This is a genomic window from Streptomyces sp. NPDC021749, from assembly GCF_040640655.1.
Taxonomy (GTDB): domain Bacteria; phylum Actinomycetota; class Actinomycetes; order Streptomycetales; family Streptomycetaceae; genus Streptomyces.
Genome location: NZ_JBFACE010000002.1, coordinates 229,246 through 285,720, shown reverse-complemented (window position 1 = coordinate 285,720; position 56,475 = coordinate 229,246). Strand labels below are relative to the sequence as shown.

The 56,475-nt window shown below is 72.1% G+C and carries 47 protein-coding genes and 1 pseudogene (2 of these 48 cut by a window edge); 23 read left to right on the top strand and 25 right to left on the bottom strand.

Annotated features, from left to right (window positions below; genetic code table 11):
• Nucleotides 1–671: the 5' portion of a helix-turn-helix transcriptional regulator gene (locus tag AB0G35_RS03110; RefSeq protein ID WP_360942755.1), read on the bottom strand. The gene continues 151 nt to the left of window position 1, outside the view; 671 of the gene's 822 nt are visible here — the first part of the coding sequence; the start codon lies at nt 669–671; its stop codon lies beyond the left edge, outside the window.
• A 138-nt stretch (nt 672–809) separates the two neighbouring features.
• On the opposite strand from AB0G35_RS03110, the gene AB0G35_RS03105 reads away from it, so the two are divergent.
• A complete protein-coding gene (locus AB0G35_RS03105; RefSeq protein ID WP_360942752.1) occupies nt 810–1,031 on the top strand; it encodes a hypothetical protein in 222 nt (73 codons plus the stop codon).
• Nucleotides 1,032–1,169: 138 nt separating this feature from the next.
• Here AB0G35_RS03105 and AB0G35_RS03100 read toward each other — a convergent pair whose 3' ends face one another.
• A complete protein-coding gene (locus tag AB0G35_RS03100) occupies nt 1,170–1,949 on the bottom strand; it encodes a cobalt-precorrin-6A reductase (RefSeq protein ID WP_360942749.1) in 780 nt (259 codons plus the stop codon).
• A 269-nt stretch (nt 1,950–2,218) separates the two neighbouring features.
• Here AB0G35_RS03100 and AB0G35_RS03095 point away from each other — a divergent pair, with 269 nt between their 5' ends.
• Entirely contained in the window at nt 2,219–3,343 is a 1,125-nt protein-coding gene (locus AB0G35_RS03095; protein WP_360942746.1) for a cobalt-precorrin-5B (C(1))-methyltransferase, read from the top strand.
• Nucleotides 3,344–3,379: 36 nt separating this feature from the next.
• On the opposite strand, the gene AB0G35_RS03090 is transcribed toward AB0G35_RS03095, so the two are convergent.
• The 3 genes from AB0G35_RS03090 to cbiE all read right to left on the bottom strand — a co-directional run bounded on the left by AB0G35_RS03090 (nt 3,380) and on the right by cbiE (nt 6,022).
• Complete coding sequence (locus AB0G35_RS03090) at nt 3,380–3,769, bottom strand: hypothetical protein (RefSeq protein ID WP_360942743.1); 390 nt, start codon at nt 3,767–3,769, stop codon at nt 3,380–3,382.
• A 115-nt stretch (nt 3,770–3,884) separates the two neighbouring features.
• Nucleotides 3,885–4,685, bottom strand: coding sequence for a precorrin-4 C(11)-methyltransferase (gene cobM, locus AB0G35_RS03085; protein WP_360942740.1), 801 nt, complete (start codon nt 4,683–4,685; stop codon nt 3,885–3,887).
• A 53-nt stretch (nt 4,686–4,738) separates the two neighbouring features.
• Complete coding sequence (cbiE, locus tag AB0G35_RS03080) at nt 4,739–6,022, bottom strand: precorrin-6y C5,15-methyltransferase (decarboxylating) subunit CbiE (protein WP_360942737.1); 1,284 nt, start codon at nt 6,020–6,022, stop codon at nt 4,739–4,741.
• Between the two features lie 319 nt (nt 6,023–6,341).
• Here cbiE and AB0G35_RS03075 point away from each other — a divergent pair, with 319 nt between their 5' ends.
• The 3 genes from AB0G35_RS03075 (at nt 6,342) to AB0G35_RS03065 (ending at nt 9,249) form a co-directional block, all read left to right on the top strand.
• Nucleotides 6,342–7,379, top strand: coding sequence for a cation diffusion facilitator family transporter (locus AB0G35_RS03075; RefSeq protein WP_360942734.1), 1,038 nt, complete (start codon nt 6,342–6,344; stop codon nt 7,377–7,379).
• A 97-nt stretch (nt 7,380–7,476) separates the two neighbouring features.
• Nucleotides 7,477–8,118 carry a hypothetical protein gene (locus AB0G35_RS03070; protein WP_360942731.1) on the top strand — a complete coding sequence of 214 codons (642 nt, stop codon included), beginning with the start codon at nt 7,477–7,479 and terminating at the stop codon, nt 8,116–8,118.
• 138 nt (nt 8,119–8,256) lie between these two features.
• Nucleotides 8,257–9,249, top strand: a complete 993-nt coding sequence (locus tag AB0G35_RS03065; protein WP_360942728.1) for a hypothetical protein — start codon at nt 8,257–8,259, stop codon at nt 9,247–9,249.
• A 61-nt stretch (nt 9,250–9,310) separates the two neighbouring features.
• Here AB0G35_RS03065 and AB0G35_RS03060 read toward each other — a convergent pair whose 3' ends face one another.
• The gene (locus AB0G35_RS03060; protein WP_360942725.1) at nt 9,311–10,252 is read right to left on the bottom strand and encodes an NADP-dependent oxidoreductase; all 942 of its coding nucleotides are present in this window, start codon (nt 10,250–10,252) and stop codon (nt 9,311–9,313) included.
• A gap of 303 nt (nt 10,253–10,555) precedes the next feature.
• Here AB0G35_RS03060 and AB0G35_RS03055 point away from each other — a divergent pair, with 303 nt between their 5' ends.
• Nucleotides 10,556–11,251 carry a response regulator transcription factor gene (locus AB0G35_RS03055; RefSeq protein ID WP_360942722.1) on the top strand — a complete coding sequence of 232 codons (696 nt, stop codon included), beginning with the start codon at nt 10,556–10,558 and terminating at the stop codon, nt 11,249–11,251.
• A gap of 134 nt (nt 11,252–11,385) precedes the next feature.
• Nucleotides 11,386–12,543, top strand: coding sequence for a betaine/proline/choline family ABC transporter ATP-binding protein (locus AB0G35_RS03050; protein WP_360942719.1), 1,158 nt, complete (start codon nt 11,386–11,388; stop codon nt 12,541–12,543).
• A 135-nt stretch (nt 12,544–12,678) separates the two neighbouring features.
• Here AB0G35_RS03050 and AB0G35_RS03045 read toward each other — a convergent pair whose 3' ends face one another.
• From AB0G35_RS03045 to AB0G35_RS03035, 3 genes are read right to left on the bottom strand one after another with little or no spacing between them, the layout of a single operon-like run.
• Nucleotides 12,679–13,614 carry an ABC transporter substrate-binding protein gene (locus AB0G35_RS03045; protein ID WP_360943085.1) on the bottom strand — a complete coding sequence of 312 codons (936 nt, stop codon included), beginning with the start codon at nt 13,612–13,614 and terminating at the stop codon, nt 12,679–12,681.
• 23 nt (nt 13,615–13,637) lie between these two features.
• Entirely contained in the window at nt 13,638–14,315 is a 678-nt protein-coding gene (locus AB0G35_RS03040; RefSeq protein ID WP_360942716.1) for an ABC transporter permease subunit, read from the bottom strand.
• Nucleotides 14,312–15,079 (bottom strand): ABC transporter permease, encoded by a 768-nt coding sequence (locus AB0G35_RS03035; RefSeq protein WP_360942713.1) that lies wholly within the window; start codon nt 15,077–15,079, stop codon nt 14,312–14,314. The genes AB0G35_RS03040 and AB0G35_RS03035 overlap by 4 nt, the downstream gene beginning before the upstream one ends.
• Nucleotides 15,080–15,317: 238 nt before the next feature.
• Between AB0G35_RS03035 and AB0G35_RS03030 the strand changes: the two are divergent.
• Nucleotides 15,318–16,103, top strand: a pseudogene (locus tag AB0G35_RS03030) (polysaccharide deacetylase family protein); the annotation flags it as partial.
• Between the two features lie 130 nt (nt 16,104–16,233).
• On the opposite strand, the gene AB0G35_RS03025 reads toward AB0G35_RS03030, so the two are convergent.
• Nucleotides 16,234–17,547, bottom strand: coding sequence for an alpha/beta hydrolase-fold protein (locus tag AB0G35_RS03025; RefSeq protein ID WP_360942710.1), 1,314 nt, complete (start codon nt 17,545–17,547; stop codon nt 16,234–16,236).
• A gap of 646 nt (nt 17,548–18,193) precedes the next feature.
• Here AB0G35_RS03025 and AB0G35_RS03020 point away from each other — a divergent pair.
• Both AB0G35_RS03020 and metG read left to right on the top strand, forming a co-directional pair.
• Nucleotides 18,194–19,894, top strand: coding sequence for a VWA domain-containing protein (locus tag AB0G35_RS03020; RefSeq protein ID WP_360942707.1), 1,701 nt, complete (start codon nt 18,194–18,196; stop codon nt 19,892–19,894).
• A 233-nt stretch (nt 19,895–20,127) separates the two neighbouring features.
• On the top strand, nt 20,128–21,843 hold the full coding sequence (gene metG / locus AB0G35_RS03015) for a methionine--tRNA ligase (protein WP_360942704.1): 1,716 nt from the start codon (nt 20,128–20,130) through the stop codon (nt 21,841–21,843).
• A 162-nt stretch (nt 21,844–22,005) separates the two neighbouring features.
• On the opposite strand, the gene AB0G35_RS03010 is transcribed toward metG, so the two are convergent.
• Both AB0G35_RS03010 and aspS read right to left on the bottom strand, forming a co-directional pair.
• The gene (locus AB0G35_RS03010; RefSeq protein WP_360942701.1) at nt 22,006–23,754 is read right to left on the bottom strand and encodes a hypothetical protein; all 1,749 of its coding nucleotides are present in this window, start codon (nt 23,752–23,754) and stop codon (nt 22,006–22,008) included.
• Nucleotides 23,755–23,962: 208 nt separating this feature from the next.
• Complete coding sequence (aspS, locus tag AB0G35_RS03005; protein WP_360942698.1) at nt 23,963–25,726, bottom strand: aspartate--tRNA ligase; 1,764 nt, start codon at nt 25,724–25,726, stop codon at nt 23,963–23,965.
• 310 nt (nt 25,727–26,036) lie between these two features.
• On the opposite strand from aspS, the gene AB0G35_RS03000 reads away from it, so the two are divergent.
• Complete coding sequence (locus tag AB0G35_RS03000; RefSeq protein WP_360942695.1) at nt 26,037–28,220, top strand: SpoIIE family protein phosphatase; 2,184 nt, start codon at nt 26,037–26,039, stop codon at nt 28,218–28,220.
• On the opposite strand, the gene AB0G35_RS02995 is transcribed toward AB0G35_RS03000, so the two are convergent.
• The 3 genes from AB0G35_RS02995 to AB0G35_RS02985 form a co-directional block, all read right to left on the bottom strand.
• Nucleotides 28,130–29,296, bottom strand: a complete 1,167-nt coding sequence (locus AB0G35_RS02995; protein ID WP_360942692.1) for an AI-2E family transporter — start codon at nt 29,294–29,296, stop codon at nt 28,130–28,132. The genes AB0G35_RS03000 and AB0G35_RS02995 overlap by 91 nt on opposite strands.
• Nucleotides 29,297–29,420: 124 nt before the next feature.
• Nucleotides 29,421–30,374, bottom strand: a complete 954-nt coding sequence (locus AB0G35_RS02990; RefSeq protein WP_360942689.1) for a pirin family protein — start codon at nt 30,372–30,374, stop codon at nt 29,421–29,423.
• Nucleotides 30,375–30,548: 174 nt separating this feature from the next.
• Complete coding sequence (locus tag AB0G35_RS02985; protein WP_261956775.1) at nt 30,549–31,022, bottom strand: SseB family protein; 474 nt, start codon at nt 31,020–31,022, stop codon at nt 30,549–30,551.
• A gap of 168 nt (nt 31,023–31,190) precedes the next feature.
• On the opposite strand from AB0G35_RS02985, the gene AB0G35_RS02980 reads away from it, so the two are divergent.
• From AB0G35_RS02980 to AB0G35_RS02950, 7 genes are all read left to right on the top strand, one after another.
• Nucleotides 31,191–33,017, top strand: a complete 1,827-nt coding sequence (locus tag AB0G35_RS02980; protein WP_360942685.1) for an acyl-CoA dehydrogenase — start codon at nt 31,191–31,193, stop codon at nt 33,015–33,017.
• A 314-nt stretch (nt 33,018–33,331) separates the two neighbouring features.
• A complete protein-coding gene (locus AB0G35_RS02975) occupies nt 33,332–34,627 on the top strand; it encodes a M18 family aminopeptidase (protein WP_360942682.1) in 1,296 nt (431 codons plus the stop codon).
• 1 nt (nt 34,628) lies between these two features.
• Nucleotides 34,629–36,611, top strand: a complete 1,983-nt coding sequence (locus AB0G35_RS02970; RefSeq protein ID WP_360942679.1) for a BTAD domain-containing putative transcriptional regulator — start codon at nt 34,629–34,631, stop codon at nt 36,609–36,611.
• A 74-nt stretch (nt 36,612–36,685) separates the two neighbouring features.
• A complete protein-coding gene (locus AB0G35_RS02965) occupies nt 36,686–37,501 on the top strand; it encodes a DUF4232 domain-containing protein (RefSeq protein WP_360942676.1) in 816 nt (271 codons plus the stop codon).
• 202 nt (nt 37,502–37,703) lie between these two features.
• The gene (locus AB0G35_RS02960) at nt 37,704–38,714 is read left to right on the top strand and encodes a hypothetical protein (protein WP_360942673.1); all 1,011 of its coding nucleotides are present in this window, start codon (nt 37,704–37,706) and stop codon (nt 38,712–38,714) included.
• A 209-nt stretch (nt 38,715–38,923) separates the two neighbouring features.
• Nucleotides 38,924–39,823, top strand: coding sequence for a helix-turn-helix transcriptional regulator (locus AB0G35_RS02955; RefSeq protein WP_360942670.1), 900 nt, complete (start codon nt 38,924–38,926; stop codon nt 39,821–39,823).
• Nucleotides 39,824–39,993: 170 nt separating this feature from the next.
• Nucleotides 39,994–40,647 (top strand): DUF4232 domain-containing protein, encoded by a 654-nt coding sequence (locus tag AB0G35_RS02950; RefSeq protein WP_360942667.1) that lies wholly within the window; start codon nt 39,994–39,996, stop codon nt 40,645–40,647.
• Between the two features lie 70 nt (nt 40,648–40,717).
• Here AB0G35_RS02950 and AB0G35_RS02945 read toward each other — a convergent pair whose 3' ends face one another.
• Entirely contained in the window at nt 40,718–42,526 is a 1,809-nt protein-coding gene (locus tag AB0G35_RS02945) for an NHL domain-containing thioredoxin family protein (protein WP_360942664.1), read from the bottom strand.
• 64 nt (nt 42,527–42,590) lie between these two features.
• Between AB0G35_RS02945 and AB0G35_RS02940 the strand changes: the two genes are divergently transcribed.
• Together AB0G35_RS02940 and AB0G35_RS02935 are read left to right on the top strand one after the other, a co-directional pair.
• On the top strand, nt 42,591–43,121 hold the full coding sequence (locus AB0G35_RS02940; RefSeq protein ID WP_360942661.1) for an LURP-one-related family protein: 531 nt from the start codon (nt 42,591–42,593) through the stop codon (nt 43,119–43,121).
• A gap of 153 nt (nt 43,122–43,274) precedes the next feature.
• Nucleotides 43,275–44,099, top strand: a complete 825-nt coding sequence (locus tag AB0G35_RS02935; protein ID WP_360942658.1) for a maleylpyruvate isomerase family mycothiol-dependent enzyme — start codon at nt 43,275–43,277, stop codon at nt 44,097–44,099.
• A gap of 110 nt (nt 44,100–44,209) precedes the next feature.
• Here AB0G35_RS02935 and AB0G35_RS02930 read toward each other — a convergent pair whose 3' ends face one another.
• From AB0G35_RS02930 to AB0G35_RS02920, 3 genes are all read right to left on the bottom strand, one after another.
• A complete protein-coding gene (locus AB0G35_RS02930) occupies nt 44,210–45,463 on the bottom strand; it encodes an MFS transporter (protein WP_360943082.1) in 1,254 nt (417 codons plus the stop codon).
• Nucleotides 45,464–45,597: 134 nt separating this feature from the next.
• Nucleotides 45,598–46,281: a GntR family transcriptional regulator gene (locus AB0G35_RS02925; protein ID WP_360942655.1), complete on the bottom strand. Its 684-nt coding sequence runs from the start codon at nt 46,279–46,281 to the stop codon at nt 45,598–45,600.
• A gap of 102 nt (nt 46,282–46,383) precedes the next feature.
• On the bottom strand, nt 46,384–47,082 hold the full coding sequence (locus tag AB0G35_RS02920) for a GNAT family N-acetyltransferase (RefSeq protein WP_360942652.1): 699 nt from the start codon (nt 47,080–47,082) through the stop codon (nt 46,384–46,386).
• 338 nt (nt 47,083–47,420) lie between these two features.
• On the opposite strand from AB0G35_RS02920, the gene AB0G35_RS02915 reads away from it, so the two are divergent.
• Nucleotides 47,421–47,597, top strand: a complete 177-nt coding sequence (locus AB0G35_RS02915; RefSeq protein ID WP_360942649.1) for a hypothetical protein — start codon at nt 47,421–47,423, stop codon at nt 47,595–47,597.
• A 6-nt stretch (nt 47,598–47,603) separates the two neighbouring features.
• On the opposite strand, the gene AB0G35_RS02910 is transcribed toward AB0G35_RS02915, so the two are convergent.
• The 5 genes from AB0G35_RS02910 to pdhA form a co-directional block, all read right to left on the bottom strand.
• Entirely contained in the window at nt 47,604–48,059 is a 456-nt protein-coding gene (locus AB0G35_RS02910) for a VOC family protein (RefSeq protein WP_360942646.1), read from the bottom strand.
• A 47-nt stretch (nt 48,060–48,106) separates the two neighbouring features.
• Nucleotides 48,107–48,991 (bottom strand): helix-turn-helix transcriptional regulator, encoded by an 885-nt coding sequence (locus AB0G35_RS02905; protein WP_360942643.1) that lies wholly within the window; start codon nt 48,989–48,991, stop codon nt 48,107–48,109.
• 129 nt (nt 48,992–49,120) lie between these two features.
• Nucleotides 49,121–50,599, bottom strand: a complete 1,479-nt coding sequence (locus AB0G35_RS02900; protein ID WP_360943079.1) for a dihydrolipoamide acetyltransferase family protein — start codon at nt 50,597–50,599, stop codon at nt 49,121–49,123.
• Nucleotides 50,600–50,622: 23 nt separating this feature from the next.
• Nucleotides 50,623–51,606 carry an alpha-ketoacid dehydrogenase subunit beta gene (locus AB0G35_RS02895; RefSeq protein WP_360942640.1) on the bottom strand — a complete coding sequence of 328 codons (984 nt, stop codon included), beginning with the start codon at nt 51,604–51,606 and terminating at the stop codon, nt 50,623–50,625.
• 2 nt (nt 51,607–51,608) lie between these two features.
• The gene (gene pdhA / locus AB0G35_RS02890; protein ID WP_360942637.1) at nt 51,609–52,826 is read right to left on the bottom strand and encodes a pyruvate dehydrogenase (acetyl-transferring) E1 component subunit alpha; all 1,218 of its coding nucleotides are present in this window, start codon (nt 52,824–52,826) and stop codon (nt 51,609–51,611) included.
• A 327-nt stretch (nt 52,827–53,153) separates the two neighbouring features.
• On the opposite strand from pdhA, the gene AB0G35_RS02885 reads away from it, so the two are divergent.
• Both AB0G35_RS02885 and AB0G35_RS02880 read left to right on the top strand, forming a co-directional pair.
• Nucleotides 53,154–53,813, top strand: coding sequence for a response regulator transcription factor (locus tag AB0G35_RS02885; protein ID WP_360942634.1), 660 nt, complete (start codon nt 53,154–53,156; stop codon nt 53,811–53,813).
• Between the two features lie 232 nt (nt 53,814–54,045).
• On the top strand, nt 54,046–55,089 hold the full coding sequence (locus tag AB0G35_RS02880) for a phosphotransferase (RefSeq protein WP_360942631.1): 1,044 nt from the start codon (nt 54,046–54,048) through the stop codon (nt 55,087–55,089).
• 20 nt (nt 55,090–55,109) lie between these two features.
• Here the strand turns inward: AB0G35_RS02880 and AB0G35_RS02875 are convergent, their stop codons facing one another.
• Nucleotides 55,110–56,475, bottom strand: partial view of a protein kinase gene (locus AB0G35_RS02875; RefSeq protein ID WP_360942628.1) — the 3' portion only. Its footprint extends 248 nt past the window's final position; 1,366 of the gene's 1,614 nt are visible here — the last part of the coding sequence; its start codon lies off the right edge, out of view; it ends in the stop codon at nt 55,110–55,112.

Genomic DNA, 56,475 nt, shown 5'->3' with positions numbered 1-56,475 from the left:
TAGGCAACAGCACTGTCGTCCGCCATCCACAGAAGCGCGAGCGGGGCACCCGCCAAGCGTTGTACCCCGGCAGAGAACGGAAGCACCTGAATCGTGATGTTCAGCTCTTCGGCGGCCTCCGCGATTCTGGCCAACTGGCCATGCCACACTGCAAGATCAAGCACGGGACGCCGAAGGACCGACTCGTCGAGAATGAACCGCACGCTGGGCGCCGGGTTGCGGCGCAAGAGCTCCTGCCTGCCCATGCGGGCCGCAACGCTCTCCTCCAGCTCGTCACCGCTTATAGGCGTCGGCCCCATCGACAACGCGAGCCGCGCGAAGTCCTCGGTCTGCAGCAAGCCAGGGACGATCAACGAGTACTTGTGAATGATCGTGGCCTTCGCCTCGTACCGCATGAACTCGCGGTACCGGTCCTTGAACGCCTCCAGCCGCGCCAGCCTCCACAACCGGACGAGCAGTTCTCCCGTCCCGTGGACCCGGTCGAGCGCCTCCATGACCGGCAGCTTCGAGAGGCGTTCGCCGGTTTCCAGGCGGTGCAGGTACGTGCGGTCGTAGTTGGTTTCCTCGGCCAGCTGGGCCAGGGATTTCCCGGCGACCTCGCGTAACCGGCGGAGTTCGCAGGCGAGGACCCAGCGGGCGGAATCCTCGTTCTCGGAATTCTTTTCGACCATCCCCACTCTCCCTTTGTTGCCCTTTCCCACGGCAACGCCCACCTGCTTTCGCAAGCGGTACCGCATCCACAACTCTAGGGACTGGCAAGGGCGTTGGCATCACCCGCCAGGATTCGAACCAAGTGGGAGGAGAAAGAGATGGTGGAAGGCAGTCGGGCGGCGAGGACGATCAAGGATGCGGAGGAGGCGCGGGATGAGTTGCGGGCGGCGTTGAAGCGTGCCGGGGTGACTCTGCCCTCGTTGGCGTTGGACGGGGTGTCGGTGGCGGGGGATTTTCCGCGGCCGCTCCTCGACCTGGGGCGTTGTACGCCGCAGACCGCGCGTCGGCTGGCCGAGGCGTTGCGAGGGGAGGCTCGGTGAACGAAGAGAAAGAGCCCGAGCCGACGCGCGAGCCGATGCGCGAGCCGATGCGCGAGCCGGAGCGCGGGGCGCGGAATGCGGAGGCCATGCGGCGGCGGATAGTGCAATTGGTGGAACGAGTGCGGGAAGCGAATCGATTCAGCGTTCGTTGGCCTCGGTGAAGAGGCGCCGGAGCCATGCCACTGCCTCGGCCGGAGTTTCCGCTTCCGGAATTCCGGACGGGGCCGGGGGGCGGCGGACTACGACGACCGGAATGCCGGCCTCGCGGGCTGCGGTCAATTTGGGGGCCGTTGCGGTCGCGCCGCTGTCCTTGGTGACGAGGACGTCGATGCGGTGGGTGCGGAGCAGCTCGCGCTCGCCCTCCAGCGTGAAGGGGCCGCGGTCCAGGACGGTCGTCATCCGGGGCGGGTGCGGCGCGTCCGGGGCGTCCACGGAGCGGACGAGGAACCAGAGGTCGGTGAGGTGGGAGAAGTGGGCGAGGCCCATGCGGCCTGTGGTGAGGAAGATGCGCGACCCGAGGGCAGGGAGCGCCCCCGCGGCCTCCTCCAGGGAGGTGACCTGGTGCCAGGTGTCGTCGGGGCCCGGTACCCAGCCGGGACGGCGGAGCGCCAGCAGGGGAACATGGGCGGTGGCGGCCGCTTCGGCCGCACTGAAACTGATCGTGCCGGCGAAAGGATGGGTGGCGTCGATGAGCGCGTCCACCGCGTGCTCCCGCAGCCAGCGGGCGAGGCCCTCCGGGCCGCCGAAACCGCCGATGCGCACCTCCCCCTCGGGCAGGCGCGGCGCGGCCACCCGCCCGGCCAGCGAGGTCGTCACGCGCAGGGACGGCTCGGGGGCCAGCGCGGCGGCCAGGCGGCGGGCCTCCGTCGTGCCGCCGAGGACGAGTACGTGGCGTGGCGGGCGGGCTGCGTCGAGCATGGGATGTGGGTTCCTCCGTGGGTGAAGCGCAACGGCAGGGTACGGGGCGGCCGGACGACGGGGCACCCGCGGGAGACCCGGCACCGGCGGGAGAGCAAGCACCCGCGGGAGACCCGGCACCCGCGGGAGAGCAAGCACCCGCGGGAGACCCGGCAACGCCAGCGGCAGGCCCGGCGGCAGCGGGAGACCGGGCGCCAGCCGGAGGCCGATCCGCCGCACGCGAGCAGGCCGCCGCCGGAGGGCGGAGTGCGCAGCTTGCGCACACGGGGTTGCGGCACGGGTGGACGACCGGGGCCTGTGCGACGGCGGCCAGCGCGGCCGCGTACACCGCGCTGCTGACCGGCGAGTTCCCCGACCCGGTGACGATCACCCTGCCGAAGGGGCAGACGCCGTCGTTCGCGTTGGCGGTGGAGGAGCTCGACGCCTCCACGGGCAGCGCCATGGCCGGGGTGGTCAAGGACGCGGGGGACGATCCGGACGTGACGCACGGGGCGTTGATCCGGGCGCGGGTGCGGAGCCTGCCGCCCGGTTCCGGGGTGGTGTTCCGGGCCGGGGCCGGCGTGGGGACGGTGACCCGCCCCGGGCTGCCGCTGGACGTCGGCGAGCCGGCGATCAACCCCGTGCCGCGGCAGATGATGCGGGAGCATCTGGGGGAGGTCGCGCGGCGGTACCGGACGGGGCCGGCCCCCGAAGAAGGCCGCGAACCCGACGTCGAGGTGGAGATTTCGGTCGATCACGGGGAGGAACTCGCCCGTAGTACGTGGAATCCGCGGCTGGGCATCCTGGGCGGGCTGTCGATCCTGGGAACCACGGGGATCGTGGTCCCGTATTCCTGCTCGGCGTGGATCGACTCCATCCGGCGTGGGGTGGACGTGGCGCGCGCGGCGGGGCGTACGCATGTGGCCGGCTGTACGGGATCGACGTCGGAGAAGGTCGCGGTCGCCCTGCACCACCTGCCCGAGGACGCCCTGCTGGACATGGGGGACTTCGCGGGGGCGGTGCTCAAGTACGTGCGGCGGCACCCCGTGGACCGGCTCACGATCTGCGGCGGGTTCGCCAAGCTGTCCAAACTGGCGGCCGGGCATCTGGATCTGCACTCGGCGCGGTCCCAGGTGGACAAGGGGTTCCTCGCGGAGCTGGCCCGGGAGGGCGGCGCGGACCAGGCACTGGCGGAGGCGGTGGCCGGGGCCAACACGGGCCTCGGCGCACTGCAGTTGTGCGCGGCGGCCGGGGTGCCGCTGGGCGACTTGGTGGCGGCGCGGGCGCGGGACGAGTCGCTGGCCGTGCTCCGCGGGGCGCCGGTGGCCGTCGACGTGATCTGCATCGACCGGGCGGGGATGGTGGTGGGCCGGGCGGAGCCGCGGGGGCCCGGGGCCGGCGGCGGGCGCCGCTGACGGCGGACGGGCCCCCGCGGCACACGCCCGTGGTCTTCAGTGCCTGGCGCGGAGGACGTCCTTGCGTCCCGCCTGGGCGGCGTCGCGGAAGCGGTAACCCATGCGATCCGCCACGCAGTCGGGGCCGTTGGTCAGGCTGCCCAGGGCCGTGCCGAGGGCGCAGGTGGCGAGCCGTAGGGGGCTCTCGCGCATCCAGTCCGTGCGGTACCGGCGCTCGCTGGTCCGGCCGTAGTCGCGCAGGCCCGTGCTGGGGTGCGTCCGGGCCGCCGTGTCGGTGGTGCCGCCCGCCGGTGCGGGGTCGGTCTTCGGCCGGGCGCTTGCCTGGTGCGCCGGGGCGTCGGCGGCGGCGGTGCCGCCGGCGAGGGTGAGCAGGGCTGCGGCGGCGACGGATCCGGCGGCCAGTCTCGTGCGGGTGCGGGTGCGCATCGTGGGTGCTCCTTTGCTCGGGTGCCGCGGGCTTCCCTTGGTCCGCGCGTGTCCACGTTCCTTACCGGTCCCCGACGGGCCGGTAACGGACATTCACCCCGATGCGGTCATATGATCAGTCGGACGCCCCAGGCCCGTCGGAGAGGGGCCGCGGCGTGCCGTCGCACGGTCCGTGCGGGCGTTCGCGGTCCGCGGAGTACAGATGGCTGTCGCGGAACTGCTCGGCGCCCAGCGTGCGGCCGACCATGATGACCGCGGTACGGACCACGCCCGCGGCCTTCACCTGGTCCGCGATGTCGGCGAGGGTGCCGCGCAGAACGAGCTCGTCGGGGCGGGAGGCCATGGCGACGACGGCGGCCGGGCAGTCCGCGCCGTAGTGCGGCAGGAGTTCGGCGACGACCCGGTCGACGTACATCGCCGCGAGGTGGAGGACCAGCAGTGCACCGCTGCGTCCGAGGGTGGCGAGGTCCTCGCCCTCGGGCATCGGGGTGGCGCGCTGGGCGACGCGGGTGAGGATGACGGTCTGGCCGACGGTGGGCACGGTCAGTTCGCGCTTGAGCGCGGCGGCCGCGGCGGCGAACGCCGGGACGCCCGGGACCACCTCGTACGGCACGCCGGCCGCGTCCAGGCGGCGCATCTGCTCGGCGACGGCGCTGAAGACGGACGGGTCACCGGAGTGCAGCCGGGCGACGTCGTGGCCCTCCTCATGGGCGCGGACCATCTCGGCGGTGATGGTGTCGAGGTCCAGTTGCGCGGTGTCGATGAGCCGGGCGCCGGGCGGGCACTCGGCGAGCAGTTCGCGCGGCACCAGGCTGCCGGCGTAGAGGCAGACCCCGCAGGAGGCGAGCGTGCGGGCGCCGCGGACGGTGATCAGGTCGGCGGCACCGGGGCCGGCACCGATGAAGTGGACGGTCATGGCGGTTCGGTCTCCTCAAGGAGGCGGGCGGTACGGGGGTGGGGGCCGCGGAGTTACGGCCGGTCTGCGGGCGGTCTGACCGCCGCCCACTGGGTCACCGGCATCGCCTGCCGCCAGCCCGTGAAGCCGCCGACCGGGGCCGCATGGGCGACCGCCAGCCGGACCAGTTCGCCGCCGTGCCGTCGGTAGCGGTCGGCGAGCAGCGCCTCGGACTCCAGCGTCACCGTGTTCGCGACGATCCGGCCGCCCGGGGGCAGCGCCTCCCAGCAGGCGTCCAACAGGCCGGGGGCGGTCAGCCCGCCGCCGATGAACACCGCGTCCGGCGTGGGAAGTCCGGCCAGCGCGGCGGGCGCGGGGCCGTGGACGACGCGCAGCGCCGGGACGCCGAGGGTGCGCGCGTTGCGGCCGATCCGCTCGGCCCGCACGGGGTCGCGTTCGACGCTGACCGCGCGGCAACTACGGTGCGCGCGCAGCCACTCGATGGCGATGGAGCCGGAACCGCCGCCGATGTCCCAGAGGAGTTCGCCGGGGGCGGGGGCCAGCGCGGCGAGGGTGGCGGCGCGGATGTGCCGCTTGGTGAGCTGGCCGTCGTGCTCGTAGGCGGTGTCGGGCAGGCCGGGGACGGTGGAGAGCGGCGCGGTGCCGGGCTCCCGGACGCAGTCCAGCGCGATGACGTTGAGCGGGTCGGCCGGGGCGTCCCACTCGGCGGCCACGCCCTGCGTCAACCGCTCGCGTTCGCCGCCGAGTTGCTCCAGTACGCGCATCCGGGTCGGCCCGAAACCGTGCGCGCGCAGGAGGGCCGCGACCTCGGCGGGGGTGCCGGCGCCGGCGGACAGGACGAGCAGCCGGTGGCCGTCGTAGAGCGCACGGGCGAGGTTCTCGACGGGCCGTCCGACGAGCGTGACGACCTCGGTGTCCTCGACCGGCCAGCCGAGGCGGGCGCACGCGTAGGAGACGGAGGAGGGGTGCGGCAGCACCCGGAGCCGGTGCCCGGCGCCGCGCTCGGCCAGCGCCTCGGTCAGCGTCCGCCCGATCCCGTAGAACATCGGGTCGCCGCTGGCCAGGACACACACCCGGCGCCCGGCGTGCGCGGCGAGCAGCCCGGGGACCGCGGGACGCAGCGGCGACGGCCAGGGGACGCGCTCACCGGGGCACTCCCCGGCCGGCAGCAGCGCGAGCTGACGCGCACCGCCGATGACCACCTCGGCCGCCCGCAGCGCCTGCTGCGCGGCCCCGGTAAGACCGTCCCAGCCGTCGGCGCCGATCCCGACGACGGTGAGTGCCGCCGTTCCCGAGGAGGGTGCGGAAGCGGCCGATGCGGACGGTGCGGGGCTCACTGCCGATTACCTCTTGCCTCTCGCCTCGGGACCTGGGGGCGTGTCGTACGGGAGCGGAAACTCTACTGACCAGGGTGGGCGGGGCGGGCGTGGGGGCGGGCCGGGCGGCCCCGCCGGCCGGGCGGACGCGCCGACCGCGCGGGCAGGCGGACCGGACGGTCGGGGTCCGTTCGGTGCTTCTGCACGTTCGCGCTCACACCGCTCTGACCTGGGACGATACGCCGTTCGACGGTAATGACAACGGTCACCGGTGCAGCCTTTGGATCTTTTGTCGAAGTGCTGTTTGCTTCGCAACGAGGGGACCGGAGGAAGGAGCGCCATGACCGAGCACGCGCACCGTCATGCGCACGGCCACGGGCACAGTCACAGCCATGCGCACGGGGTGGCGGCGGACGCGGACCGGCGGTGGCTGCGGGCCGCGCTCGGTCTGCTCACCGCGTACATGGCGGTCGAGGTCGCCATCGGCGTGCTGGCCGGGTCGCTGGCGCTGATCTCGGACGCCGCCCACATGCTCACCGACGCGGTCTCGATCCTGCTGGCCCTGATCGCGATGCGGCTGGCGGCGCGGCCGGCGCGCGGCGGCTACACCTACGGGCTCAAGCGCGCCGAGATCCTGTCCGCGCAGGCCAACGGCATCACCCTGCTGCTGCTGTCGGTCTGGCTGGCGTACGAGGCGGTGCAGCGGCTGATCTCCCCGCCCGCGGTGGGCGGGGCGATGGTCCTGTGGACGGCGCTGTCCGGGATCGTGGTCAATCTGATCTGCACCTGGCTGCTGTCCAAGGCCAACCGCTCCAGCCTGAACGTCGAGGGCGCCTACCAGCACATCCTCACCGACCTGTTCGGCTTCGTGGCCACCGCGCTCTCCGGTCTCGTCGTGCTGACCACGGGCTGGGAGCGGGCCGATGCGATCGCCACGCTCGTCGTCGTCGCGCTGATGCTGCGGGCCGGTACGGGGCTGGTGCGGGAGTCCGGGCGGATCTTCATGGAGGCCGCGCCGGCCGGGCTGGACCCGGACGCACTGGGCGATCGGCTGGTCTCCCAGGACGAGGTCGTCGAGGTGCACGACCTGCACATCTGGCAGATCACCTCCGGGCAGCCGGCGCTCTCCGCGCACATCCTGGTGGCCCCCGGCGGTGACTGCCACAAGGTGCGCCGCGGTCTGCAGCGGCTGCTGAGCGGTGAGTACGGCATCACGCACGCCACGCTCCAGGTCGACCACGTCGGCGAGCAGACCGAGGCGGGCGAGGTGCTGACGCTCGGTCCGCGGCCCGGGGCGGGGGCGGAGCCGCCCGCCGCCCCCGACCACTGCGAGGACGCCCACGGGCCGGTCCACCGGCCGTGGCCGCACCGGCACTAGGCGCAGGGCCGGTGGGCACGCCCTCACTCGGGTGAACCCGTGGCGGTGGCGGGCCGCATGACGACGGTCGGGGGCGGCGCGGTGCTCCGATGGCGGCATGAGAACACCCGTTGTCTGCGCGCTGCTGTGCGCCGCCACGTTCCCCGGCCCGTCCGCCGCCGCGCAGGACGTCCGCGCGCACGCCCCGCAGACCGCGCAGGCGCCGCCCGCCGTCTCGGTCACCGTCGCGGTGACCGACGGGACCGACGACGCCGAGGCGGGGCGGCGGCTCGACTACCGCGTGACCGTGCACAACCTGGGCGCCGATGACGTCCACGGGGTCCGGGTCGAGCAGCGGATGCCCGCCACCACGACCTCCGTGACCGCGCCCGACGGCGTCGTCGAGGGGCGCGGGACGGGGGAGCACAAGGTCACCTGGCACGCCGACCTGCCGGCCCACGACATCCAGGTGTTCACCGCCGAGGCCATGCTCGGCGACCGTCCCGGCGGTGCCGCCACCGCCGCGCCCGGCACCCTGCGGGCGGCCGCCACCGCCTGTGTGTACCTGGGCGGTTCCTACGCCCCGGTGGCGTGCTCGGGCGATGTGGACGACCTGCCGGAGTCCCGGGCCGAGGACGCGGCCGGCGGCGGTGGCTGGGCGTGGTGGGCGATGGCCGCCGCGGCCGCGGCGCTGCTCGGTCCGGGTGCGGTGCGGGCGGTGCGCCGCCGTCGGACGGCCGGCCCGGGCGCCACCGGCTGAGCCCGCCGCCGTCGGCCCGAGCACACCATGAAGAGCTGAGCTCACCCATTGGCACCGGTCCCGGTCGCGGGCGCCGGGCGTTCGCACTTGCCTGGAAGGTGGTCGCCGTGATCGCCGTGCAGGAAAGGACAGGACGCAATGCCAGCGAGCGCACCCGTACGCCTGGGCGGGCGGGTGACGGAGGGGGACGGGCCGCCGGCCGGGCCGCGGTGGCCGGGGCGGGCACTGGCCGGCGGGGTGCTGCTGGTCGTGGGGGCGCTGCTGCTGCCGCTGAGTCTGGCCGCCACCTGGGCGCGGTCCCGACTGACCGAGACGGACGGCTATGTGGCGGCGGTGGCGCCGCTGGCCGGCAACGCGGCCGTGCAGAGGGCCGTGGTCGACGATGTGACGGACGGGGTGATGGCGCACGTCCGGATCGACGGGCTGCTGAAGGCCGTCACCCCCGCCCGGCGACCCGCGGTGCGCCGCCATTTCACCCGTGGCATCCGGGAGTTCGTGGCCAAGCAGGTGCGGCAGGTGGTCACCGGGCGCGGCTTCCCCGCCCTGTGGAAGGGCGTCCACCGGTCCGCGCACCAGACGCTGGACGGCAGCCTCGCCGCGCCCGGCGACGCCCGCTCCCCGGTCACGCTCGATCTGACCCCGGTCGTGGAACGGGTCCGCCGTCAGGTGGCGCACAACGGCATGGGCCTGGACCTGCTCCGCCGGGTGCCGCGGTCCGGGGTGGAGATCGTGCTGCTCAAGGCCCCCGACGTACCGCGGCTCCGGGCCGGCTACGAGCTCGTCCGCAGAGGAGCGCTGCTGCTGCCGCCGGCCGCCGCGCTGTGTCTGGGCGGCGGGCTGGCACTGGCGCGGCGCCGCCGCCGGGCACTGGTCTGGGCCGGTACGGGCTGCGCGGCGGCCGCCGCCCTGCTGGCCGTGGCGCTGGCGCTGGTGCGCGGCCGCACGCTGGCGGCGCTGCCCGCGGTGGTCTCCCGGCCGGCCGCGGGAGCGTACGCCGATGCGCTCACCGGACCGCTGCGCACCGGCGTCTGGCTGCTGGTCGGGGCGGGGGTGCTCACCGCGGTGCTCGCCGCGGCCGGGCCGCCGGCGGTCCGGGCCTGGCGGAAGCGGGGCCGGCGGAAGCGGGGCTGACGGAAGCGGGGCTGACGGAAGCGGGGCTGACGGAAGCGGGGCTGACGCCCGGCCGGGGCGCTCAGATGGTCAGGACGGTTTTGCCCTGGGCGCGGCCGGTGCGGCTGGCCTCCAGGGCCTCGGCGGCCTCTTCCAGGGGGACCTCGCGGCCGACCAGGACCGTCAGCCGGCCCGCGTCGACCTGCCCGGCCAGGATCTCCAGGAGCTGCGGCGAGGGGCGGTTGACGAAGTTGAAGCCGCGCAGGTTCTGTTCGGTCAGCTCGTCCGCGTCCGCCGAGCCGATCAGGGAGACGGCGGTACCCCCGTCGCGTACGGTCCGGGTCAGCTCGGCGAACTCGGCGGGGCCGCCGATCATGTCGATCAGCACGTCCACGCCGTCCGGGTGGGCCGCCAGGACCTGGTCGGCGATCGGGCCCGCGGTGTGGTCGACGGTCTCCGCGGCGCCCAGCGTGCGCATCAGCTCCGCCTTCGCCGGGCGGGCGGTGGCGATCACCTCCGCGCCGCGGCCGGCCGCCAGCTGGGTGGCGAAGGTGCCGACGCCGCCGGTCGCCCCGACGATCAGCACCCGCTTGCCCTCGCCGATCCGGGTCTCCTCGACGAGGTTGTACGCGGTCATGCCGGCCGTCGGCAGGGCCGCGGAGGTCGCGTAGGTGACACTGCGGGCGGCGTGCGCGATGCGGTTCTCGTCGGCGAGGGCCAGTTCGCAGTACGAGCCGCCGCCCCGCTCCGGCCGCTGGAACTGGCCGAACACCGCGTCGCCGATGGTGAACCGCCGTACGCCGGTGCCGATCGCGAGCACCTCGCCCGCCCCGTCCGTGCCGAGCACCAGGGGGAAGGCCACCGGAACGGCGTCGCCGAACATGCCGTCGGCGATCTTCCAGTCGACGGGGTTGAGTCCGGCGGCGGACAGCCGCACCAGGACCTCGCCCGGCCCTGGTTCGGGCTGCGGCAGATCCATGAGCTGCGGCTGTTCACCGAATGCGCTGACTGCTACGGCTCTCATCGTGGCGTTCCCTTCCACCCTTCCGACCGGTGGCCGGAGTGGATCGTAAGCACGCCGGTGCGGCCGGACGCGGCAGGAGGGGAGGCGGTGCGGCGGAAGCAACTCGTACGGCCCCCGGGCCATGCCCCCAGCCGGGCCGGGGCATGCCGCCAGCCGGGCCATGCGGCCAGCCGGGGACCACCGCACCGCCGGCCGGGGGCCGCCGCGCCGACCGGCTCCAGCGCGGTGAATTCCCGGGCCCGCGGCGTCGCGGCGGAAGACGTCTGCCTCGCGGAGAGGTGCCCCTCGGGTACACATGACGCCATGCGCGTTCTGGTGGTGGCGGATGAGGAGTTCCTCGCGGAGATGGTCGCTGCGGGCCTGCGCCGCGACGCGATCGCCGCGGAGGTCGCCCCCGGCGGCCGGGAGGCGCTGGCCACCCTGCGGCTCGGCGCGTACGACGTGCTCGTCCTGGACCGCGATCTGCCCGGTCTGCACGGCGACGCCGTCTGCCGGCAGGTCATGGAAGAGGGCCTGCCGACCCGGGTGTTGATGCTCACCGCGTCCCGCACGGTCCACGACCGGGTGGAGGGCCTGGGTCCGGGCCTGGACGCCGACGACTACCTCACCAAACCCTTCGCGTACGAGGAACTGCTCGCCCGGGTGCTGGCGCTGGGCCGGCGGACCCGACCCGCGCTGCCGCCGGTCATCGAGCGGGCCGGTGTCACCGTGGACACCGCCCGGCGGCTCGCGCTGCGCGACGGCCGGCCGCTGCCGCTGTCCCACCAGGAGTTCGGGGTGCTGGAGGTGCTGCTGCGCGCACAGGGCGCGGTGGTCAGCGGGGACGATCTGATCGAGGAGGTGTGGGAGGAGCACACCAGCTACCGCACCAACGCGGTCCAGGTCACGCTCGGCAAACTGCGCGCCAAGCTGGGGAACCCACCGGTGATCGAGACCGTACCGGGCGCCGGCTACCGGCTGCGCGACCGCCCGGAGCCGGCACAGGGCCCGTACGAATGACCTTCTTGCCGCACCAGGCCGTGCAAGGACTCCAAGTGCCCAGATGACCTGGTCGCCCAGATGACCTGGTCGCCCACGTGACCCGATTGCCCGCATGACGCGAAGGGGCGCGAGCAGCGGGATTCAATGGCCCAATGATCCGGTTCGAGTCGGTCACCAAGCAGTATCCCGACGGCACCACCGCCGTGGACGACCTCTCCTTCGAGGTCGAGGAGGGTGAGCTGGTGACCCTCGTGGGGCCGTCCGGCTGTGGCAAGACGACGACCATGATGATGGTCAACCGGCTCATCGATCCCACCCGCGGACGGATCTTCGTCGACGGCTCGGACATCGCCGGCGTCGACCCCGTCCGGTTGCGCCGCCGGATCGGCTACGTCATCCAGCAGACCGGCCTCTTCCCGCACCGGACCGTCCTCGACAACACCGCCACCGTCCCCTTCCTGACCGGCTGGAGGAAGGCCACGGCACGGGCCCGGGCCGCCGAACTCCTGGACCTGGTCGGTCTGGACCCGGACGTCTACGGCCCGCGCTACCCCGACCAGCTCTCCGGCGGCCAGCGCCAGCGCGTCGGGGTCGCCCGGGCCCTCGCCGCCGATCCGCCCGTCCTGCTGATGGACGAGCCGTTCGGCGCGGTCGATCCCGTCGTCCGCGAGCGCCTCCAGAAGGAGTTCCTGCGGCTGCAGGCCACCCTGCACAAGACGGTGCTGCTGGTCACCCATGACATCGAGGAGGCCATCCGGCTCGGCGACCGGATCGCGGTCTACGGGGCCGGCCGGATCGAGCAGTACGACACCCCCGCCAGCGTCCTGGGCGCCCCCGCCACCCCCTACGTCGCCGAATTCGTCGGCACCGACCGGGCGTTGAAGCAGCTCTCGGTCACCGGGATCGACCGCGGCGACCTCGAACGCCCGCCGTTCGCCCGCCTCGGCGAGCCGGCGTCCGAGGCCGCGCAGCGGCTACGGTCCGAGGGCGCGCGCTGGGCGGTGGTGCTGGACGAGGACGGCGAACTGCACGGCTGGGTGGGGGCCGAGGAACTGGCCGGCGCCGGGGGCACGGTCGCCGGGCACGCCCGCCGGATGGAGGCGTGGGTGCCGTTCACCGGCACGTTGAAGGCCGCCTTCAGCGAGATGCTCAAGCACGATGCCGGCTGGATCGCGGTCCTGGACGGCCACCGCTTCCTCGGCGTCCTCACCCCCACCAGGCTCCACGAAGCGCTGCGCCGCACCATCGACTCGGACGGGCGGGGCGTGCCGCGGGACCGGGCGAAGGTGGACTCGGTACCGACGCAGTGAGGTCGGCGGTGCTGTTTCACGTGAAACCCCGCGGGGGGTGGCGGAGAACGGGCCGGGTTTCCCCTGAAACGCCGTGTCGCGGGGCAGGGCGTCCGTTTCACGTGAAACACCCGGCCGTCGCCGCCCGCCCCCGCCTCAGCCCTTCGGCAGCAGCCCCTTCTTCTGAAGGTAGGTTCGCGCCACATCCGCCGGCAGGCGTCGCCAGCTGTCCACCTGCTCATTGAGATGTGCCAGGTCAGCCGTGGTCAGGACCTTGTTGAGGCGGTTGAGCGCGGCGGCCGGCCGGGCGCTGCCCGCGCGGGCGCGGTTGACGACGGGCAGTACGTAATCGGCGTTCTGCAGCTTCTTGTCGTCGGTGAGCACCACCAGCCCGAACTGGTCCAGGGTCGCATCGGTGCTGGTGGTCAGCACCATCTGGTCCTGCCCGTTCTGCACGGCCTGCTTGGCCGGGGTGGTGCCGACGCCCTTCGGGTCGACGGCGGTGAGGTCGATGCCGTACTTCTTCCGCAACCCGGGGGCGCAGAACGGCCGTTGCACACACTCCTCGCCCGCCGCGAGACGCACCGGCAGTGCGGCGCGGCCCAGGTCGCTGAGGGTCTTGAGGTGGTGCCGGCGGGCGTACGCGGCGCTCACCGCGAACGCGTTCTGGTCCACGGCCCGACCGGGCGGGAGCACGGTCAGCCCCCGGGGCCCGGCCAGCCGGTGCAGTGCGCGCAGCGTCGCACCGAGGTCGGGGGAGGCGACCGGGGGCGCCTTGGAGCCGTGGTCCTTGGCGTTGAGCCAGTCCGCGAAGGTGGCCGCGTACTCGGGCACGATGTCGATCTGGCCGGCCTCCAGCGCCGGTTCGTACAGCTCGCGGTTGCCGACGGTGAGGACACGGGTGCGGTATCCGGCGTGTGCGAGCAGTGCGGCGTACATCTGGGCGAGCAGCTCGCTCTCGGTGAAGCCGGCCGAGCCGATCGCCAGGTCCCGGCTGTCCCCCGGCGAGGCGGTGATCCGGGAACGCGTCTCCAGGGAGGGGCCGGTGCCGCAGCCGGTGAGCACCGGCAGCGCGACCAGGCCCAGCGCCATGAGGGCGGCCGCCGCCCCGGCCCTCACCGGCCCCGCCCCCGCGCCCAGCCGCCCGGCGCATACCGTTCGGCCAGCTCGAACCCGGCCTCCATCAGCAGGGCGAACACCGCGACCAGCACCGCACCGGCGACCACCTGCGGGGTGCTGGCGAGGCTGAACCCCGCGGTGATGATCCGGCCGAGCCCGCCGCCGCCGACCAGCGCGGCGAGCGTGGCGGTCGCGACGAGCTGGACCGCGGCGATCCGCACACCGGTCAGGACCAGCGGGAAGGCGAGCGGCACCTCGACCCGCCACACCAGCTGCACCCCGGTCATCCCCATGCCCTGCGCGGCCCGCACCACGTCCCGGTCCACCTCGCGCATCCCGACGTACGCATTGGTCAGCAGCGGCGGAACGGCGAACAGCACCAGCGCGATGACCGTCGGCCACTGCCCGTGCCGGCCGATGGGGGTGAGCAGCAGCAGGACCAGGACGGCGAAGGTCGGCACGGCGCGGCCGACGTTGGCGAGGTTGACGGCCAGCGCCCCGCCGCGCCCGAGGTGTCCGAGGGTCAGCGCGACGGGCAGCGCGATCAGCGCGCTGATGACCAGGCAGGAGAAGGTGAGGACGAGGTGCTGGGCGAGGCGGTGCCAGACGCCGTTCTCCCCCGACCAGTTGGCGCCGGTGGTCAGCCAGTCCCAGACCGCGGAGAGGGTGTTCACGTCCGCCGTCCCGAGGTCGCCGCGACCGGCTGGGTGCGCCCGGCTGCGGCACGGGCCCGCCGCCGTGCCCGTCGTCCCCGCGCCGCACGGCCCGCCCGCCGCCAGGGCGTGAGCAGCCGTTCCGCGCCGAGCAACAGCAGGTCGAAGGCGATCGCGATCAGCACGCACAGCACGGACGCGGTGAGCACCTGCGCCTTGAAGAAGGAGTTCATCCCGGCGTAGATGAGATTGCCCAGCCCGCCGTAGCCGACGATCGCGCCGACGGTGGTGAGCGCCACCGTCGAGACCGTCGCGATCCGCAGCCCGGCCATCGCGGCGGGCACGGCCAGCGGCAGTTCGACGGTCAGCAGCTGGCGCAGCGGCCCGTAGCCCATGCCGCGGGCGGCGTCCCTGGCCTCGGCGGGCACGCCGTTCAGCCCGGCCAGGAGGTTCCGCACGAGCAGGGTGAGCGAGTACAGGGCCAGCCCGACCACGACGAGCGTGGCGGACAGCCCGTAGACCGGCAGCAGCAGCGAGAACATCGCCAGCGACGGGACCGTGTAGAGGACCGTGGTCACGCCGAGGACCGGCCCGACAGTCCACCGCCACCGCCGGGCCAGCAGCGCCAGCGGCACCGCGACCAGCAGCCCGAGCGCCACCGAGACGACGGTCAACTGGACGTGCTGGAGGACCGCGTCGAGCAGGATCTGCCGGCGGGTGGACAGGTAGTCGCCGCAGATCCACTCGTTACGGGCCAGACAGTCGTCCGGCGACGGTGCGGTCACGGTACGAGTCCACCCCGGCGGGATCGGGGTGTCGCGGCGGACGCGTCCGATCGTGCCGGGGACCCGCATGCGGCGTTCCCCCTCCCCTCTCTCCACCCCATGTATACACCCAGTGTGCACTACGTGTGTATAGTCGCGTCCGGCAAGGGGCGGCAGCCCCGCAATTCCGCCGCCCGTACCGCTTCTCGCTTCCGCTCACCACCGCCCGCACCGAAGAGAGCCGCGAAAAGAGCCCCGTATGCCGAAGCACTTCCGCACCGCCCGCCGCACGCACCACACCTCCATAGCCGGGCTGCTGACGGCCGCCTCCTTGGTCCTCGCCGTCAGCGGCTGCGCCTCGTACGACGTCACCGCACCGGCCGACGCCCGCGCCGACGCAGCGGACAGCGCCGCCGGAGCGAAGGACGGGAAGACCGAGTCCGACCGGAAGAACGGCGAGGGAACCCGCCGGACGGACCGTCAGGACGTCGACTGCCGCACGGCCAAGTGCGTCGCGCTCACCTTCGACGCGGGCCCCAGCGAGCACACCGCCCGCCTGCTGGACATCCTGAAGAAGGAGAAGGTGCACGCGACCTTCTTCCTGCTCGGCAAGAACCACATCGCGAAGCGCCCCGCCCAGGTACGGCGGATCGACGCCGAGGGCCACGAACTGGCCAACCACACCTGGTCGCACCAGATCCTCACCGAGATCGAGCCCGCCGAGGCCAAGCGCAAGCTGTCCCGCGTCCAGGACGCGGTCCGCAAGATCACCGGAAAGACACCCACCCTGATGCGCCCGCCGCAGGGCCGCACCGACGGAACGGTCTCCGAGGTCAGCAAGGAACTCGGACTGGCCCAGGTCCTGTGGAGCGTGACCGCCAAGGACTACCAGACCAACGACTCGGCACTGATCACCAAGCGGGTACTGGAACAGACCGGACGCGACGGCGTCATCCTGCTGCACGACATCTACCGGGGCACGGTCCCGGCCGTCCCCGGCATCCTCAAGGAGCTGAAGAAGCGCGGCTACACGATCGTCACGGTCCGGCCGGGCTCACGGCTCACGGCTCACGGCTCACGGCTCACGGCTCACGGCTCACGGCTCACGGCTCACGGCTCACGGCTCACGGCTCACGGCGACAACTCCCGCGCTGCGTCCGCGGTTTCGGGCTCGCTCAGCCCTGCGGACGCTCCGCCTCCACCCGCCGGCGGCCCTTGTCATCAGCCGTCCCCCCGGGGGCCTTGGCCGGTCCGGTCGGCTTCGCCGGGGCGCCGCCCTGGCCGGCCTTCGTCCCCGGCTTGCGCTGCGCCGGCAGCGGGACGGTGTCCTGCGGGAACGTCAGCTGCTGGCTCTGCCACTCAAGGGCCGGCACGACCTCGCGCCGCCAGGTCGTGAACTGGTGGCTGCCCTGCGGCAGGATGATCGAGTCCACCGTCATCGGCGGCTTGACCGCCTGGATGAACTTCATGGTGGCGCCGTAATCGGCCTCGCCCTTACGGCTGCTGGCGACCAGCACGGAAACCTGCGGCGCGGGAAGGTGCTTGAGCCGCCACAGCAGGTCGTGCTCGTGCTCGCGCTGGAGGCCCGCCGGGCCGGCGCCGAACAGGCTGCCGGTGGTCAGGTCGTCCTTGATCGCGTAGTCGCCCGAGAGCGAGACCGCCGAGGTGTACACCTTCGGGTTGCGCATCGCCAGCTGCAGCGAGCACGTACCACCCGACGAGTACCCGAACGCGCCCCAGGCGCTGGGGTCGTGGCCCACCCGGTAGGTCGCCTTCATCGCGTCCGGCAGGTCCTTGGTGAAGAACGTCTCCGCCTGCGGCCCGCCCGGCACGTCCACGCACTCGGTGTCCCGCGGCGGCGCGATCGTCGGCCGCACCATCACGATCACGGTCGGCTGCATCCGTCCCTGCGCGATCAGCCGGCCGGCGTTCTGCGGCACCTGCAGGTGCTGCGCGAGGTTCATGATCCCGCCGGGGTAGCCGCTGATGACGACCATGACGGGGAAGCGCTGCCGGCGGTACTGCTGCTGGAAGTACTGCGGCGGCAGATAGACGAACCCCGGGTTGATGGCCCGCGTGCGGCGCCCGATGATCCGTACGGACTCGACCTTGCCGACCCTGTCGGCGGGCCCCTTGGGCAGGCCGGTCACCCGGTCGAGGCCCTGCGGACCGGCCGGCTGGATCAGCCCGCCCTTCATGTTCCCGACCGACGCGTACTGCCCGCCGCCCTGGCTCACGGCCACCGGCGGCGCCTGCTCGTTGTTGCCCAGCAGCTCGTCCCAGTTGCCGTAGAACTCGAAGTTCGCATTCACGGCGAGCGCGAGCGCGCACACGATGGACACCTGGGTGACCACGATGGCGCCCAGCCTGCCCAGGACGGGTCGGATCCCGCGCCGCGACAGCCGGGGCCACAGCCACACCGTGGCGGCCACGCAGGCAATCGCCAGCACGATCACCGTGTATTCGAGCGACTGACTGGTCAGCCCCATGCGCCCACATCTCCCGTCACCCTCGGAAGGGTTCTTGCCTTCTAACGGCCGCCTAAGGCACAACGGGCGGCTCCGGACAATGGTCACCGGAGAAGACGGGCACACCTGCGCATCGGATACCTGAACGACCCAGTTCTTACTTACCTCTTGCCACATCGTTTCCGCGGCGTGATGTGCGAGCGCTTCCGAAGGCCCCACGGAGACCCCTCGGACCCCAGAGGTCCAGACCAACTCCCCCTCCCTCGCGGCCTTCCCGCACCGGTCCAGGGCACACGCCTCGTATGCGCCGTACGCGCCCTACGCCTCGTACGCGCAACGTGTCCGTCTTCCACAGGGAGTTCGTGGACAGGACTCGTCCTGCCCGCACGGATGTGATACTCCGGCGCCGTGCCCCAGCGATGTCCCGCCGGCCCCGGCCGGAACGGATCCGGAACCGGATCCGAAACCGGATCCGAAACCGGATCGGCCGCGAGCCCCCCGGACAGCCCGCGGATAGCCCACGTATGGCCCAGCACACGAGCCGCAGGGTCCCACGATGAGGCCGGTCCCGGCCGCTACGCTTACGTATCCGTCCTGGTCAGGGACATGTCCGCGCTTCTCGGACATACGCCGCACCGCACCCACCACACGCAAGAGAGGTTCGCCGATGGGCATTCGGAGTCTGCTGCGCAACGCTTTCGGTCGCTCCAAGGCGACCCGTGAAGAAACCGGCGCGGCATCCAGCAGCGCCGGCACCCCGGAATCCGCAACCATTCCCGAGGCCCGCGAGGAGTCCGCCCCGGCCGCGTCCCCCAAGTCCGCCGCCTCCGCCACGCCTTCCGAGGCCGAAGTGCCGGCCGCCCGCACGGCCCCCACCGAGCACCCGACCCCGACGACCGCCACCCTGCCCGCCCAGGGAAGCCCGGTGGACCGCGCGGCGACGCCCGTCCGGGAGAACGAGGAAGCGCCCCAGGCCAAGGACGACGACAAGCCCGAGGCCCGCGCCCCCGAGGCCGACACCGCCGCCTCCGACCTCGTGAGCCAGGCCTTCGACAACCCGGCGCCGGCCACCAAGCCGGAGCCGGCCACCTCCCAGGAGGAACCGCCCTCCCAGGAGGAACCGGCCGAGGCCCCGCAGCCCGCCACCGCCGAGGCCGAGGCCCCCACCGAACCGGCGGCCGAGACGGTCACCGAAGCCGTGACGCCCGAGCCGAAGTCCGACGACCAGCCGGAGGCGGAGACGAAGGCGGAGCCCGAGCCGGAGGCGAAGTCGGAGGCGGAGGCCGAGCCGGTCCAGGACGTGACGCCCGAGCCGGCCGCCGAGACCGAGGCGGAGGCCGCCCCGAAGGCGGAGGCCGCTACGGAGACCCAGCCCGCAGCGGAGACCGTGGCCGCCCCGAAGGCAGCGGACACCCCGAACGCCGAGGCCACCCCGGAACCGACGACCGAAACGGCGCCGGAGCCGACGGCCGAAACGGCAGCGGAACCGACGGCCGAAACGGCAGCGGAACCGACGGCCGAAACGGCAGCGAAGAGCGAGCCCACCCCGGAACCGGAGGCCACGAAGGAACCGGAGGCCACCCCGGAGCCGGAGGCCACGAAGGAGCCGGAAGCCACCCCGGAACCGGAGGTTGTGACGGACGCTCCGGTCGCGACCGCCCCGCAGCGGGACGGGATCCCCGACGCCCTCCTCCCCCTCCACGCCGCCGCCGGCGCCACCCTGGAGAAGCACGGCCTCACCACCCAGCGCGCCGTCGTCTACCTCGTCCTCGACCGCTCCGGCTCGATGCGCAACTACTACAAGGACGGCACGGTCCAGAACCTCGCCGAGCAGGCCCTCGCCCTCGCCGCGCACTTCGACGACGACCCCACCGTCCCCGTCGTCTTCTTCTCCACCGACATCGACGGCACCGCCGATCTGGACCTCGGCAATTACGAGGGCCGCATCGAGGAGCTGCACGCCGGCCTCGGCCACATGGGGCGTACGAACTACCACTGGGCCATCAACGCCGTCGTCGAGCACTACAAGAAGTCCGGCACCACCGCCCCGGCCTTCGTCATCTTCCAGACCGACGGCGCCCCGACCTCCAAGCCGGCCGCCGAAAAGGCACTCTGCGAAGCGGCGAAGCTGCCCATCTTCTGGCAGTTCATCGGCTTCGGCGACCCGGAGGCCAAGGGCTTCGACTTCCTCCGCAAGCTCGACGACCTGACCGTCCCGGAGAAGCGCGCGGTCGACAACGCCGGCTTCTTCCACGCCGGCCGCGAGCCCCGGAGCCTTTCCCACGACGCGCTCTACCAGCAGCTGATGGTCGAGTTCCCCGAGTGGCTCACCGAGGCCCGCACCGCAAAGGTCCTCAAGGACGGCTGACCCACCGCAGCAGCTCCCCCTCCGGCCGCGGCTGGGCCCCGGGCCCGGCCGCGGCCGCGTGGTTGACCGGGGCGGGCTCCGAAATCGCCATGGTCTGGATTCGTCGGTGACCCACGGGACGAGCCTGTCCGTACTGCAAACAGCCGCGCCGGTACCCCCGGCCCGTCCAGTACGATATTGACGTTCCGTAAAGCAAATCCTCACTCACCGTAGCGACTTGGGAGCAGCCGGCAATGGCTCGACACCTCATCACCAGCGCCCTTCCGTATATCAACGGGATCAAGCACCTGGGCAACATGGTGGGGTCCATGCTCCCGGCCGACGTGTATTCCCGGTATCTGCGGCAGCGGGGGCACGACGTCCTCTACATCTGCGCGACGGACGAGCACGGGACCCCGGCCGAGCTGGCGGCGAAGGAGGCCGGGCAGTCGGTCGACGCGTTCTGCGGCGAGCAGCACGACAAGCAGAAGGCGATCTACGAGGGCTTCGGCCTGCGGTTCGACCACTTCGGGCGGAGCTCCTCGCAGGAGAACGTCGAGCTCACGCAGCACTTCGCGCGGAAGCTGCACGAGAACGGCTTCATCGAGGAGCGGGCCATCCGCCAGGTCTACTCGAACGCCGACGAGCGCTTCCTGCCCGACCGCTACATCGTCGGCACCTGTCCGCACTGCGGCTACGACAAGGCGCGCGGCGACCAGTGCGAGAACTGCACCCGGGTGCTGGACCCGACCGACCTGATCGACGCCCGGTCGGCGATCAGCGGCAGCGGTGACCTGGAGGTGCGGGAGACCAAGCACCTGTTCCTGCTCCAGTCGAAGCTGCAGCACGAGGTCGAGGGCTGGCTGGAGGGCAACGGCAGCACGGAGTGGCCGACCCTCGCGTCGTCGATCGCGCACAAGTGGCTGACCGAGGGACTGCAGGACCGGGCGATCACCCGTGACCTGGACTGGGGCGTGCCGGTCCCGGCGGACGTGTGGCCGGAGCTGGCGGCCGAGGGCAAGGTCTTCTACGTCTGGTTCGACGCACCGATCGAGTACATCGGCGCGACGAAGGAGTGGGCGGACGTCGACCCGGAGAACCGCGACTGGAAGTCGTGGTGGTACGAGGCCGAGGACGTCCGCTACACGGAGTTCATGGCCAAGGACAACGTGCCGTTCCACAGCGTGATGTTCCCGGCGACGCAGCTGGGGACCCGTGAGCCGTGGAAGAAGGTCGACTTCCTCAAGGCCTTCAACTGGCTGAACTACTACGGCGGGAAGTTCTCCACCTCGCAGCGGCGCGGCGTCTTCACGGACGCGGCGCTGGAGCTGCTGCCGGCCGACTACTGGCGCTACTTCCTGATGGCCCACGCGCCGGAGTCGGACGACACCTCCTTCACCTGGGAGCTGTTCTCGTCCTCGGTGAACAAGGACCTCGCGGACACCCTCGGCAACTTCGTCAACCGGGTGCTGTCGTTCTCCCGCAAGCGGTTCGGCGACGAGGTCCCGGCGGGTGCCGAGGCCGGTGCCGCGGAGCAGAAGCTGGGCGAGGAGATCGCCGGGCTGCTCGCGGAGTACGAGCGCCACATGGAGACGCTGCAGTTCCGCAAGGCGGCGGCCGCGCTGCGCGCCCTGTGGAGCGCGGGCAACTCCTACCTGGAGGAGAAGGCCCCCTGGCTGGAGATCAAGACCGACAAGGACGCGGCGGCGCTGACGCTGCGCACCGCGATGAACCTGATCCACCTCTACGCGGTGGTCTCCGAGCCGTTCATCCCGGCGTCGGCGAAGGCGATGCGGAGCGCGTTCGCGCTGGCGGACGACACTGCCGTGTGGGTCTCGCAGGACGAGGCGAAGGCGCTGGCGTCGGTGCCCGCGGGGACGCCGTTCACGGTGCCGCCGGTGCTCTTCGCGAAGATCACCGAGGAGGACCTGGAGTCGTACCGGGAGCGGTTCGGTGGTTCGGAGGAGTAACCCTCCCCGTCACCGGTAGCCAGCCGGTCCGCCTGCTGTGTGCGCCCGTCCCGCCCCGAGGGGGTGGGGCGGGCGCACGTGCATGGCGGGCGGGCCGCCGTCGGCGGCTCTCAGGCCATCGGGCTTCCCGGATGCCGGCGGCTCCGCGCGCGGCCCTGTCGTTCAGGGCTTGGTGCCCGGTGAGACGTAGGCGGTCAGCGGCTTCAGGCCGGGGGTCCGGGGCAGGGCGACCCTGCGCCAGCCGCGGGCGTAGCGCGGGGGCCGGTGGCCGGCCGCCAGGAGGACGGCGGCGGGGTGGCGGGCGCCGAGCCGGGCCAGGGCGGTGGGCGTGATGCTGGCGTCGTGGCCGACGGGCTGGCGGGACGCGCAGCCGGCCCGGTACGCCACCCGGACCGCTTCCTCACCGCTGACGGCGCACGGCGGTCGGAGACCGGTGGTGCGCAGGGTCCCGGCGATCCGGGAGATATCGGTCTGGGCGCGTACCGTTCCGCGCTGCATCTTGTAGAGGACCGCCAGCTGGATCGCCTCGTGGCCCAGCAGCACGACGGCCAGGAGGGCCACCGTCGCGGCGTGCCGCCGGCGCGGGCGGAGGACCAGCCAGCACAGGAACCAGGCGGCGGGCATCATCAGCAGGGCGTACGCGGGCAGCAGGAAGCGCGGGGCGGCGTAGTCGATCGCCAGCAGGTAGGGGGCGGCGAGGCAGAGGCCGGCCAGGGAGGGGAGCACGACGGGTGCCGAGCCGTAACGGTGCAGCGCGCCGTGCGGGTCGTGGAGGCGGAGGGTCGGCCAGGTCTGTCCGTCCGGTTGCCCCGCGCCGCCGGTGGCGAGCCGGTCGGCGCGGGCCGTGTCCAGGACCAGGCTGCCCAGCCGTACGGGGTCGAGCCAGAGGCCGTCGCGCCGGCCGGGGTGCGGTCCGTGGCCGGGCGGCCACACCGGTCCGTAGCGGTGCAGCGCGCCGCCGGGTTCGCGGGCGCGTACCGCGGCCCAGACCGCGCCCAGCACGGCCAGCGGGAGCACGCACCACCATGCCGCCGCCACCGGATGTTCCCAGGCCAGGTCGCAGGGGCGGCACAGGCTCTTTCCCTGCAGCGCCCGGGCGTGGTCGGCGAAGGACGGGTGCCAGCCGAGGCCGCCCTGGATCTCCGCGGCCTGCCGCAGCCGGGCGGGGAAGCCGCCGTAGGAGACGTACGCCTCGATGATCCACTCGGCGCATCCGAGCGCGAGGCCGACCGGAAGGGCGAGCAGGACGGTGGACCGGCGCCACGTGGGGACGACGAGCCCGGCCAGGAAGAGCGGAACGACCAGCCACACCGCGTCGCTCGGGCGCATCAGCGCGGCCAGCGCCACCGCGGCGGCGAGGCCGGTCGCGGCGCCCCGGCCGGCCTCCGGGGCCAGCTGCACGGGCGGCTGGCGTACCGCGAGGAGGAAGCAGCCGGTGGCGATGAGCGCGGCGTAGCCGACCCACAGGTTGGGCATGGCCTGGGGACCGTAGAAGAGGGTGACCCACAGTCCGGCGAACAGCGCGCCGCCGAGGGCGGGGACGGGGGGCGGCAGCAGACGCCGCCAGATGCAGAGGGTGAGCAGGAGCCCGGCGCCGGAGAGCAACGCGAGGTAGCAGTGCAGCACGGGGGCCGAGGTCGTGAAGGCGACGACCGGGGCGAGGAGGAGGGTGACGCCGCGGGCGCGCGGGGCGCTGAAGTACGCGGCCGGGGTGTGCGGGTCGACCTGGCTGGCGTAGACCGTCTCGTCCCATCCCAGGCCGGGGGTGGCGACGGCGAAGTAGAGCTGCCCGGCGGTGAAGACGGCGGCCACGGTGATCAGCCACCGCAGATCACTGCCCGGTGCGGGGCGCGTCGGATGGGCCCGCGGGCCCAGGCCCGTCGTGCCGGGGAGGAGGCTGGCTTGCTGCATGGGCACCACCCTGCGGGGGCGGCGCGTGCCCGGCCACACGTGTGGTGCGGTTGGAGCACAGGGCACCGCGCGTCGCGTGCGGTGCCCGGCCGGTGCACCGCGCCGCGACATGGCGAAGGGCGGTGTTTCACGTGAAACGAACCACGTGACACACCGCCCTTCGGCCCGGCGGGAGCCGGTCCCGGCGCCCCGCCTCTGCCGGTGGTGCCTACTTCACCTGCGGCTTGCGGATGTTGAGGTGCAGCTCCTTGAGCCGGGCCTCTTCCAGCTCGGTCGGCGCGCCCATCATCAGGTCCTGCGCGTTGCCGTTCAGCGGGAACGCGATGGTCTCGCGGATGTTCGGCTCGTCCGCGAGCAGCATGACGATGCGGTCGACGCCGGGGGCGATACCGCCGTGCGGCGGGGCGCCGAAGCGGAAGGCGCGCAGCATGCCCGCGAACTTCTCCTCGACGGTCTCACGGTCATAGCCGGCGATCTCGAAGGCCTTGATCATGATGTCCGGCTCGTGGTTCCGGATCGCGCCGGAGGACAGCTCGACGCCGTTGCAGACGATGTCGTACTGCCAGCCCAGGATGTCCAGCGGGTCCTTCTCTTCCAGGTCCTTCATGCCGCCCTGGGGCATCGAGAAGGGGTTGTGGGAGAAGTCGATCTTGCCGGTCTCCTCGTCCCGCTCGTACATCGGGAAGTCGACGATCCAGCAGAAGCGGAAGACGTTCTCCGCGAAGTGGCCGGCGCGCTTGGCGGCCTCGACGCGGACCGCGCCCATGATCTTCGAGACCTCGTCGAACTCGCCCGCGCCGAAGAAGACCGCGTGGCCCGCCTCCAGGCCGAGGCGCTCGGTGAGGACCTTGACGTTCTCCTCGGTGAGGAACTTGGCGATCGGGCCGGTCAGCGAGCCGTCCTCGCCGACGCGCACCCAGGCCAGGCCCTTGGCGCCCTGCTGGACGGCGTAGTCGCCGAGCTGGTCGAAGAACTTGCGCGGCTGGTCCTGGACGGCCGGCACCGGCAGCGCGCGGACGTGCTTGCCCGCGAAGGCCTTGAACTCCGAGCCCTCGAAGACGTCGGTGATGTCGACCAGTTCCAGCTCGGCACGCAGGTCCGGCTTGTCGGAGCCGTACTTCAGCATCGCCTCGCGGAACGGGATGCGCAGGAACGGCGAGGTGACGTGCCGACCGCCGCCGAACTCCTCGAACAGCTCGGTCATCAGCTTCTCGACCGGCTGGAAGACGTCCTCCTGCTCGACGAAGGACATCTCGATGTCGAGCTGGTAGAACTCGCCCGGCGAGCGGTCCGCGCGGGCGTCCTCGTCGCGGAAGCACGGGGCGATCTGGAAGTACCGGTCGAAGCCCGAGATCATCAGCAGCTGCTTGAACTGCTGCGGGGCCTGCGGCAGTGCGTAGAACTTGCCCGGGTGCAGGCGGGACGGCACGACGAAGTCGCGGGCGCCCTCCGGGGAGGTGGCGCTGAGGATCGGCGTCGCCATCTCGTTGAAGCCGAGGGCGGTCATCTTCTGGCGGATGGACGCGATGACCGCCGAGCGCAGCATGATGTTGCGGTGCATCCGCTCGCGGCGCAGGTCGAGGAAGCGGTACTCCAGGCGCTTCTCCTCGTTGACGCCGTCGTCGGTGTTGATCGTGAACGGGATCTGCTGGGCCGCGCCCAGGACCTCGACCTCGGTGACCTCGATCTCGATCTCGCCGGTGGGCAGCTCCGGGTTGACGTTCTCGGCGCCGCGCGAGACGACCTTGCCGTCGACGCGGACGACCGTCTCCTTCGTCAGCTTGTCCAGCGCTTCGGCGCCGGGGGTGCCGGGGCGGGCCACGAGCTGGACGAGACCGTAGTGGTCGCGCAGATCGATGAAGAGGATGCCGCCCAGGTCACGTCGATTGTGCAGCCAGCCGCTGAGGCGGACGTCGGTGTCGACGTCCGCGGCTCGGAGCTCGCCGCAGTTATGGGACCGGTACCGGTGCATCGCTCATCCAAGTCGTCGCGAGTGTCGAGGTGAGGAGTTGTCGGGAGGAGGTTGGGGTCGGGATCCGGTGCGGACGCCCGGCCGCTCTCCCCGTGGATCACCCGAAAGGCCACCCCAGGATTGACATAACCGCTCCAGGTTACCGCCCCGGCCCCCGGCACTTCGTTGACATATACGCATCAGCGATTCCCGGAGCGTTCCCGGCACGATTCCGGCGGGATCACCGGGGTACGACGGGGAGCGGCGACTGGGACGAGCGTCACATTCCGTTCGCTGGTCGGCCTCCGGCAAACGTACCTAAAGTGAGGCAATGCGCACCAAGGACCTCCTGGCTGCCATCGCGACCGGCCTGTGGCGCTGGGACAACGCCACGGGACGGGTGAGCCTCGACGCCGAAGCGGCCCGGTTGGTCGGGTTGCCGCCCGAGCCGGTGGAACTGACCGAGGCGGCGGTGCGTTCCCGTTTTCATCCCGTGGACTTCGCCGAGGTCAACGGCATCGTGCAGCTCGCGGTGGCCGAGGAGACGCTGGCCGAGGCCCGGCTGCGGGTCGTCGACGAGCAGGGGCGGGTGCTGCGGCTGGTCCGTACCCGCTCCCGGCCGCGCCTGGTCGACGGTGACTTCGAGCTGGTCGGGACCCTCCAGGAGGTGCCCGAGCCACTGCCCGGCACCTCCGCCGCACACACCCCGGTCACCGGCGACTGGCGCCGCTCGCGTGAGGCGTTCCTGCTGGACGCGGGGCGGGCGCTGGCCGAGGCCCGGTCCACCGCCGAGGTGCTGCGGGTGGCGGCCGGGCTGTCGATGCCCGGTTTCATGCCGGACGGGCTCGCGGTCTTCGGGATCGAGGGGGACCGGGTGTCGGTCATCGGCCACCACGGGCACCGGCCCGGTGACGAGCAGCCCTTCCTCGACATGCCGCTGGAGACGGAGTACCCGGCCGCGGAGGTGATCCGCACCGGCCGGGCCATCTATCTGCCCACGCCCGAGGAGTACCGCAGCCGTTACCCGGCCACCTGGCCGCTGGCCGCCCGCTTCGGCCGGACGTCCTGGGCGTTCCTGCCGCTGGTCAACGCGGGCCGGACGATCGGTGCCTGGATGGCGGGGTTCGCCGAGCCGGTCGCCTTCACGCCCGACGAGCGCTCGGTGCTGACCACCGTCGCCCGGATGCTGGCGCAGGCGCTGGCCAGGGCCGGTATCCAGGAGGAACAGCAGGAGCTGGCACTGGGGCTGCAGCGCAGCATGCGGCCGACGGTGCAGCCGGACATCCCGGGGATGACGGTCGCCGCGCGCTACGTCCCGACCGGCGGCGGGCTGGAGGTCGGCGGCGACTGGTACGACATGATCCCGCTGCCGTCGGGCCGGATCGCGCTGGTCATCGGGGATGTCCAGGGCCATGACGTACGGGCCGCGGGCCTGATGGGGCAGCTGCGGATCGCGCTGCGGGCCTATGCGTCCGAGGGGCACCATCCGGACGCGGTGCTCTCGCGGGCGTCCCGGTTCCTGGCCGGGATCAACGCGACGGAGTTCCGCGGCCACGGCGAGGACCAGCGGTTCGCCACCTGTCTGTACATCGAGGTGGATCCGTCGACCGGGCTGCTGGACATCGCGCGGGCCGGCCATCCCGATCCGGCGATCCGGCTGTGCGACGGGACGATGCTGATCCGCCCGACCGCGGGCGGGCTGCCGCTGGGCATCGTCCCGGACACCGACTACCCCATCACCCGGCTCGTCCTGGAGCCCGGCGAGACGATGATGGTCTGCACCGACGGGCTGATCGAGACCGGCGGGCACGACCTGGAGACCGGGTGGTCGCGGCTGCGCGGCATCATCGAGTCGCACGAGGTCGGCGCGGACGACGGGGATCTGGAACGGCTCGCCGACGCCCTGGTCCAGGCCGTGCACGGGCCGCCCTCGCACCACACCACCGGACCGCTGGTGGACCGCCGCGAGGACGACATCGCCCTTCTGCTGCTGTCCCGTGAGGGCGGCAGCTGCGGCGTCGGCACCGGAGGGCTGCTGGCGCAGCAGCCCGTACGGCGCACCGCGCTCTCCGTGGCCCAGACCGAACCGCACCGGATAGCCGAGGCGCGCCGGCAGGTCCGCGAGGTGCTGCACGACTGGGCGGACCCGGACCAGGTCGACTCGGCGGTGCTGATGGTCTCCGAAATGGTCACCAACGTGCTGCTGCACACCGACGGGGACGCGCTGCTGGTCGCCGAGATCTCCGGGGAGTTGGGCGCCCGCCGGGTCCGGGTCGACGTCTCCGACAGCAGCGACGAGCTGCCGCACCGGCGCAGCCCGGGCGAACTGGCCTCCTCGGGGCGGGGGTTGGTGCTGCTGGAGCTGCTGGCCGGGTCCTGGGGCGTGGACCCGCGCGGGGACGGCAAGTCGACGTGGTTCGAGCTCTACGAGGACGCGGGGGACGCGCTGGGCCCGGTGTCGCCGGAGCCGGAGCCGGAGCCCGAGCCGGCATCGGAGTCCGAGTCCGCCGCGTAGTGCTTGCGCAGTTCGTGCAGGACCCCGGAGACCGCGGCGGTCAGGGGCACGGACAGCAGCATGCCCAGGATGCCGGCCACGCTGGCGCCGGCCGTGATCGCCAGCATCACCGTCGCCGGGTGCATCTGCACCGTACGGCTCTGGATCATCGGCTGCAGGACATGGCCCTCCAGCACCTGGACGGCGAGGACGACGCCGAGTGTCCACAGCGCGATCACGAAGCCCCGGTCGGCGAACGCGACCAGGATCGCCACCGCGCCGGAGATGAACGCGCCGAGGTAGGGGATGTAGGCGCCGACGAAGACCAGCGCGCCCAGGCCCGGGGCGCCCGGCACCTGGAGGATCAGCAGGCCGATGGTGATGCAGAGGGCGTCGATCAGCGCGATGAAGGTGGTGCCGCGCATAAAGCCCTGTATCGACTGGAAGCCGCGGCGGGCCATCCGTTCGAGCTGGGGCCCCGACTGGCCGGGCGCCCAGTCGTGCAGCGCGCGGAGCGCCTTGTCCGCGTCGCGGAGGAAGAAGAACGTCAGCAGCAGGGCGAGGAGCGCGGCGGCGATGAACTGGCCGACGACGCTGACCCCGGCCAGCAGCCCAGAGGCCGCCTCGCCGCCGAACCGGGTGACCAGGCCCTTGGCGTTGGAGGCCAGGTCGTCGAGCGAGGTACCGGCCGCACCGAAGTTCTTGGAGAGGCCCCGACCGGCCTCCTTGAGCGAGGCGATGATCTGGTCCCCGGTGTCGACCAGCGCACTGACGACGACATATCCGGCGCCGCCGACCACCACCAGCAGCACGGCACAGGTCAGTCCGGCCGCCAGCGAGCGGTTGAGCCGCATCGCCACCAGCCGCCGGTAGAGCGGCCCGAGCAGCGCACTGCCGAGCAGCGCCAGCAGGACGGGGGTGACCGCCGCGCTCAGGAAGACGCACAGCCACACGCCGACCGCCAGCACGGCCGCGACCAGCAGCGCCACCACGCACCAGGCCGCGGCACGGCGGGCCTCGACCGGCAGCAACGCCTTCTCCGTCAGCGGCCGTTCGGGGCCGGGGCCGCTCCGGTCATGATCCGAGTCGTTTCGCACCCGGACAGTCCACCATGGCGCCCCGTCCGGAAACGGGCCGTGGAGCGCGCCGGGTGCGGTGTTTCACGTGAAACGAGGTGTTTCACGTGAAACACCGCCCCCCATCAGGCAACCCGACGGTGGCTCAGTGCTCCCCTGCGGGGATCGTGCCGAGCCGGCCGGCCTGGAAGTCCTCGAAGGCCTGGGCCAGTTCGGCGTGGGTGTTCATCACGAACGGGCCGTAGTGCATCATCGGCTCGCGGATCGGCAGCCCGCCCAGCAGCACCACCTCGAAGTTCGGGCTGCGCGACTCCTGGGTCTCGTCCGCCCGGATCGTCAGCGAGTCACCCGCGCCAAAGACCACCGTCTGGCCCGTGCGGAACGGGCGTTGCTCCGCGCCGGCGGTGCCGCGCCCGGCCAGGGCGTAGGCGAGGGCGTTGAAATCCTTGCGCCAGGGGAGGGTCAGCTCGGCGCCGGGGTTCACCGTCACATGCATCATCGTGATCGGGGTGTGCGTGATGCCCGGTCCGTGGTGGCCGTCGACGTCCCCGGCGATCAGGCGCAGCAGCGCTCCGCCGTCGGCGGAGGTCAGCAGCTTGACCTGGCCGCCGCCGATGTCCTGGTAGCGGGGGGCCATCATCTTGTCGCTCTTCGGCAGGTTGACCCACAGCTGAAGGCCGTGGAAGAGCCCGCCGGACATGACCAGCGACTCCGGCGGCGCCTCGATGTGCAGCAGACCGGAGCCCGCCGTCATCCACTGTGTGTCGCCGCCGTTGATGACCCCACCGCCGCCGTGCGAGTCACGGTGCACGAACGTGCCGTCGATCAGGTACGTGACGGTCTCGAAGCCGCGGTGCGGGTGCCAGGGCGTGCCCTTGGGCTCTCCGGGCGCGTACTCCACCTCGCCCATCTGGTCCATCATGATGAACGGGTCGAGGTGCTTGTAGTCGATGCCGGCGAAGGCCCGGCGCACCGGGAAGCCCTCGCCTTCAAATCCGCTCGGCGCGGTGGCGACGCCCAGCACGGGACGGGTCTGCGCCGCGGCGGGGGCCGCCACACGGGGCAGGGTCAGCGGGTTCTCTACGGTCACAGCGGGCATGACGCCTCCTCGGTCGCTCACCAAACTTAGTTGAATACTGAACAACCTGCAAGGCATGCTGCATTCCCGCCCGCGTTTCCGCAGGTCAGAGGAATGACAAACGGCCGACCGAGCGAGGCCGGCCGGCCGTTCAGGAACGCGGTGCGGTGCCCCGAGGCGATCACCGCGGCGCGATCAGCCGTACATCCGCCGCATCGCGAAGTCGACCATCTGCTCCACGGCCTTGGCGTCGAAGACCATCCGGTGGTCGCCCTCCATGTCGAGGACGAAGCCGTAGCCGGTCGGGAGCAGGTCGAGCACCTCGGCACCGGTGATCACGAAGTACTTGGACTCCTTGCCCGCGTACCGCCGCAGCTCCTTGAGGGAGGTGAACATCGGGATCACCGGCTGCTGGGTGTTGTGCAGCGCCAGGAAGCCGGGGTTGTCACCGCGCGGGCAGTACACCTTGGACGTCGAGAAGATGCCCTGGAAGTCCTCGGCCGACATCGAGCCGGTGGTGAAGGCGCGCACCGCGTCGGCGAGCGAGGGCGGGGACGGCTCGGGATAGAGCGGCTGTTCGCCGTAGCCCCCGGGGGCCGACTGCTGCGGCGGTGGCGGAGGCGCGCCGTACTGCTGCCCGGCACCGGCGTTCTGGTCGTAGCCGTACATGCGCCTCAGCCTACTGAGTCGGCGCAGTGCCGGGGGACGCTCGTCACAGATGGGCGGAAGGGGTTGATTCTTATTACCCGCGGGTAGCATCATGCTAGCTACTAGCCGGTATTGCGTCTGAGGTCCCAGCCTTGGGGTCCTCTCCCGAACCCTTACGGAGCCGTACCCATGGGCCACTACAAGTCGAATCTCCGCGACATCGAGTTCAACCTCTTCGAGGTGCTGGGCCGTGACCGCGTGTACGGCACCGGACCCTTCGCGGAGATGGATGTCGACACCGCCAAGAGCGTGCTGTCCGAGATCGCCCGGCTGTCCGAGAACGAGCTCGCCGAGTCGTTCGCCGACGCCGACCGCAACCCCCCGGTCTTCGACCCGGACACCAACACCGCGCCGGTTCCGGACACCTTCAAGAAGAGCTACCAGGCCTTCATGGACGCCGAGTGGTGGCGTCTGGGCATCCCCGAGGAGCTCGGCGGCACCACCGCGCCCCGCTCCCTCCTCTGGGGCTTCGCCGAGACGATCCTGGGCGCCAACCCCGCCGTGTGGATGTACGCGTCCGGCCCCGCCTTCGCCGGTGTGCTCTTCGAGGAGGGCACCGAGGAGCAGCACCGCATAGCCCAGCTGATGGTGGACAAGCAGTGGGGCTCCACCATGGTGCTCACCGAGCCGGACGCCGGTTCGGACGTCGGCGCCGGCCGCACCAAGGCCACCCAGCAGGAGGACGGCTCCTGGCACATCGAGGGCGTCAAGCGCTTCATCACCTCCGGTGAGCACGACATGTCCGAGAACATCGTGCACTTCGTCCTCGCCCGCCCCGAGGGCCACGGCCCGGGCACCAAGGGCCTGTCGCTGTTCATCGTGCCGAAGTACGACTTCGACTGGGAGACCGGCGAGCTGGGCGAGCGCAACGGCGTCTACGCCACGAACGTCGAGCACAAGATGGGCCTGAAGGCCTCCAACACCTGCGAGATGACGTTCGGCGCCAACCACCCCGCCAAGGGCTGGCTGCTCGGCGAGAAGCACGACGGCATCCGCCAGATGTTCAAGATCATCGAGTTCGCCCGGATGATGGTCGGCACGAAGGCCATCGCCACCCTCTCCACCGGCTACCTCAACGCCCTGGAGTACGCCAAGGAGCGCGTGCAGGGCCCGGACCTGGCGGCCTTCACCGACAAGTCCGCACCGCGCGTCACCATCACCCACCACCCCGACGTGCGCCGCTCGCTGATGACGCAGAAGGCGTACGCCGAGGGCATGCGCGCCCTGGTGCTCTACACCGCCACGGTCCAGGACGAGATCCTCGTCAAGGAGGCCGCCGGCGAGGACGCGAGCGCCGCGAACCGCCTCAACGACCTGCTGCTGCCGATCGTCAAGGGCTACGGCTCGGAGCGGTCCTACGAGCAGCTGGCGCAGTCGCTGCAGACCTTCGGCGGCTCCGGGTACCTCCAGGAGTACCCGATCGAGCAGTACATCCGCGACGCCAAGATCGACACCCTCTACGAGGGCACCACCGCGATCCAGGGCCAGGACTTCTTCTTCCGGAAGATCGTCCGGGACCAGGGCCAGGCGCTGACCGTGCTGTCCGAGGAGATCAAGAAGTTCCTCGCCGACAACACCGGTGGCGAGGAGCTGGCGGAGGCCCGCGGCGAGCTGGCCAAGGCCGCCGCCGACCTGGAGGCGATCGTCGGCGCCATGCTGACCGACCTCGCCGCGACCGAGCAGGACGTCAAGTCCATCTACAAGGTCGGCCTCAACACCACCCGCCTGCTGATGGCCTCCGGTGACGTCGTCGTCGGCTACCTCCTCCTCAAGGGCGCGGCGGTGGCCGCGGAGAAGCTGGCCGGCGCCTCGGCGAAGGACAAGGCCTTCTACACCGGCAAGATCGCCGCGGCGAAGTTCTTCGCGCACAACGTCCTGCCGGGCGTCTCCGTCCAGCGCGGCCTGGCCGAGTCGGTCGACCAGTCGCTGATGGAGCTCGACGAGGCCGCGTTCTAAGGGAGCGCATCGGGAGCGGCAGGGCCGCGTTCCGGGGCAGGGTCCGCTGCCCGGCGCGCGGCCTTCCTGAGAACCTCTTCTCAGAGTTCTTAGAGGTCTCTCATGGAAGCCGTCCAGACTGACGTTGCCCGCCTCCCTTCCCCCGGGGAGGCGGGCTTCGTCATGTACCGTCCCGCGCCCACCCGCCCACCAGACCGGAATCGTTCGTTCTAGTGGGGTTCTCGTTCTGGAATGCAGAAATCGTGGCCGGAAGGGAGCGGAGTCACTCCGCACGCGCACGGGGAATGCGGGGCCCGGCTCCTTATGCTGAATCCATGACCAACTCCGCCCGCTTCGATCGCGGCCACACCGACGACCTGATGTCCTTCCTCGCCGCCAGTCCGTCGCCGTACCACGCGGTCGCCAATGCGGCGGAACGGCTGGAAAAGGCGGGTTTCCGGCAGGTCGCGGAGACCGACGCCTGGGACGGCGAGAGCGGCGGACGGTATGTGCTGCGCGGCGGCGCGATCATCGCCTGGTACGTCCCCGAGGGCGCGAGCCCGTCCACTCCGTACCGAATTGTCGGCGCTCACACCGACTCTCCCAATCTGCGGGTCAAACCGATTCCGGACACCGGTGCGCGCGGCTGGCGGCAGGTCGCCGTGGAGATCTACGGCGGCACCCTCCTCAACACCTGGCTCGACCGCGACCTCGGACTGAGCGGCCGGGTGACGCTGGCGGAAGGTACCCACCGGCTCGTGCACGTCGACCGGGCGCTGCTGCGGGTGCCGCAGCTCGCCGTGCACCTCGACCGCTCGGTCAACTCCGAGGGCCTCAAGCTCGACAAGCAGCGGCACATGACGCCCATCTGGGGTCTGGGCGAGGGGACCGAGGGCGATCTGATCGCCTTCGTCGCCGAGGAGATCGGCGTTCCCGCCGAGGACATCAAGGGCTGGGACCTGATGGTGCACAGCATCGAGCCGCCGGCCTATCTGGGCCGCGACCGCGAACTGGTCGCCGGGCCGCGGATGGACAACCTGCTGTCCGTGCACGCCGGTACGGCCGCGCTCACCGCGGCAGCGGCCCGGGGCTCCGCGCTGAACGGCATCCCGGTGCTGGCCGCCTTCGACCACGAGGAGAACGGCAGCCAGTCCGACACCGGTGCCGACGGTCCGCTGCTCGGCACGGTCCTGGAGCGGTCGGTGTTCGCCCGCGGCGGCTCGTACGAGGACCGGGCGCGGTCCTTCGCCGGCACCATCTGCCTGTCGTCCGACACCGGGCACGCCGTCCACCCCAACTACAGCGAGCGGCACGAGCCGGGGCACCAGCCGATGCCCAACGGCGGCCCGATCCTGAAGGTGAACGTCAACCAGCGCTATGCCACGGACGGCAGCGGGCGGGCCGTCTTCGCGGCGGCCTGCGAACGCGCCGGCGTGCCGTGGCAGAGCTTCGTCTCCAACAACTCGATGCCGTGCGGGACCACCATCGGGCCGATCACCGCGGCCCGGCACGGCATCGCGACCGTCGACATCGGCGTGGCGATCCTGTCCATGCACTCGGCGCGCGAGCTGTGCGGCGCCGAGGACCCCTACCTGCTCGCGAACGCCCTGACGGCCTTCCTGGAGGGCTGAGTTGGACTTCTCGCTGCTCGGCCCGATCGCCGTAACGGCCGGCTCCCGGGAGCTGCCGCTCGGCCCCGCGAAACGGCGCAGTGTGCTGGCACTGCTGTTGCTGCAGCCCAACACCACCGTTCCGCTGGAGCAGTTGATCGACTCCCTGTGGGAGGACGAGCCGCCCGAGCACGCGCGCACGGTCGTCCAGGGGCACGTCTCCCGGCTGCGCGCCACGCTCGCCGAGGGCGGAGCCGAGGCGTACGGCATCGAGCTGGCCACGCACGGCTCCGCGTATCTGCTGCGGCTGCCGGAGGAGCTGATCGACGCCCACCGGTTCAGCGAGCTGGTGACGCTGGCCCGCCCCGAGGCCGCACCGGCCGACGCGGTGGCACTGCTGCGTGAGGCGCTGGGCCTGTGGCGCGGACCGGCGCTGACCGGCACGGTCACCAGCCCGCCGTTCGCGGCCGCGGCGCATGCGCTGGAGGAGCGCCGGCTGGCCGCGGTGGAGGCGCTGGGCCGGGCGCACGGCGCACTCGGCGAGCACGACCAAGCCGTGGCGATCCTCTACTCCGCGGCCGCGGGCCACCCGCTGCGGGAAGGGCTGATCGCCGGGCTGATGCGGGCGCTGTTCCGTACGGGGCGGCAGTCCGACGCGCTGGAGTGGTTCCACCGCACCCGCCGGCTGCTCAACGAGGAACTGGGCGTCAACCCCGGCGAGCGGCTGCGCAGCGCGTACGAGGAGATCCTGCGCGCCGAGGCGGCGGGCAGCGGGCCCCGGGACACGGCGAAGCCGACGTCGGGCGGGGGCCGGGCCGCGGCGCCGTCCGCGGGCGGGGGCCAGGTGCCCGTGCAGGGGATCACGGTGGGTTCGGCGCCCGACGGCCCGCGACCCGAAGAGGTACCTTCCGCCGGCCCGGGCTTCGGGCCCGTATCGGCCGGTGCGGGTGCCGGTGCCGAACGGACCGGTGCCGCGCCGCGGCTGCTGCCCCGCCCGCCCGCCCGCTTCCTGGGCCGCGAGCCCCAACTCGGCGCGTTGACCGATGCGTTGATGGACCGTACGACGGGTGAGAGTCCGCTCGCGGTGGTCGCCGGGCCGGTCGGCGTCGGCAAGACGGCGTGTGCCGTGCAGTGGGCGCATCTGCACGCCGACGCCTTCCCCGACGGCCAGCTCTTCGCCGACCTCCGCGGCTTCGGCGAGGGCGACGAGGCGGCACCGGCCGAGATCCTGCGCGACTTCCTGCTCGCGCTCGGCACACCCCCGGGACAAGTCCCCGGCTCGGCGCAGGCCGCCTCCGCGCTGTTCCGTTCGCTGGTCGCCGAGTGCCGGCTGCTGGTCGTCCTCGACAACGCCCGCAGTTCGGCGCAGGTACGGCCGCTGCTGCCCGGTGGGCCGCACTGCGCCACGGTCGTCACCAGCCGCAGCCGGCTCGACGGTCTGGTCGCCACCGACTGCGCCCGGCCGGTGGGCCTCCAGGCGCTCGGGCACGAGGAGGGCGCCGCACTGCTCGGCGCCATGCTCGGGCCGGAGCGGGTGGCCGAGGACCCGGCCGCCGCGCGCGAACTGGTCGACCTGTGCGACGGGCTGCCGCTGGCACTGCGGGCCGCGGCCGCCCAGCTCACCGCCCGGCCGCGCTGGCGGCTGGCCCGGCTCGCGGCCGCACTGCGCGACGAACAGCGACGGCTGGCGCTGCTGTCGGCGGAGGACACCGGGATCGCGGCGGCGCTGCGGATGTCCGTCGCCCGGCTCTCCGCGGACGACGCCCGGCTGCTGTCGGCGCTGGCGACCAGCGCGGACGGGCACCTCAACGCGGCGGTGGCGGCGGCGCTGGCCGGCTACGACCCGGAGCGCACCCAGGACGGCCTGGACCGGCTCGCCGAAATGCATCTGGTGGACGAGGAGGCCACCGATGTCTACACGATCAGCACGCTGACCCAGCTGTTCGCCCGGGACGAGCGCGGCGAGGGCGGGGGAAGCGGCGCCGGGGACAGGAAGGGACGTTAGGCGCGCGTTAGTGGCACGGCAGCGGCGGACGGCAGTCTCAAGGGCATCGACCGACCGACTCGGGGGAGACCGCCATGCCGCAGCGTCAGGACCGCACCAGCAGCCCGCGCGCCGCCCGTACCGCGCTGAGCGTCCGCCGTGGCACGCTGCGGATCGCCGCCGCCGGCCTGACCGCGGTGGCCGCCCTCACCCTCACCGCCTGCGGCGGCCAGGACAGCGCGCTCCGGACCAGCGAGGCCAAGCCGTACCACCCCACGGCACCACGCACCGAGGGCCTGCCGTCCCGGGCGGCACGGAAGCTGCCGGCGCCGGGGGCCGGCGAGGACCGGAGCGGTGCCCGTCCCGACGGCGGCGCGGCGGAGCAGGCCTCCGCACGGCGCGAGGGACCCGGCACGGCCGAGGGCATCGCCACCCGTCCTGCCGGCGGGACCGGTGCGCAGGGCCGGCGCGCCCAGGACGTACGGCATGCCGCCTGTGACGCCGCGGCGGTCCGGGTCGTCGCCAAGCCGCTGCAGCGGCCGGTCAACCACCTGCTGCTGGTGGCCACCAACACCTCCGGTGCCACCTGCGACCTCTACTTCGCGCCCAAACTGCGCTTCGACGACGCGCAGTCGCCGCTCGCCGAGCTGCCGGAGAGCAGGCCGCAGGCGGTGGTCACCCTCGCGCCCGGGGAGTCGGGCTACGCCGGTGTGCTGACCTCCACGGCCGACGGGTCCGGCCGGAACGGCGGCAGGCGGACCGCGCTGTCCGTCAGCCTCCCGGGCCGTGACGGCAAGGGCAGCATCGGCGGCTCGGTGAAGGTGGCGCTGCCGGGCGGCGCGGTGTACGTCGACGACAGCGCGTGGGTGACGTACTGGCAGCCGGACGCGGGCGACGCCACCGCCTGGTGAGGCGCCACACCACCGCCGACTCCCCTTGAACCAGGGCGCCCGCATCCCCCAGCGGGCGCCCTTCCGCTGTCCCGTCATGTCTCATGCAGGGCCCCGTCATGTCCCATGCCGTCGGCATCCCCGCAGGTCATCACCGTGCACGCGGGGTCGATGTCTCAGGGGACGCCACGTCCCGGGCCGGCCCCCCCTGCTTGCTCCCACGATGTTCTCCATCGCCGCGGTGGGACCACCCGGCGGCTCACCACCGGCCACCGGCTATCCGGCCAACGGGCCGTCCACGGAGGGGAACGGTATGGAGGAGTCCGCGCACAGCGGCCGCAGGACCGTGGTGCGGAAGGCGCTGCCCGCAGTGGTCGCCGCGGGAATCGGCGTCGCCGGATTCGCCGGGCCGGCCCACGGCGGCGAGCCCGGCTCCGCGGCCGCCCGCGGCGTACGGCAGTCGGCGGGCACGGACGCACGGCAGCTCACGGCCGCCAACGGCCGGCAGGCGGCGGCCGCGGACTTTCCCACCTGGGGGACGCGTTGGGTGGTGCACGCCGGCCCCGACATCCACTCCCCTGCCGTCGGCCTGATCAACAAGACCGCTGCGGGCCAGGACCGGATCACCGCCGACCGCCAGGCCGACACCGGGCACGAGGTGTGCGCGGGGAGCGCCTGCTCGACGTACATGGCCCACCTCACCGGCCCGGTCACCGGCTTCCTCACGGTGGTCGCGGTGGACATACCGCAGGCCCGGCTGCCGGGCATACCGGTCCAGGGCGGTGGCGGCCGGCCCGAGCCGGGCGGCTCCCGCCAGGAGATGCTGAACCGGGCCGCCACCTGGCTCACCGCCAACCATGGCGCCCAGGTCCCGTACAGCCAGGCCGAGGTGTGGACGGACGGCTATCGCCAGGACTGCTCGGGCTATGTGTCCATGGCGCTCGGGCTGCCGACGCCGGGCACCAACACGGTGGGGCTGGCCACCAACCGCAGCATCACCCGGCCGATTTCGCCGGGCGAGCTCAAGCCCGGTGACCTGCTCATCGATGCGTCCGGGGACAACAACAACCGGCACGTGGTGATCTTCGAGAAGTGGAACAACGACGCGCACTCCTCGTACACGGCATACGAGCAGCGCGGCGGCCACGGCACCGACCACCGGACGCTGACCTACGGCCTGCCGGGCGGCGACGAGGAGTTCACGCCGTACCGCCCGGTGATGTTCGGCGACTGACGCGCCGTAGATCGCCCGTCGCTGTTTCACGTGAAACGGCGCGGTTGCTGCACGGCTCGTTTCACGTGAAACGCCACCGACCGTTCCGGGCCCGTTTCACGTGAAACGTCACCAGCCGGTCCGGACCCGATCCGGATCGTGTAACGAGGGGCACTTCCGTCACAGGGGAGCGGAAGTGCCCCTCGCGCGTGCATGTCCGCTGTGCTGGAATGCGGGATGTGCCTGGCAATCAGAACCACGCCGCTCATCCCCGACGTAAGCCACTGGCCCCTCTCCCCGACGAACTCGTCGGTCCCGCCCGCGACTTCGCCACCGCCCTGCGCCGTATGCACGGCGAACTCGGCTACAGCCTCAAGCAGTTGGAGAACCGGTTACCGGCGAGCCGCTCCTCCCTCTCGCGCTATCTGCGGGGCCAGGGCCTGCCCGACGAACGGCTACTGGTGCAGTGGTGCACGCTCTCCTTCACCGGCGAGGACCGGCTGCCCGCACTCGTCGAGCTGCTGCACCGGGCCCAGGAGGCGGCGGACTCGGGCGCCGCGGTCGCACATGAGGTGGACGGGACGGGCGGACCGACGGGCCAGGCGGCAGAGCAGGGATCGGAGCAAGGGGCGCGGGGACGGCGTCGACTGCCGCTGGTACTCGCCGCACTCGGGACAGCCGCCGTGCTGGCCGGTGCCGCGGTGGCCATTCCGGCACTGACCGGGCCGGACCGGACGTCGGACGGCTCCTCGCACGGCACCGGGGGCGCGGGCGGAGCGCGGGGCACGGAGGCCTCGGCACAAGGCACCGGGTCCGCCCGGATCACCGTCCACAACGTCGAACGGGCCTGCCAACACCCCCGCACCGAGAACTGTGCGCTCGGCCTGGCCCGTGATCCCTACCAGGTGTACCGGCGCTCCAACGTCGTGGGGCACGCCTGGCACGGTGACGTACTGCACGCGGTGTGCCGGATCGCCAACGGCGTGACGGTCACCGACGAGGCGGGCGGGCACAGCAGCATCTGGTTCCGGGTCGATCACCACGGCACCCGGATGTGGGTGCCGGGCATTCGCATCCGCCCGGAACAGCTGGAAAACACCCCATTGCCGACCTGTCCGGAGGGATCCTGACCCCGGTCCCGCGGCCCGCGATTCCGCCGTCCCTCATGACGTGCGGCGATGGCGCTCCCACCGGAGCCGCGATAAACCCACCCTGGAAGATCGAACCGCAGTCGATATCGTGGCCGTGCCATGACAGACACGCCTCGCTGACCGTAGCGACCCACTGGGGGACTCCACCCATGACCGCACCCCGCTCCCGCCGCCGCTCCGCCGCGTACGCCGCACTGGCCCTCGGGCTGGCCGGTTCGCTCGCGCTGACCGGCTGCAACAGCCACTCCTCGAAGAAGTCGAAGAAGACCTCCTCCTCGTCCTCCAAGAGCAAGAAGCGCAAGATCATCGGCGGCGGTGCGGCCGCGGCGGGCGCGGGAGCCGGGGCGGCGTCGCGCCGGGTGTCCCCCTGCTGGCCCAGCACCTACCGGGTCACGTTCTCCCAGCAGACCGGCCCGGACAGCCATGTCACGGTGAAGTTCAAGAACAACACCAGCAACACGTGCCGGCTGTACAACGGCCCGCAGCTGCGCTTCAACAACGCCAAGGCGCCGCTGCCGCTGCTGACGGGCGACCCCGGTGCCCTGGGCGGCCCGACCACCGACGTGCCCGCAAAGGGCTACGCGTACGCGGTCATCCCGACCAACACCGCGGCCAGCAAGGGCACCGAGCAGAAGTCGGTGACCATCAACTTCATGGGCATCTCCGCGAGTTCCGTCACGCGCGGCCCGGTCACCCTGAACTTCGCGGAGAAGCGGCTGCACATCTCCGTCGGCAAGAGCAAGGTCACCAACTGGTCGCACAGCGTCCACGGGGCCGAAGTGATGGCCGGCGTCGGGAAGTAACCCGGCACTGCCACCGCCGAGGCCGCACCGGCGTGGCCCGGGCCCCGTCAACGGGCCCGGGCGCCGGTGGTCATTCGGCGTCCAGGCCCGCCAGCACCAGCCCGAGCCGCGCCACACCGTCCTCGGTGACGGTGACCGGAACGCCCCAGTCCTGCTGGTGCACATGGCAGGCGGGGTACTCGATGTCCGGGGCGTCGTCGCAGGAGGCGGCCATCGCCGAGACGTGCAGCACGCCCTCGGTCACCCCGTCCGCGAGCACCAGCTCCCGGCTGAGGTCGGTGCCGGCGCCCGCGCCGTCCGCGAGCAGCTCCGGCGGGGTCGCGCTGACCAGCAGTCGGGTCGACGGACCGTAGCGGGTGTCGAGCTTCTGGCGCGCCGGTGCCTGGAAGACCACGTCGAGCAGGAGCGCGCCCGGCGCCACCTCGGTGGCCGCGCGCTGGGTACGGTGCGCCACCGCCTCCACCCGGACCGCCTCCTCGGGCAACCGCAGCCGGGTCAGCCGGTGCCGCGCGGACTCGACGACCACGATGTCGTCGTCGACGAGCACCGCGTCGGACGGCTCGCGCAGGTCCGTCGCCAGCGTCGTCACCTCGCCGCTCGCCGGGTCGTACCGGCGCAGCGCGTGGTTGTAGGTGTCCGCGATCGCGACCGAACCGTCGGGCAGTGCGGTGACGCCCAGCGGGTGCTGGAGCAGCGCCTGGTCCGCGGCGCCGTCGCGGTGTCCGAAGTCGAAGAGGCCGGTGCCGACGGCCGTGCGGATGACGTATCCGCCGCCGTCCTCCGCGGGCTCGACCCAGCGGACCGCGCTGGTCTCCGAGTCCGCGATCCACAGCCGGTCACCGGCCGCCGCGAGCCCGGACGGCTGGGCGAACCAGGCCTCGGCGGCCGGGCCGTCCACCAGGCCCTCGTTCGTCGTGCCGGCGGCCACCTCGACCGTGCCGGTGACCGGGTCGTACGTCCACAGCTGGTGGACACCGGCCATCGCGATCCACAGCCGGTCCTGCCACCAGGCGACGTCCCACGGGGAGGAGAGCGCGACCTCGCGCGCCGGTCCGGACGTCGGTGAGCCCTGCCACCACTGCTTGCCGGTGCCGGCCACCGTCTCCAGCGTGCCGTCGAGAGGATCGAAGACCCGCAGGGCGTGGTTGACGGTGTCCGCGACGGCGACCTTGCCGTCCGGCAGCAGGGCCAGACCCTGCGGTTCGTTGAAGGTATCGGACGTCAGACCGCGCTCACCGCTGCCGATCCGGCGCAGCACCCGCTCGCCGTCCGCGGCCAGCTCGACGAGCTGGTGGCGGGTGGTGTCGGAGACCAGGAAGCTGCCGCCCGGCAGCCGGACCGCCTTGCCGGGAAAGCGCAGGTCGGTGGCGACCGGCTCCGGCGGTACGTACGGGCCGTCGCCGCGCCGCAGGGTGCCCTTCGCCTCGTGCTCCGCCTCCAGCTCCTCGACGAGCGTGGCGAGGGCGTGCGCATGGCCCTCGCCGGCGTGCTGCGCGACGACGTACCCCTCGGGATCGATGACCACCAGAGTCGGCCAGGCCCGCACCGCGTACTGCTTCCACGTGGCGAGCTCGGGGTCGTCGAGGACCGGGTGCTCGACGCCGTACCGCTCGACGGCGTCCACCACGGCCTGGTGCTCGGCCTCGTGCACGAACTTCGGGGAGTGCACACCGATGATCACGACCGTGTCGCGGTACGTCTCCTCCAGCTCGCGCAGCTCGTCCAGGACGTGCAGGCAGTTCACACAGCAGAACGTCCAAAAATCGAGAATCAATGTGCGACCTCGAAGGTCTGCGAGCTTCAGATCCTTGCCACCGGTGTTCAGCCAGCCGCCCTTGCCGATCAGCTCGGGGGCCCGGACGCGCGCACGTGAAGCCATGTGGACATTCAACGTCACTCGGGTGCATGCGCATTCCGCAGGGGCGCCGGGGAACAGGTCAGCCATGCAGCCCTCCTCCGCGGCGCAGCCGCCGCGCTCCGGCACCTTCCTCGTCCGCGACCGGATCTTCGGCATCGGCGACGACTACTGGATCGACGACGAGCACGGCCGCCACGCCTTCCTCGTGGACGGCAAGGCGCTCCGGCTGCGGGAGACCTTCGAGCTGAAGGACCCCCAAGGGCGGGTGCTGATCACCATCCGGAAGAAGATGCTGGCCCTGCGCGACACGATGACGATCGAGCGGGACGACGCGCCGCTGGCCACCATCCGCCGCAAGCGGCTCTCACTGCTGCGCAACCACTACCGCGTGGAGCTGGCGGACGGCACCGTGCTGGACGTCAGCGGCAGGATCCTGGACCGGGAGTTCGCGGTCGAGTACGAGGGCGAACTGCTCGCCGACATCTCGCGGCGCTGGCTGACCGTGCGCGACACGTATGCGGTCAAGGTCGTACGGGACGACGCGGATCCGGCGCTGCTCATCGCCGTCGCGGTGTGCGTGATCCGGCTGGCCGAACGGGAGCGCGGCGTGGACTGAACCGCGGGCGCCCGGAACGGTGCGCCGGAACCCGCTGCGGTAACGGGGCCTCGTCCTACGATGGTCCCCCGAAAGCACTGCCGGGGTGCCCGTGCGCAGCGGTAACTTAACTGCACAGACAGCAGCCCGCGTACGAACCGTCCGAGGGGTCCCGTGACCGTCCATCCCAGCCTTCAGTCCTCCATCGATGCCTGGACGCACTCCATAGAAGCGATAACCGAGCTGGTGACTCCGCTCGTCGAAGGCGAGTGGAACCGGGCGACGTGCCTGCCAGGATGGTCGGTTCGCGATGTGGTCTCCCACATCATCGGCCTGGAATGCGAAATGCTGGGCGATCCACGGCCGATCCACACGCTGCCGCGCGACCTCTACCACGTCCGCAGTGAGTCGGCGCGCCGCATGGAGGTGCAGGTCGACGTCCGCCGGCACCACACCGCGCCGGAAATGCTCAGCGAACTCGAATACACCGTCATCCGGCGTTCCCGGCAGCTGCGCAACGAGTCCCGGCAGCCCGACGCGGTGGTGCGCAGCCCGCTCGATGAGGACCGGTCGCTGGAATTCGTGCTCCAGCAGCGTGCGTTCGACGTCTGGGTGCATGAGCAGGACCTGCGCCGGGCGCTCGGCAAGCCCGGCAATCTCGACTCCCCCGGCGCGCAGGTGGCCCGCGATCTGCTGGTCAAGGTGCTGCCCGGCATCGTCTCCAAGAGGGCCCAGGCGCCGGCCGGTTCGGTGGTGGTCTTCGACGTCAGCGGACCGGTGGAGTTCCTGCGCACGGTCCGGATCGACAACGAGGGCAACGCCACCATCGACGGCAGCGTCTCGCTGGGCCCGACGGTGACGCTCGCCCTGGACTGGGACACCTTCCACCAGCTGGCCTGCGGCCGGGTCCGCCCGGCGGCGGTCGCCGAGCAGATCAAGATCGATGGTGACCAGGAGCTGGCCGAGGCGATCCTGGACAACCTCGCGGTCACGCCGTAGCGACGTCGGGCCGGCGGACATGACGCGTCGGCCGGCCCCCGTTTCACGTGAAACACCATCCGCTGCTTCAGGTGAAACACCATCCGCCGTTTCACGTGAAACAGCGCTGCTCAGGCCGGCACATGCACCGCCTCGACCCGGCTGACGACCAGCCGCTCGCGCTCGCGGCGGGCGGCCCGGCGGCGCAGCCGCAGGATCTGTGAGACGCCGACCGCTTCGAGAACGAAGACCGAGGCGAAGGCGATCCGGTAGTCGTCCCCGGTCGCGTCGAGCAGGACGCCGATGGCGAGCAGGGTCGTCATGGATGCGGTGAAACCGCCCATGTTGACGATGCCGGAGGCGGTGCCCTGGCGCTCGGGCGGATTGGCGGGCCGGGCGAAGTCGAAGCCGATCATCGACGCCGGGCCGCAGGCACCCAGCACCGCGCACAGCGCGATCAGCAGCCCCATGGGCGCATGGGCGGACGGCCAGCTCAGCACGATCGCCCACAGCAGCGCGGTGGTGCCGACCGTGCCCAGAGCCAGCGGCATGCGGGCGGCGTGGTGGCGGGCGATGATCTGGCCGTAGACCAGCCCCACGGCCATGTTGGAGAGCACCACCAGCGTGAGCAGTTCCCCGGCGGTACCGCGGGAGAGCCCCTGTGCCTCGACGAGGAACGGCAGCCCCCACAGCAGCAGGAAGACCATGGCCGGGAACTGGGTGGTGAAGTGCACCCACATGCCCAGCCGGGTGCCGGGTTCCCGCCAGGCGTCCGCGATCTGCCGGCGCACGAACCCGGCGTCGGTGTGGCCGGCCGGGGCGGGCGGCGGCTCGAAGCCCTCGGGGTGGTCCTTGAGGAAGACCAGCAGCACGATCAGCACGACGATGCCGCCCGCCGCGCTGGCGGCGAAGGTCGGGGTCCAGCCGAAGGTGTGCAGGAAGCGGGCGAGGACGAGGGTGGAGATCAGGTTGCCGGCCATCCCGACCAGCGCGGCGATCTGCGCGATCATCGGGCCGCGCCGGGCCGGGAACCAGCGGGAGCCCAGCCGCAGCACACTGATGAAGGTCATCGCGTCACCGCAGCCCAGCAGCGCGCGCGAGCCGAGCGCCATGGGGTACGAGGCGGACAGCGCGAAGCCGAACTGGCCGGCGGTGTAGAGCACGACGCCGAGGGTCAGCACCTTCTTGGCGCCGAGCCGGTCGACCAGCAGACCGACGGGGATCTGCATCCCCGCGTACACCAGCAGCTGGAGGATGGAGAAGGTCGACAGCGCCGAGGCGTTGATGTGGAAGCGCTCGGCGGCGTCCAGTCCGGCCACGCCCAGGCTCGTGCGGTAGGTGATCGCGACGAAGTAGACGGCGACGCCGATGCCCCAGACCGCCATGGCCCGGGGGCCGCCGGGCGGGTCGGAGGGCAGCAGCCGGGCGCCGCCCGTGCCGGAGCGGGCGGAACCGCCGCCCACGGAGCACGGGCCGGAGCCGCCGTCTATGGAGCCGTCCGGTCCGCCGGTGTCCCCGCTCATCGCACGTCTCCCTGGGCGAGGTTGCGGACCCAGCTGACGTGCCGGTGCACGGCGTCGGTCGCGGCGTCCGGATCGCCGGCCCGCAGCGCGTCGAGGATCTCGGCGTGCTCGGCGATGTTCTTGGCGATCCGGTCGGGGTGGGCGTGCATCACCGCGACGCCCATCCGCAGCTGGCGGTCGCGCAGTTGCTCGTAGAGGCGGTCCAGGATCTGGTTGCCGGCGTTGCGCACGATGGCGGCGTGGAAGGCGCGGTCGGTGACGGACACGGCGGCCAGATCACCGGAGGCGGCCTGCTCGCGCATGGTGTCCAGCAGCTCGGTCAGCTCGGTGAGCAGCGGCTCGCTCGCGGGCACCGCCTTGGCGGCGGCGTGCTTCTCCACCAGCAGCCGGGTCTCGACCACGTCGGCGATCTCCTGCGCGGAGACCGGCAGCACCATGGCGCCCTTCTTCGGGTAGAGCTTGAGCAGCCCTTCGACCTCCAGGCGCAGCAGGGCCTCGCGCACCGGCGTCCGTGACACGCCCACCGCGTCGGCCAGCTCGCCCTCGGTGAGCAGCATGCCGCCCTCGTAGCGGCGCTGCAGGACGGCGTCCTTGACGTGCGCATAGACCCGTTCGGCGGCGGGCGGCTGTTTGGCGGCGGATTCTCTGGCGGGGGCGGTGGGCGTGGACGATGAAGGCATGCGCACAGGATAGATACAACAGGTATGCGTCCGAAACGTGATTCCGCGATGCGGACGAGCGGTGGATGCGGGCGATCCGCCGGGCAGCTCAGGGGGCGTACGTCAGCCCGGCATCCGCCCCTGGGCCACCAGGCGGTCCACCACCTGGGAGTGGGCCGGGGCGCAGCGCTCACGTGCCTCCCGGCCGTCGAACCACGCGTACTCGGCGATCTTCAGGCCCGGCACCGGCACGATGTCCTGCGGCCCGCCGGTGAAGCACGTCATGTGCAGCCGGCGGCCGTTCTTGCCGTGCGCGACGTCATGGATGACGAACGCCTCCGTCAGTGTTCCGGCGGGGACGTCCAGGCCGAGCTCCTCGGACAGCTCCCTGGACAGCGCCTCGCGGGCGGACTCGCCGGGTTCGTACTTGCCGCCGGGGAGGTAGAAGGTGTCGTTGCCGCGGGTGCGGACGCTCAGCAGCCGGCCCTCCCGCACGTGCAGCCAGCCCACCGACTTCAGCGGCGCCGCCCGCTCCAGCACGAGCAGCGGGTGGCCGGTCTCCTCGTCCACCCGCCGCTCCCGCTCGGTGAAGCCCAGGTGCGCGTAGAAACGGCGGGCGCGGGCATTGCCCTCGAAGACCCCCAGGGTCAGCGCGCCGTACCGGGCCGCAGCGTGTTCCACCAACTGCCGTCCGACACCGCCGCCTTGGGCCTCCGGCGCGACGAACAGCCCGCCGATCTCGCCACCGGGGAGCAGGCCGAGCAGCCCGACGACCGTGCCCGCGCGCTCGGCGACCCAGTTCTCGGCCCGGACGAGATACACCTCGCGGAGGATCCGCGCGCGCTCGCCCTCGCCCTCCCCCTCGATGAACGGATCGCCCGGCGCACGGCCCGCGACCAGAGAGCGACGACAACGCCCTGGTCAGCGTCCCGGTACCGGCGGATGATCAGATCGCTGCTCATTACACCGACCGTAAGCGGCCCGGTCCGACGACGGCAAACCCTTTCCCGGCACCGCTCGCAAGAGGGACCACAGGGGGACGGCGTGTCCACCTCAGGTCTGACCCGAGTCCGTACCTGGCGCGTACGGATCGGCCCGAATCCCATGGGTGAATGGAGACATGGAGCCGGGGAGGCTCCGGGATTCCAGGGGAGTTGACCATGCAGTCCAGGACGAACGCCGGCCGTCGTGCGCGGAACACCGTCGTACTGGCATTGATCGTCGCCGGCCTGTGGGCGGGGGTCGCGCTGACCCGCGGCGCCGCACACGCCGATGAATCCGCTCCGACCGGGCCGGTGGCCCACTTCAGCCGCGCCGTGGAACTCATCCGCGGCTGACCGGCGCTACGGCCATACCGCCCGGGGCTCGCCGCGGTACGTGCCGAAGGACCAGCGATTGCCCTCGGGGTCGCGGGCACTGAATCCCCGTGAGCCGTAGGCGGTGTCGGCCGGTTCGTCGGTGATCTCCGCGCCGGCTGCCCGGGCGCGGGCACACAGCGCGTCGGGCCGGCCGGTGACGACATAGGCGCCGAAGGTGCCCGGCTGCAGCCCGCAGGGGTCGTCGTCCGCCGCGCGGACGGAACCGAGCATGATGCCGCCGCCCTCGGGCCAGGAGAGCTGGGCGTGCTCGACCCGCGCCCCGTCGCCGTGGACCGCGATTTCTTCAAAGCCGAATGCCTCGGTCAGGAACCGGATCAGGGCGCGGGCGTCGCGGGCCCGGAGCATCGGCCACACCTGGGGCGCCGGTGCCGTCACGGAGCCGTGCGGGGACATGGTGGTCTCGGACGCGGTGTCGGGCATGAGCGCGTTCCTCCTCGGTCGGTACGGCCCCGGGTGGGCCGTCGGCCTCAGCCTTCCGCGCAGCCGTCCGCCGGGGCTTGGACGTTTCGGAACTCCTCGGCGAGCCACCGGCTGGGCGGACAGCCGGCCAGCGAGCGGAACTCCCTGGCGAGGTGCGCCTGGTCGAAGTAGCCGCAGTCGGCGGCCAGTTCGGCGAGCGGCGGGGGCGAGCCGGTACGGGCCGCGGCACCCAGCCGCCGTCGTGCGCGGTCGAAACGGATGACCCGGGCGACGGTCTTGGGCGTCAGACCGGTCTCCTGCCGGAAGCGGGCGGTCAGATGGCGGGTGCTCCAGCCGACGTCATCGGCGAGCTCCGCGACCGGTACGGCGCCCCGGGACGCGGTCAGCAGCTGCCAGGCGCGGGCGACCTCGGGCGCCGGGACGGGCCCCACCCCACCCTGCTCCCGGTCCAGCCACCGCAGCAGATGGGCGTCCAGCAGCGCGAACCGCTCCGGCCAGCTTCCGGTCGTCCGCAGCCGCTCGGCGAGTTCCCGGCCCCGCGGCCCGAGCACCGCGTCTGCGGGGAGGTCGATACCGGCCAGCTCCCCGGCCGGCAGGCCCAGCAGCGCACGGGCACCCAAAGGGTGCAGACCGAGCTGGATGCCGGACTGGCGGCCCTGATGGGTGATCAGCGCGGGACGGGTGTGCAGTCCCCCGAGGAGGGTGTCGTAGCTGCCGGGGGCCTGGCCGGGGTCCGGGTGGCCGGCCAGGGTGAGCGGCTCGTCGAGGGTGAAGATCAGGGTCAGCCGTGGCGAGGGCACACCGCGGTGCAGGGCGGGCGGGACCCCGGCCTGCCGGTAAGCGGCGTAGGAGCTGACGTAGGGCCGGAGCGCGGGCGCAGGCCGGACGATCAGCTGCTCGTCGACGGCACCGGACGGGACGGCACCGGGCACGCCCCTGGCATGCGGGCGGGCCGGTCCGGCAGGGGCGTGGGGCGGTGTTTCACGTGAAACACCGGCCCCGGCCCCAGGCGTCGTTTCACGTGAAACGACGCCCTGGCCCGACCGGCCCCGCATCCCGGGTCAGCCCCAGGTGATCAGCCGCTTCGGCCGCTCCAGGACCGCCGCGACATCCGCGAGCAGCTTGGAGCCCAGCTCACCGTCGATCAGGCGGTGGTCGAAGGACAGCGCGAGGGTGGTGACCTGGCGCGCCTTCACCTTGCCCTTGTGCACCCAGGGCTGGAGCTTGATCGCACCGACGGCGAGGATCGCCGACTCCCCCGGGTTGAGGATCGGCGTACCGGTGTCGACGCCGAAGACGCCGACGTTGGTGATGGTGACGGTGCCGCCGCTCATGGCCGCCGGAGAGGTCTTGCCCTCGCGGGCGGTGGCGACCAATTCGCCCAGTTCCTGGGCGAGTTGGGGGAGCGTCTTGGACCCGGCGTCCTTGATGTTCGGGACGATCAGCCCGCGCGGGGTGGCCGCCGCGATGCCGAGGTTCACGTAGCCCTTGTAGACGATCTCCTGGTTCGCCTCGTCCCAGGCCGCGTTGACCTCCGGGTGCCGCTTGAGGGCGACCAGGAAGGCCTTGGCGACGATCAGCAGCGGGTTGACCCGCAGGCCCGCCATGTCCGGGTCCTGCTTCAGCTCCTGGACGAGCTTCATGGTGCGGGTCACGTCGACGGTGATGAACTCCGTGACGTGCGGCGCGGTAAAGGCGCTGGACACCATCGCCTGCGCGGTGGCCTTGCGTACGCCCTTGACCGGCACCCGCCGCTCGCGGGCCGCGGCGTCCACGACACCGGTCACCGCGGGAGCGGCCGGCACGGCGGGCGCCTCCGCGGCCGGTGCCTGCGCCGCCGGGGCGGCGGCCGCGTGCACGTCCTCGCGGGTGATGATGCCGTCCGGCCCGGTCGGAGAGACGGTCGCCAGGTCGATGCCGAGGTCCTTGGCGAGCTTGCGCACCGGCGGCTTGGCCAGCGGCCGCCCGGCGGTCCCGGCGCCCACGGGCCGGGCGTCCGCCGTCACCGCGGCGGCCGGCCGGGGTGCGACGGGAGCGGCCGGCTGCGGCGCCGCGGTCCGTCCGTTCAGCTCGGCCTGGACTGCGGCCTTCACCGGCTCCGGCTGCGACGGCACACCGGCCTGCGGCTTGCGGGCCCGGCGCTTGGTCGAGGACGGCGCGGCGCCGTAGCCGACCAGGACCGCCTGGCGGCCCTGCGGCTCGGCGTCCTCCTCGGCCGGAGCGGCCTCCTGCGGCGCGCTCCCGGTCGTGGGGGCCCCGGCCGGTCCCGCGCCCGGGTCGGTGTCCACCGCGATGATGGCGGTGCCGACGTCGACGGTGACGCCCTCGCCGAAGCGCAGTTCGTGCACCACCCCGGTGTAGGGGATGGGCAGTTCGACGGCGGCCTTGGCGGTCTCGACCTCGCACACGACCTGGCCGTCGGTGACGCTGTCACCGGGCTGGACGTACCACTTGAGGATCTCGGCCTCGGTGAGCCCCTCGCCCACGTCGGGCATCTTGAACTCGCGGAAGCGCTGGGCGTTGGCGGTGCCTGTAGTCATGCTCACGAACTCTCCTCAAACCCTCAGTACGCCAGCGCACGATCGACGGCGTCCAGCACCCGGTCCAGCCCCGGAAGGTACTCGTCCTCCAGCCGGGAGGGCGGGTACGGGGAGTGGAAGCCGCCGACGCGCAGGACCGGGGCCTCCAGGTGGTAGAAGCACCGTTCGGTGATCCGGGCGGCGATCTCCGCACCGGCACCGAAGAACACCGGCGCCTCGTGGACGACGACCAGGCGCCCGGTCTTCTGCACCGACGACTGCAGGGTGTCGAAGTCGATCGGGGAGAGCGAGCGCAGGTCGACGACCTCGACCGACTTGCCCTCCTCGGCCGCGACCCTGGCGACGTCCAGGCAGACCTTCACCATCGGGCCGTAGGCGGCCAGCGTCAGGTCCGAGCCGCTCTGGGTGACCCGGGCCTTGTGCAGCGGGTCCGGGATCGACTCGGTGTCCAGCCGCGACTTGTCGTGGTAGCGCCGCTTGGGTTCGAAGTAGATGACCGGGTCGTCGCCCGCGATGGCCTGCTGGAGCATCCAGTAGGCGTCGGAGGAGTTCGAGGGAGTGACGATCTTGAGGCCCGCGACGTGCGCGAACAGCGCCTCGGGGGACTCGGAGTGGTGCTCGACCGCGCCGATCCCGCCCGCGTACGGGATGCGGATCACGACCGGCACCTTGACCTTGCCCAGCGCGCGGGCGTGCATCTTGGCGAGCTGGGTGACGATCTGGTCGTAGGCGGGGAAGACGAAGCCGTCGAACTGGATCTCGACGACCGGGCGGTAGCCGCGCAGGGCCATGCCGATCGCGGTGCCGACGATGCCGGACTCGGCGAGCGGGGTGTCGATCACCCGGTCCTCGCCGAAGTCCTTCTGCAGTCCGTCGGTGACCCGGAAGACGCCGCCGAGCTTGCCGACGTCCTCGCCCATGACGAGGACCTTGGGGTCGGCCTCCATGGAGGCGCGGAGCGAGGCGTTGATCGCCTTGGCGATGGTGATCTTCTCGTGGACGGCCATGGTCAGTTCCCCTCCGCCAGGACATCGGCATCGACGAACGACGCCTGGTACGCGGCGAACTGCGCGCGCTCCTCATCGACGAGCGCGTGCCCGTCGGCATAGACATTCTCGAAGATGGCCATGGTGTCCGGGTCCGGCATGGCGCGTACCGCCTCGCGGACCCGCTTGCCCAGGGCCTCGCTCTCCTCGTCGATGGTCGCGAGGTACGCCTCGTCGACCAGGCCCTCGGCCTCCAGGTACGTCCGCAGCCGCAGGATCGGGTCCTTGGCCTCCCAGGCCACCCGCTCCTCGTCCCCGCGGTAGCGCGTCGGGTCGTCGGAGGTGGTGTGCGCGCCCATCCGGTAGGTGAACGCCTCGATCAGCATCGGGCCCTGGCCGGTGCGCGCCCGCTCCAGTGCCGCCTTGGTCACCGCGAGACAGGCCAGCACGTCATTGCCGTCGACCCGTACGCCGGGGAATCCGAAGCCGCGGGCGCGCTGGTAGAGCGGCACCCGGGTCTGCTTCTCGGTGGGTTCGGAAATGGCCCACTGATTGTTCTGGCAGAAGAACACGACGGGGGCGTTGTACACCGCGGAGAACGTGAAGGATTCCGCGACATCGCCCTGGCTGGAGGCACCGTCACCGAAATACGCGATGACCGCGGAATCCGCGCCGTCCTTCTGGACACCCATCGCATAGCCGGTCGCGTGCAGCGTCTGCGAACCGATCACGATGGTGTAGAGGTGGAAGTTGTTGCTGTTGGGGTCCCAGCCGCCGTTGTTGACGCCGCGGAACATGCCCAGCAGATTCGTCGGGTCGACCCCGCGGCACCAGGCGACGCCGTGCTCGCGGTACGTCGGGAAGACGTAGTCGTCGTCGCGCAGGGCCCGGGCGGAGCCGATCTGCGCCGCCTCCTGGCCCAGCAGGGAGGCCCACAGGCCCAGCTCGCCCTGGCGCTGGAGGGTGGTCGCCTCGGCGTCGAACTTCCGCGTCAGCACCATGTCGCGGTAGAGGCCGCGCAGTTCTTCGGGGGAAAGGTCGATGGAGTAGTCCGGGTGCTCGACCCGCTTCCCTTCCGGGGTCAGCAGTTGTACGAGCTGATCCTGCTCCGCCTCGTCGGGCCGGGCGTTGTCGCGGGCCCTTGCCGGGGACGCCTTCTTGGCCGGCGTCGCCTTTTTGGCGGTGGTGCGCTTGCTGCTGCCGCGGGTGTTTTTCCGCTGCGCAGTGCCTTCCACGGTCACGTGCTGCTCCTCCGTCTGTCCGGCCCCCGGGGTCCGCCGGTGGCCGTATTGCGGCTCACCCGGTATCCGATACGGCGCACGGGGTGTGTGCGAACGCGGCCGGATCCGGGTGGAACAAAGCTCCCGGACAGTGGCCTGCTCATTGCACGTTACCCATTGTCAAAGCCGAAGTGGAAACGGCGCTGACCTGCGATTTTGCTTGGATTTCCAAGTAAAATCGCAAAGGCTGGAACAACTCCTGGTCACAGCGTTGCAGGCCGCCGGGACAACGGCACGTTATATCGGTGACCTGGAGCACGGGAAGACTTGATGTGTGAGACTGACCCCGTGCCCGAAGACGGAAAAATCACGGTATTTCTGCTCGATGACCATGAAGTCGTCCGGCGTGGCGTCCACGAAATGCTCGCGGTCGAGGCCGACATCGAGGTGGTCGGCGAGGCCGGCACCGCCGCAGATGCCCTGGTCAGGATCCCTGCGACGCGTCCCGACGTGGCGGTGCTGGACGTCCGGCTGCCGGACGGCAGCGGCGTCGAGGTCTGCCGGGAGATCCGTTCACAGATTCCGGACGTCAAGTGCCTCATGCTCACCTCCTTCGCGGACGACGAGGCGCTCTTCGATGCGATCATGGCCGGTGCGTCCGGTTATGTCCTCAAGGCCATCCGGGGGAACGAACTGCTCTCCGCGGTACGCGACGTGGCCGCCGGCAAGTCGCTGCTCGACCCCGTGGCCACCGCCCGCGTACTGGAGCGGCTGCGCGACGGCAATGCCGCCAAGGAGGACGACCGGCTGGCGAGCCTGACCGAGCAGGAGCGCAAGATCCTCGACCTGATCGGCGAGGGGCTGACCAACCGCGCCATCGGGGAGCGGCTCCACCTCGCCGAGAAGACCATCAAGAACTACGTCTCCAGCCTGCTCTCCAAGCTCGGCATGGAACGCCGCTCCCAGGCCGCCGCCTATGTGGCGCGCAGGCAGGCGGAGCGCCGCTGACCGACGGACCACAGGGCGGCCGCGGCGCGGGCCCCGGGGGCGTGCCCAGCGGCCACCACCGTGCCATCGAGCCGTTCGGCCCGCACCCCTACGGGCGGGGCGCGGCCAGTCGGCGGACGCTGGACGGGGAAACGTCACCTCACCGCGGCGCCGCCCTACGAGCTCGCTCACTCAGTGTGAGGCTTTCCGATACCCCCACCCGCATAGGTGTAGTTGATCTAACATCTGGCGCGTGCTGCGCTCATCTGTCGTCCGGACGGCGGCGACACCCGACAAAGACACCCTCGGATCCCTGCTCCGCCGCTACGCCGGCGCCGGCGCGCCGCTGTCCTGCGAACCCGTCGCCGAGGGCCTGCTCAACCACGGCTACTTCCTCGCCACCACCCGCGGCCGCTACTTCCTCAAGCACCACCTCGACGGCGACCTGGCCGCGATCACCCGCCAGCACCGCGCCACCCGGCGGCTCGCCGCGCTGGGCCTGCCGGTCGCCCCGCCCGTGGCCGACGCCGACGGCCGCACCGTCACGGTCCTCGACGGCCGCTGCTACGCCCTGCACCCCTGGGTCGAGGGGCGGCACCTGAGCGGGGCCGTGCTGACCACCGGCCAGTCCCGCCGGCTCGGCGCCCTGCTCGGGCTGGTGCACACCGCACTGGCGCAGGTCATGGCCGCCGAACCGCACCCGCCCCGGCCGCCCTGCGCGGACGCCGGCGCCGACCCGGAACGGACCTTCGAGACCATCGACGAGCTGCTGGACCTGGCCCGCTGCGCCCGCCCGCGCACCAGCTTCGACGAGCTCGCCGAGCACCGGCTGCTGGAGCGCCGGGCCCTCCTGGAGCGGCAGGCCCACCGCCGCCCCGCCCCCGGGGCGGAACCCGCCCCCGGCTGGGTGCACGGCGACTTCCACCCGCTGAACGTGCTCTACCGCGGCACCGAGCCGACCGCGATCGTCGACTGGGACCGGCTGGGCGTACAGCCCCGTGCCGAGGAGGCGGTGCGCGCCGCCGCGATCTTCTTCGTACGCCCCTGCGGCACCCTGGACCTGGCCAAGGTCGCGGCGTACGCGGGTGCCTACCGCAGCGCCTGCGGAGCCGGCGCCGACGAACTGGCCGCGGCCGTCCACCGGGTGTGGTGGGAGCGGCTGAACGACTTCTGGATGCTCACCTGGCGCTACCAGCTCGGCGACCGCCGCACCGACCCGCAGTTCCCGGCGGCGGCCGCCCTGGCGGTGTGGTGGACCCGCGAATACCGAGCGGTGTGCGACGCGTTCACCCGCTGACCCGGGCCGCGCGCGGCCGGTCAGCCGCCGGTCGTGCCCAGTGTGGCGCCGCCGTCCGTGCCCGAGGTCGTCCCGCTGTCCGCCCCGGCCGTCGCGCCACCGTCCGTCGTCCCGCCATCCGTGGTGCCACCGTCGGTGGTCCCGCCGTCCGCGGTGCCGCCGTCGTCCGTGCCACCGGTGGTGTCGGTGGGCGGCTCGGTGGTCGGCTCCTCGGTCGTCGGCGGCTGCGAGGTCGGCGGCTCGGACGTCGGCGGGGTGGTCGGCTGCGTCGTCGACGGCTGGGTGTACGAGCCGCCGTCGCCGCCGATGCCGCCCGGCTGGGTCTCCGGAGTGCTCGGCTCCTCGGTCGTCGGCTCGCTGCTCTTCTTGTGCTTCTTCGGCGTCGGCGACTGCGAGGCGGGGGTCTCGTGCTTCTGGTTCTGGTCCTTGGTGTTCTGCATTGCGAAAGCCACACCGACCGCGATGGCGATGAGCGCGAGCGCCGCGATCAGCCAGACCTTGCCGCGGCCGCCCTTGGCCGGGCGGGGTCCGCCCTCGAAGCCGCCGTCGTCCTCCCGCATACCGTGCGTGAGGATCGGCTGCGCCGCGGTCTGGCCGGCGTCGGGGTGCGGCAGCGCGGTGGTCGCGGCGGTCCCCATGGACGGGCCGTGACCGCCCTCGTGCATGACGACCGGGCCGGTGTTCCAGGTGCCGGTGTGACCGCCCTGCTCCTGCAGCATCTGCAGCGAGTACTGGACCAGCCCGCGCATCTCCTCGGCGGTCTGGAACCGGTCGTCGGGGTCCTTGGCCAGCGACCGCATGACCAGGCCGTCCAGCTCCGGCGGCACGCCCTCGGCGACCTCGGAGGGCGGCACCGGCATGTCCTGGACGTGCTGGTAGACGACCGAGAGCGGGGTCTCGCCGGTGAACGGCGGCCGCAGGGCGAGGAGTTCGTAGAGCAGACAGCCGGTGGCGTAGAGGTCGGAGCGGGTGTCGACGGTCTTGCCGAGCGCCTGCTCCGGGGAGAGGTACTGGGGCGTGCCCATGACCATGCCGGTCTGGGTCATGGTGGACTGCGCACCGTGCAGGGCGCGGGCGATGCCGAAGTCCATGACCTTGACGGCGCCGCTGTTCGTGATGATCACGTTCGCGGGCTTGATGTCACGGTGCACGATGCCGTGCTGGTGGCTGTAGGCCAGTGCCTCCAGCACGCCGGAGACGATGATCAGCGCCTGGTCCGGCGGCGGGGCGTCGGCGTTCAGCAGCAGGTCGCGGATGGTGCGGCCCTCGACCAGCTCCATCACGATGTACGGCACGGTGTTGCCGCCGACCAGGTCCTCGCCGGAGTCGTAGACCGCGACCACCGCGTGGTGGTTCAGCCCGGCCACGGACTGTGCCTCGCGGGTG

Coding starts and splice junctions, on each gene's coding strand:
- AB0G35_RS03105 (WP_360942752.1), top strand. CDS start 810: ATGGTGGAAGGCAGTCGGGCGGCGAGGACGATCAAGGATGCGGAGGAG.
- AB0G35_RS03100 (WP_360942749.1), bottom strand. CDS start 1,949: ATGCTCGACGCAGCCCGCCCGCCACGCCACGTACTCGTCCTCGGCGGC.
- AB0G35_RS03090 (WP_360942743.1), bottom strand. CDS start 3,769: ATGCGCACCCGCACCCGCACGAGACTGGCCGCCGGATCCGTCGCCGCC.
- cobM (WP_360942740.1), bottom strand. CDS start 4,685: ATGACCGTCCACTTCATCGGTGCCGGCCCCGGTGCCGCCGACCTGATC.
- AB0G35_RS03075 (WP_360942734.1), top strand. CDS start 6,342: ATGACCGAGCACGCGCACCGTCATGCGCACGGCCACGGGCACAGTCAC.
- AB0G35_RS03070 (WP_360942731.1), top strand. CDS start 7,477: ATGAGAACACCCGTTGTCTGCGCGCTGCTGTGCGCCGCCACGTTCCCC.
- AB0G35_RS03065 (WP_360942728.1), top strand. CDS start 8,257: ATGCCAGCGAGCGCACCCGTACGCCTGGGCGGGCGGGTGACGGAGGGG.
- AB0G35_RS03060 (WP_360942725.1), bottom strand. CDS start 10,252: ATGAGAGCCGTAGCAGTCAGCGCATTCGGTGAACAGCCGCAGCTCATG.
- AB0G35_RS03055 (WP_360942722.1), top strand. CDS start 10,556: ATGCGCGTTCTGGTGGTGGCGGATGAGGAGTTCCTCGCGGAGATGGTC.
- AB0G35_RS03050 (WP_360942719.1), top strand. CDS start 11,386: ATGATCCGGTTCGAGTCGGTCACCAAGCAGTATCCCGACGGCACCACC.
- AB0G35_RS03045 (WP_360943085.1), bottom strand. CDS start 13,614: ATGGCGCTGGGCCTGGTCGCGCTGCCGGTGCTCACCGGCTGCGGCACC.
- AB0G35_RS03025 (WP_360942710.1), bottom strand. CDS start 17,547: ATGGGGCTGACCAGTCAGTCGCTCGAATACACGGTGATCGTGCTGGCG.
- AB0G35_RS03020 (WP_360942707.1), top strand. CDS start 18,194: ATGGGCATTCGGAGTCTGCTGCGCAACGCTTTCGGTCGCTCCAAGGCG.
- metG (WP_360942704.1), top strand. CDS start 20,128: ATGGCTCGACACCTCATCACCAGCGCCCTTCCGTATATCAACGGGATC.
- AB0G35_RS03010 (WP_360942701.1), bottom strand. CDS start 23,754: ATGCAGCAAGCCAGCCTCCTCCCCGGCACGACGGGCCTGGGCCCGCGG.
- aspS (WP_360942698.1), bottom strand. CDS start 25,726: ATGCACCGGTACCGGTCCCATAACTGCGGCGAGCTCCGAGCCGCGGAC.
- AB0G35_RS03000 (WP_360942695.1), top strand. CDS start 26,037: ATGCGCACCAAGGACCTCCTGGCTGCCATCGCGACCGGCCTGTGGCGC.
- AB0G35_RS02990 (WP_360942689.1), bottom strand. CDS start 30,374: ATGCCCGCTGTGACCGTAGAGAACCCGCTGACCCTGCCCCGTGTGGCG.
- AB0G35_RS02985 (WP_261956775.1), bottom strand. CDS start 31,022: ATGTACGGCTACGACCAGAACGCCGGTGCCGGGCAGCAGTACGGCGCG.
- AB0G35_RS02980 (WP_360942685.1), top strand. CDS start 31,191: ATGGGCCACTACAAGTCGAATCTCCGCGACATCGAGTTCAACCTCTTC.
- AB0G35_RS02975 (WP_360942682.1), top strand. CDS start 33,332: ATGACCAACTCCGCCCGCTTCGATCGCGGCCACACCGACGACCTGATG.
- AB0G35_RS02965 (WP_360942676.1), top strand. CDS start 36,686: ATGCCGCAGCGTCAGGACCGCACCAGCAGCCCGCGCGCCGCCCGTACC.
- AB0G35_RS02960 (WP_360942673.1), top strand. CDS start 37,704: ATGTTCTCCATCGCCGCGGTGGGACCACCCGGCGGCTCACCACCGGCC.
- AB0G35_RS02955 (WP_360942670.1), top strand. CDS start 38,924: ATGCGGGATGTGCCTGGCAATCAGAACCACGCCGCTCATCCCCGACGT.
- AB0G35_RS02950 (WP_360942667.1), top strand. CDS start 39,994: ATGACCGCACCCCGCTCCCGCCGCCGCTCCGCCGCGTACGCCGCACTG.
- AB0G35_RS02945 (WP_360942664.1), bottom strand. CDS start 42,526: ATGGCTTCACGTGCGCGCGTCCGGGCCCCCGAGCTGATCGGCAAGGGC.
- AB0G35_RS02940 (WP_360942661.1), top strand. CDS start 42,591: ATGCAGCCCTCCTCCGCGGCGCAGCCGCCGCGCTCCGGCACCTTCCTC.
- AB0G35_RS02930 (WP_360943082.1), bottom strand. CDS start 45,463: ATGGCGGTCTGGGGCATCGGCGTCGCCGTCTACTTCGTCGCGATCACC.
- AB0G35_RS02925 (WP_360942655.1), bottom strand. CDS start 46,281: ATGCCTTCATCGTCCACGCCCACCGCCCCCGCCAGAGAATCCGCCGCC.
- AB0G35_RS02915 (WP_360942649.1), top strand. CDS start 47,421: ATGCAGTCCAGGACGAACGCCGGCCGTCGTGCGCGGAACACCGTCGTA.
- AB0G35_RS02910 (WP_360942646.1), bottom strand. CDS start 48,059: ATGCCCGACACCGCGTCCGAGACCACCATGTCCCCGCACGGCTCCGTG.
- AB0G35_RS02900 (WP_360943079.1), bottom strand. CDS start 50,599: ATGACTACAGGCACCGCCAACGCCCAGCGCTTCCGCGAGTTCAAGATG.
- AB0G35_RS02895 (WP_360942640.1), bottom strand. CDS start 51,606: ATGGCCGTCCACGAGAAGATCACCATCGCCAAGGCGATCAACGCCTCG.